The 57,671-nt window shown below is 72.9% G+C and carries 43 protein-coding genes (2 of these 43 only partly in view); 13 read left to right on the top strand and 30 right to left on the bottom strand.

Annotation, left to right across the window (positions count from 1 at the left end):
* The 4 genes from OOJ98_RS22495 to eccD form a co-directional block, all read right to left on the bottom strand.
* Nucleotides 1-580: the 5' portion of a pitrilysin family protein gene (locus tag OOJ98_RS22495; RefSeq protein WP_267056739.1), read on the bottom strand. It extends 800 nt beyond the left edge of the window; only the first 580 of its 1,380 coding nucleotides appear in the window; the start codon lies at nt 578-580; its stop codon lies off the left edge, out of view.
* A complete protein-coding gene (locus OOJ98_RS22490; protein ID WP_267056738.1) occupies nt 577-2,796 on the bottom strand; it encodes a polyribonucleotide nucleotidyltransferase in 2,220 nt (739 codons plus the stop codon). The genes OOJ98_RS22495 and OOJ98_RS22490 overlap by 4 nt, the downstream gene beginning before the upstream one ends.
* Before the next feature lie 323 nt (nt 2,797-3,119).
* Complete coding sequence (rpsO, locus tag OOJ98_RS22485) at nt 3,120-3,410, bottom strand: 30S ribosomal protein S15 (RefSeq protein ID WP_267056737.1); 291 nt, start codon at nt 3,408-3,410, stop codon at nt 3,120-3,122.
* A 212-nt stretch (nt 3,411-3,622) separates the two neighbouring features.
* A complete protein-coding gene (gene eccD / locus OOJ98_RS22480; RefSeq protein WP_267056736.1) occupies nt 3,623-5,122 on the bottom strand; it encodes a type VII secretion integral membrane protein EccD in 1,500 nt (499 codons plus the stop codon).
* 245 nt (nt 5,123-5,367) lie between these two features.
* Between eccD and eccCa the strand changes: the two genes are divergently transcribed.
* Nucleotides 5,368-9,342 (top strand): type VII secretion protein EccCa, encoded by a 3,975-nt coding sequence (eccCa, locus tag OOJ98_RS22475; RefSeq protein WP_267056735.1) that lies wholly within the window; start codon nt 5,368-5,370, stop codon nt 9,340-9,342.
* A 185-nt stretch (nt 9,343-9,527) separates the two neighbouring features.
* On the top strand, nt 9,528-9,830 hold the full coding sequence (locus OOJ98_RS22470; protein WP_267056734.1) for a DUF397 domain-containing protein: 303 nt from the start codon (nt 9,528-9,530) through the stop codon (nt 9,828-9,830).
* 109 nt (nt 9,831-9,939) lie between these two features.
* On the opposite strand, the gene OOJ98_RS22465 is transcribed toward OOJ98_RS22470, so the two are convergent.
* The 7 genes from OOJ98_RS22465 to eccB form a co-directional block, all read right to left on the bottom strand.
* Nucleotides 9,940-10,242 carry a WXG100 family type VII secretion target gene (locus tag OOJ98_RS22465; RefSeq protein ID WP_267056733.1) on the bottom strand — a complete coding sequence of 101 codons (303 nt, stop codon included), beginning with the start codon at nt 10,240-10,242 and terminating at the stop codon, nt 9,940-9,942.
* A 79-nt stretch (nt 10,243-10,321) separates the two neighbouring features.
* Nucleotides 10,322-10,687 carry a WXG100 family type VII secretion target gene (locus OOJ98_RS22460; protein ID WP_267056732.1) on the bottom strand — a complete coding sequence of 122 codons (366 nt, stop codon included), beginning with the start codon at nt 10,685-10,687 and terminating at the stop codon, nt 10,322-10,324.
* A 67-nt stretch (nt 10,688-10,754) separates the two neighbouring features.
* Complete coding sequence (locus OOJ98_RS22455; protein WP_267056731.1) at nt 10,755-11,999, bottom strand: S8 family serine peptidase; 1,245 nt, start codon at nt 11,997-11,999, stop codon at nt 10,755-10,757.
* A gap of 50 nt (nt 12,000-12,049) precedes the next feature.
* Nucleotides 12,050-13,747, bottom strand: a complete 1,698-nt coding sequence (locus OOJ98_RS22450; protein ID WP_267056730.1) for a WXG100 family type VII secretion target — start codon at nt 13,745-13,747, stop codon at nt 12,050-12,052.
* A gap of 2 nt (nt 13,748-13,749) precedes the next feature.
* Nucleotides 13,750-14,178: a hypothetical protein gene (locus tag OOJ98_RS22445; protein ID WP_267056729.1), complete on the bottom strand. Its 429-nt coding sequence runs from the start codon at nt 14,176-14,178 to the stop codon at nt 13,750-13,752.
* Between the two features lie 304 nt (nt 14,179-14,482).
* A complete protein-coding gene (mycP, locus tag OOJ98_RS22440) occupies nt 14,483-15,736 on the bottom strand; it encodes a type VII secretion-associated serine protease mycosin (protein WP_267056728.1) in 1,254 nt (417 codons plus the stop codon).
* Nucleotides 15,737-15,750: 14 nt separating this feature from the next.
* Nucleotides 15,751-17,277 carry a type VII secretion protein EccB gene (eccB, locus tag OOJ98_RS22435; protein ID WP_267056727.1) on the bottom strand — a complete coding sequence of 509 codons (1,527 nt, stop codon included), beginning with the start codon at nt 17,275-17,277 and terminating at the stop codon, nt 15,751-15,753.
* Nucleotides 17,278-17,458: 181 nt separating this feature from the next.
* On the opposite strand from eccB, the gene eccE reads away from it, so the two are divergent.
* The 8 genes from eccE (at nt 17,459) to OOJ98_RS22395 (ending at nt 29,489) form a co-directional block, all read left to right on the top strand.
* A complete protein-coding gene (eccE, locus tag OOJ98_RS22430; protein WP_267056726.1) occupies nt 17,459-18,817 on the top strand; it encodes a type VII secretion protein EccE in 1,359 nt (452 codons plus the stop codon).
* The gene (locus OOJ98_RS22425) at nt 18,817-19,551 is read left to right on the top strand and encodes a hypothetical protein (RefSeq protein ID WP_267056725.1); all 735 of its coding nucleotides are present in this window, start codon (nt 18,817-18,819) and stop codon (nt 19,549-19,551) included. The genes eccE and OOJ98_RS22425 overlap by 1 nt, the downstream gene beginning before the upstream one ends.
* A 400-nt stretch (nt 19,552-19,951) precedes the next feature.
* Nucleotides 19,952-23,389: an SCO5717 family growth-regulating ATPase gene (locus tag OOJ98_RS22420; RefSeq protein ID WP_267056724.1), complete on the top strand. Its 3,438-nt coding sequence runs from the start codon at nt 19,952-19,954 to the stop codon at nt 23,387-23,389.
* A 217-nt stretch (nt 23,390-23,606) separates the two neighbouring features.
* Nucleotides 23,607-25,457: an ABC transporter substrate-binding protein gene (locus OOJ98_RS22415; protein ID WP_267056723.1), complete on the top strand. Its 1,851-nt coding sequence runs from the start codon at nt 23,607-23,609 to the stop codon at nt 25,455-25,457.
* A 3-nt stretch (nt 25,458-25,460) separates the two neighbouring features.
* Nucleotides 25,461-26,528, top strand: coding sequence for an ABC transporter permease (locus tag OOJ98_RS22410; protein WP_267056722.1), 1,068 nt, complete (start codon nt 25,461-25,463; stop codon nt 26,526-26,528).
* A gap of 81 nt (nt 26,529-26,609) precedes the next feature.
* Entirely contained in the window at nt 26,610-27,518 is a 909-nt protein-coding gene (locus tag OOJ98_RS22405; RefSeq protein WP_267056721.1) for an ABC transporter permease, read from the top strand.
* A complete protein-coding gene (locus OOJ98_RS22400) occupies nt 27,515-28,483 on the top strand; it encodes an ABC transporter ATP-binding protein (RefSeq protein ID WP_267056720.1) in 969 nt (322 codons plus the stop codon). The genes OOJ98_RS22405 and OOJ98_RS22400 overlap by 4 nt, the downstream gene beginning before the upstream one ends.
* A 16-nt stretch (nt 28,484-28,499) precedes the next feature.
* On the top strand, nt 28,500-29,489 hold the full coding sequence (locus OOJ98_RS22395; RefSeq protein ID WP_267056719.1) for an ABC transporter ATP-binding protein: 990 nt from the start codon (nt 28,500-28,502) through the stop codon (nt 29,487-29,489).
* 65 nt (nt 29,490-29,554) lie between these two features.
* Here OOJ98_RS22395 and OOJ98_RS22390 read toward each other — a convergent pair whose 3' ends face one another.
* The 9 genes from OOJ98_RS22390 to rimP form a co-directional block, all read right to left on the bottom strand.
* Nucleotides 29,555-30,514, bottom strand: a complete 960-nt coding sequence (locus OOJ98_RS22390; RefSeq protein WP_267056718.1) for a bifunctional riboflavin kinase/FAD synthetase — start codon at nt 30,512-30,514, stop codon at nt 29,555-29,557.
* Nucleotides 30,515-30,558: 44 nt separating this feature from the next.
* The gene (locus OOJ98_RS22385) at nt 30,559-34,134 is read right to left on the bottom strand and encodes a serine protease (RefSeq protein WP_267056717.1); all 3,576 of its coding nucleotides are present in this window, start codon (nt 34,132-34,134) and stop codon (nt 30,559-30,561) included.
* A 195-nt stretch (nt 34,135-34,329) separates the two neighbouring features.
* Nucleotides 34,330-35,235: a tRNA pseudouridine(55) synthase TruB gene (gene truB, locus OOJ98_RS22380; RefSeq protein ID WP_267056716.1), complete on the bottom strand. Its 906-nt coding sequence runs from the start codon at nt 35,233-35,235 to the stop codon at nt 34,330-34,332.
* Nucleotides 35,232-35,675 (bottom strand): 30S ribosome-binding factor RbfA, encoded by a 444-nt coding sequence (gene rbfA / locus OOJ98_RS22375; RefSeq protein ID WP_267056715.1) that lies wholly within the window; start codon nt 35,673-35,675, stop codon nt 35,232-35,234. Before rbfA ends, truB begins: the two co-directional genes overlap by 4 nt.
* 33 nt (nt 35,676-35,708) lie before the next feature.
* On the bottom strand, nt 35,709-36,002 hold the full coding sequence (locus tag OOJ98_RS22370) for a DUF503 domain-containing protein (protein ID WP_267056714.1): 294 nt from the start codon (nt 36,000-36,002) through the stop codon (nt 35,709-35,711).
* 154 nt (nt 36,003-36,156) lie between these two features.
* Complete coding sequence (gene infB / locus OOJ98_RS22365) at nt 36,157-39,324, bottom strand: translation initiation factor IF-2 (RefSeq protein ID WP_267056713.1); 3,168 nt, start codon at nt 39,322-39,324, stop codon at nt 36,157-36,159.
* 148 nt (nt 39,325-39,472) lie between these two features.
* Nucleotides 39,473-39,751 carry a YlxR family protein gene (locus OOJ98_RS22360; protein ID WP_267056712.1) on the bottom strand — a complete coding sequence of 93 codons (279 nt, stop codon included), beginning with the start codon at nt 39,749-39,751 and terminating at the stop codon, nt 39,473-39,475.
* Between the two features lie 153 nt (nt 39,752-39,904).
* Nucleotides 39,905-40,894: a transcription termination factor NusA gene (gene nusA / locus OOJ98_RS22355; protein WP_267056711.1), complete on the bottom strand. Its 990-nt coding sequence runs from the start codon at nt 40,892-40,894 to the stop codon at nt 39,905-39,907.
* 2 nt (nt 40,895-40,896) lie between these two features.
* Nucleotides 40,897-41,469, bottom strand: coding sequence for a ribosome maturation factor RimP (gene rimP, locus OOJ98_RS22350; protein ID WP_267056710.1), 573 nt, complete (start codon nt 41,467-41,469; stop codon nt 40,897-40,899).
* A 195-nt stretch (nt 41,470-41,664) separates the two neighbouring features.
* Here rimP and OOJ98_RS22345 point away from each other — a divergent pair, with 195 nt between their 5' ends.
* From OOJ98_RS22345 to OOJ98_RS22335, 3 genes are read left to right on the top strand one after another with little or no spacing between them, the layout of a single operon-like run.
* A complete protein-coding gene (locus OOJ98_RS22345; RefSeq protein WP_267056709.1) occupies nt 41,665-42,204 on the top strand; it encodes a hypothetical protein in 540 nt (179 codons plus the stop codon).
* Entirely contained in the window at nt 42,204-42,650 is a 447-nt protein-coding gene (locus tag OOJ98_RS22340) for a ferritin-like domain-containing protein (protein WP_267056708.1), read from the top strand. The genes OOJ98_RS22345 and OOJ98_RS22340 overlap by 1 nt, the downstream gene beginning before the upstream one ends.
* 39 nt (nt 42,651-42,689) lie before the next feature.
* Entirely contained in the window at nt 42,690-43,595 is a 906-nt protein-coding gene (locus OOJ98_RS22335; protein ID WP_267056707.1) for an aminoglycoside phosphotransferase family protein, read from the top strand.
* 281 nt (nt 43,596-43,876) lie between these two features.
* Here the strand turns inward: OOJ98_RS22335 and OOJ98_RS22330 are convergent, their stop codons facing one another.
* The 10 genes from OOJ98_RS22330 to OOJ98_RS22285 all read right to left on the bottom strand — a co-directional run.
* Entirely contained in the window at nt 43,877-45,577 is a 1,701-nt protein-coding gene (locus OOJ98_RS22330; RefSeq protein WP_267056706.1) for a proline--tRNA ligase, read from the bottom strand.
* Nucleotides 45,578-45,650: 73 nt separating this feature from the next.
* Nucleotides 45,651-46,208, bottom strand: a complete 558-nt coding sequence (locus OOJ98_RS22325; RefSeq protein WP_267056705.1) for a GNAT family N-acetyltransferase — start codon at nt 46,206-46,208, stop codon at nt 45,651-45,653.
* Nucleotides 46,209-46,237: 29 nt separating this feature from the next.
* Complete coding sequence (locus OOJ98_RS22320; protein ID WP_267056704.1) at nt 46,238-47,083, bottom strand: GNAT family N-acetyltransferase; 846 nt, start codon at nt 47,081-47,083, stop codon at nt 46,238-46,240.
* Nucleotides 47,084-47,512: 429 nt separating this feature from the next.
* The gene (ispG, locus tag OOJ98_RS22315) at nt 47,513-48,670 is read right to left on the bottom strand and encodes a flavodoxin-dependent (E)-4-hydroxy-3-methylbut-2-enyl-diphosphate synthase (protein WP_267056703.1); all 1,158 of its coding nucleotides are present in this window, start codon (nt 48,668-48,670) and stop codon (nt 47,513-47,515) included.
* Nucleotides 48,671-48,832: 162 nt separating this feature from the next.
* On the bottom strand, nt 48,833-50,134 hold the full coding sequence (locus OOJ98_RS22310; protein WP_267056702.1) for an RIP metalloprotease: 1,302 nt from the start codon (nt 50,132-50,134) through the stop codon (nt 48,833-48,835).
* Nucleotides 50,131-51,381, bottom strand: coding sequence for a 1-deoxy-D-xylulose-5-phosphate reductoisomerase (gene dxr / locus OOJ98_RS22305; RefSeq protein ID WP_267056701.1), 1,251 nt, complete (start codon nt 51,379-51,381; stop codon nt 50,131-50,133). Before dxr ends, OOJ98_RS22310 begins: the two co-directional genes overlap by 4 nt.
* Nucleotides 51,382-51,532: 151 nt before the next feature.
* Nucleotides 51,533-53,458, bottom strand: a complete 1,926-nt coding sequence (locus OOJ98_RS22300; protein WP_267056700.1) for an acyl-CoA dehydrogenase family protein — start codon at nt 53,456-53,458, stop codon at nt 51,533-51,535.
* 193 nt (nt 53,459-53,651) lie between these two features.
* Complete coding sequence (locus OOJ98_RS22295) at nt 53,652-55,097, bottom strand: aldehyde dehydrogenase family protein (protein ID WP_267056699.1); 1,446 nt, start codon at nt 55,095-55,097, stop codon at nt 53,652-53,654.
* 668 nt (nt 55,098-55,765) lie between these two features.
* Nucleotides 55,766-57,313: a PucR family transcriptional regulator gene (locus tag OOJ98_RS22290; RefSeq protein ID WP_267056698.1), complete on the bottom strand. Its 1,548-nt coding sequence runs from the start codon at nt 57,311-57,313 to the stop codon at nt 55,766-55,768.
* A 125-nt stretch (nt 57,314-57,438) separates the two neighbouring features.
* A protein-coding gene (locus OOJ98_RS22285) for an ATP/GTP-binding protein (RefSeq protein ID WP_267056697.1) crosses the window boundary here: on the bottom strand, nt 57,439-57,671 show its 3' portion. It continues 2,113 nt past the right edge of the window; 233 of the gene's 2,346 nt are visible here — the last part of the coding sequence; the start codon falls outside the window, past its right edge — the gene reads right to left on this strand; its stop codon occupies nt 57,439-57,441.

Here is a 57,671-nt window from a genome sequence, read left to right as displayed (position 1 = left end):
CGACCGTGCCGAGGACCGGGCGGCCAAGCGGGGTGTCGCCGAGCATGGTGTGCGCGAACAGGTCGTGCACGCAGTCGCCCGGGTCGTCCTCGGTCATCGCGATCTCTTCGAGGATGACGCCGCGTTCGGCGTCGATGTCCTCGGCGAGGATCAGCGAGTCGGTGAGCATGTCGCACACGACGTCGATCGCCAGCGGCAGGTCGGTGTCGAGGACCCGCGCGTAGTAGCAGGTGTACTCCTTCGCCGTGAAGGCGTTCATCTCGCCGCCGACCGCGTCGAGGGCGGAGGAGATGTCGAGGGCGCTGCGCTTGCGGGTGCCCTTGAAGAGGAGGTGTTCGAGGTAGTGGGTGGCCCCGTTCAGCGTCGGCGTCTCGTCGCGCGAACCCACCTGGACCCAGATCCCGAAGGTCGCGGACCGTACGGAGGGGAGGGTTTCGGTGACGACCCGCAGGCCGCCGGGGAGGGTCGTACGGCGGACGGTGCCGATGCCGTTCTGACCCTTCAGAAGCGTTTGGGTACGGGCGACGGCCCGCCCCTCCGAAGAGGTGCGGGCCGTCGTCGCGGAACTACGGGACGTCACTTGGCCGCGTCGTCCTTCTCAGCGTCGTCGGCCGTCTCGCCCTCGATCACGGGGACCAGGGAGAGCTTGCCGCGGGAGTCGATCTCGGCGATCTCGACCTGGACCTTGGCGCCCACGCCGAGCACGTCCTCGACGTTCTCGACGCGCTTGCCGCCGGCGAGCTTGCGGATCTGCGAGATGTGCAGCAGACCGTCCTTGCCGGGCATCAGGGACACGAACGCACCGAAGGTGGTGGTCTTGACGACCGTACCCAGGTAGCGCTCGCCGACCTCGGGCATCGTCGGGTTGGCGATGCTGTTGATCGTGGCGCGGGCGGCCTCGGCCTGCGAACCGACCTGGGCACCGATGTAGATGGTGCCGTCGTCCTCGATCGTGATCTCGGCGCCGGTGTCCTCCTGGATCTGGTTGATCATCTTGCCCTTGGGGCCGATGACCTCGCCGATCTTGTCCACGGGGATCTTGACGGTGATGATCCGCGGGGCGTTGGGGGACATCTCGTCCGGCGTGTCGATCGCTTCCATCATCACGTCGAGGATGTGGAGGCGGGCGTCGCGGGCCTGCTTGAGGGCGGCGGCCAGGACGGAGGCCGGGATGCCGTCGAGCTTGGTGTCGAGCTGGAGCGCGGTGACGAACTCCTTCGTACCGGCGACCTTGAAGTCCATGTCACCGAACGCGTCCTCGGCACCGAGGATGTCGGTGAGGGCGACGTAGTGCGTCTTGCCGTCGATCTCCTGCGAGATGAGGCCCATGGCGATACCGGCGACGGGGGCCTTGAGGGGCACACCGGCGTTCAGGAGCGACATGGTGGAGGCGCAGACCGAGCCCATGGACGTCGAGCCGTTGGAGCCGAGGGCCTCGGACACCTGACGGATCGCGTAGGGGAACTCCTCGCGCGTCGGCAGGACGGGCACGATGGCGCGCTCGGCGAGGGCGCCGTGGCCGATCTCGCGGCGCTTGGGCGAGCCCACGCGGCCGGTCTCGCCGACCGAGTACGGCGGGAAGTTGTAGTTGTGCATGTAGCGCTTGCGGGTCACCGGGGAGAGGGTGTCCAGCTGCTGCTCCATGCGGAGCATGTTGAGGGTGGTGACGCCCAGGATCTGGGTCTCGCCACGCTCGAACAGGGCGGAGCCGTGCACGCGCGGGATGGCCTCGACCTCGGCGGCGAGCGTACGGATGTCCGTGATGCCGCGGCCGTCGATGCGGACCTTGTCCTTGATGACGCGCTCGCGGACCAGCTTCTTGGTCAGCGCGCGGTACGCGGCGGAGATCTCCTTCTCGCGGCCTTCGAACTGCGGGAGCAGCTTGTCGGCGGCGATCTCCTTGACGCGGTCGAGCTCGGCCTCGCGGTCCTGCTTGCCGGCGATGGTGAGCGCCTGGGCGAGCTCGCCCTTGACCGCGGCGGTGAGCGCCTCCAGGACGTCGTCCTGGTAGTCGAGGAAGACGGGGAACTCGCCGGTCGGCTTCGCGGCCTTGGCGGCGAGGTCGGCCTGGGCCTTGCAGAGGACCTTGATGAAGGGCTTCGCGGCGTCGAGGCCGGAGGCGACGACCTCCTCGGTGGGCGCCTCGGCGCCGCCCTTGACCAGCTGGATGGTCTTCTCGGTGGCCTCGGCCTCGACCATCATGATCGCGACGTCGCCGTCTTCGAGGGCGCGGCCCGCGACGACCATGTCGAAGACGGCGTCCTCGAGCTCGGTGTGCGTCGGGAAGGCGACCCACTGGCCGTTGATCAGCGCGACGCGGACGCCGCCGATCGGGCCGGAGAAGGGCAGGCCGGCCAGCTGCGTGGACGCGGACGCGGCGTTGATCGCGACGACGTCGTACAGGTGGTCGGGGTTGAGCGCCATGATCGTCGCGACGACCTGGATCTCGTTGCGCAGGCCCTTCTTGAAGGACGGGCGCAGCGGGCGGTCGATGAGGCGGCAGGTGAGGATCGCGTCCTCGGAGGGCCGGCCCTCGCGGCGGAAGAAGGAGCCGGGGATCTTGCCGGCCGCGTACTGCCGCTCCTCGACGTCCACCGTGAGGGGGAAGAAGTCGAGCTGGTCCTTGGGCTTCTTGGACGCGGTGGTCGCCGAGAGGACCATGGTGTCGTCGTCCAGGTACGCCACGGCGGAGCCGGCGGCCTGCTTGGCGAGGCGGCCCGTCTCGAAGCGGATGGTGCGGGTGCCGAAGGAGCCGTTGTCGATGACGGCCTCGGCGTAGTGGGTCTCGTTCTCCACTAGTGTTTTCTCCATTTGCTTGGCTGCATTGTCGTCTTTTCGTCTCCGGGCCCGTGTGGCTCGGAGACGGTGGATGACGGCGGAGAAGCGCTCCTGGGGGCGGGCCGGTCTTCGATCGAAGCGCCCGGGGTGCCTTGCGGTCCGGGGGCCACTACCGAGGACCGGCGGCGGAGGAGGGCTTCTGCTCGCTCGTCGTGGTGAAGCGTCTTCGGTGCTGCTTGTTCTGTTGTGCGTACCAGACTACTGAGCCTTCGGTACGTCGCGCATGTACAGCAAAGGGAGCGGCCCCCTAATAGGTGGGAACCGCTCCCTCGACAGCATGCTTACTTGGCGCCACCGGCCGCACCGCGGCGGATGCCCAGGCGGTCGACCAGCGCACGGAAGCGCTGGATGTCCTTCTTGGCGAGGTACTGCAGAAGGCGACGGCGCTGGCCGACGAGGATCAGCAGGCCACGACGGGAGTGGTGGTCGTGCTTGTGCGTCTTGAGGTGCTCCGTCAGGTCGGAGATGCGGCGCGAGAGCATGGCGACCTGGACCTCGGGGGAGCCGGTGTCGCCCTCCTTCTGGCCGAACTCGGACATGATCTGCTTCTTCGTAGCGGCGTCGAGCGGCACGCTTACTCCTCAGTATTGTTCGATGCGCCCACGAGTGCCCCAGGTCTTGATCTCTGGGGAGCTTCCGTGACTCGCGAGCGAGGGTCCGATGAGCGCAGCTTCCAGATGCTCCGGAAACGCGTACACAAACGGCCGTCACACAGCGTACCAGCACCCCGGGTGGCGGTTGACCCGGTGGCGGCCGGTGCGGGTGGGCGGGCGGCGGCGCGGGGTCAGCTGGTCAGGGCGCGGGCGCGGGCGTACACGTCGAAGACGGCCAGGGTCAGCGGCAGCAGGGTGAGCAGGACGAAGCCTTCGGCGATCTCCAGGAAGCGGCCCCAGAACGGGGTGACGCCGCGGTTCGGCACGATCAGCGCGATGGCGGTGACCAGGGCCGCGGCGGCGGCGATCGCGGCGACCAGCCACAGCGTGTGGATGTCGAGGCCGGAGGTGTCGCCCTTGAGCGCGTCCGCCATGAGGCCGCGCGGCGCGTTGACGCACAGGCCGAGGCCGAGCAGGACCAGGGCGCCGAGGCCGGCGGCGAGGGTGGCGGCGACCTGCGCGGTGTAGCGGAAGAGGTGGGCGCGCATCAGCAGGGCGACGCCGGTCGCCAGGGCGAGCAGCCGGCCCCAGGTGCCGTCGCTGAAGCCGAGGACCGCGGCGCCCGTGACGGCGAGGACGGCGCAGCCGCCGACGAGGCCGACGAGCAGTTCGTGGCCGCGCCGGGCCTGAGCGGCGATGCGTTCGGCGTCGACGGGCTGCGCGGTGGCGTCGTCGTCGGCGTCGCGCTGGGAGCCGTGGGGCGCGTCGAAGCCGATGGGCAGCCGGGCGAAGCGCATGGAGAGTCCGGGCAGGAAGGCGAGCGCGCCGACGGCGAGCTGGGCGGCGACCGCGGCGGTCTCGCTGGGCGTCATGTCGGTGAGGATCGCCGTGAACACGACGAGCGCGCCGACCGCGGAGGCGAGGACGAACGCGACGAAGGGCCCGTCGCCGCGGGGCGAGAGCAGGGTGAGGACGAGGGAGGCGATGAGGACGGCGGCGCAGGCGAGCAGCATCTGGAGCCGGCCGATGCCGTGGTGGGCGGCGAGCGGCAGGAGGCCGGAGCCGGCCACGGCGATGTTGGGCAGCGAGCCGAGGCCGAGGGCGACGGCGGAGAGCTGGTCGTCGTAGATCCGGGCGCGGACGGCGGCGAGGGTGAGCAGCAGCACCCCGGCGACGGCGGCGAGGATGCCGGGCAGGCCGTGCATGTCGTGGCGCGGGTCGCCGCTCCAGGCGGCGAAGGCGAGCAGCGCGGGCAGGATGCCGCCGCCGATGAGTCCCGCGGCACGGGTCAGGTCGCTGTTCCACAGGGTGCGGTCCTGGGTGACCGCGGAGGCGACGGCCTCGGACACGTCGTCGAAGACGGCGGGGGGCAGCGATTGGGAGAAGGGGCGCAGGGTGAGCAGTTCGCCGTCGAGGATCGACTGGGCGGCGAACGAGCGGGCGCTGTCGAGGACGGTGCCGTCGCGGCGTACGAGGGAGTAGCCGACGGGGGCGCCCTCGGCGGGGCTCTGCTGGGCGAGGCGCAGGATCTCGGGGTAGATGTCGGCGACCGGGATGTCGTCGGGCAGGGCCACGTCGATGCGGCCGTCCGGAGCGACGATCGTGACCCGGCAGAATCCGAGCCCCGCCCCGGTTGCCTGGGCCGGCCGGTTCGGCTCGGCGGCCGTCGTCGCGGTGGTCGTCGTGCTCACCCTCGGCTCCCCCTGCTGTTGTGTGCGCTTGCGTTTGCGATGCGTACGCCGCCCCGAACGCCGGCGCTCCCCCGGGGTGTCAATTGCCCGGTTTCGTCGCTCGGTTCGCGGGTGCTGACGTCCCAGAGCGCACCCTATCCCCAGCCGGTCACATCGGATGTCAGTAGGATTCCCGGGCGGTCGGCGTTCGCCGGACACGGGGCGGCGAGCTGAACTTCTACGACTGCCAAGGGAATTGGTGCGTTGTGAGTCACATCATCGTCAAGCGGCCGCCACGGGCGCTGCCTTCCGAGGTGCCGACGGAGGAGGTCGTCCTCCAGTCTCCGCCGGAGCTGCCACGCGGTCAGCAGGAGGGTGCGCTGATGCAACTCCTGCCCATGCTGGGCATGGGGGGCTCCGTGGTGTTCTTCTTCATGCCGAACAGCCAGCCGTTCATGAAGATCATGGGCATGGTGATGGTCGCCTCGACGGTGGCCATGTCGGTGGCGATGATCATCCGCTACCGCAAGGGCTCGCAGGGGCAGTTGGCGGACATGCGCCGCGACTATCTGCGCTATCTCGGCCAGACGCGGCGGGCGGCGGCGCGGGCCGCGCACAAGCAGCGGGACGCGCAGTACTACCTGCACCCCTCGCCCGAGCAGCTGTGGGCGCTGGTGGCCGAGGGCAGCCGGGTGTGGGAGCGCCGCGCGGGCGACGAGGACTTCGGGCAGGTCCGTGTCGGGCTCGGGCCGCAGACGCTGGCGACGGCGCTCGTGCCGCCGCAGACCGCGCCGGTCGACCAGCTGGAGCCGCTGACGGCCGGCGCCATGCAGCGGTTCCTGGCCACCCATCAGACGGTCGAGGACCTGCCGATGGCGGTGTCGTTGCGCGCCTTCTACCACGTGACGGTCAGCGGGGAGGCGCAGACGGTACGGGCGTCGGCGCGCGCCCTGACCGCATCGCTCGCCGCGCTGCACTCCCCCGAGGACCTGGTGATCGCGGTCGCCGCGTCGCCGTCCGCGACGGCGCACTGGGAGTGGACGAAGTGGCTTCCGCACACCCAGGCGCCGGGTCTCACCGACGGTGCGGGCAGCCGGCGTCTGATCAGCCGCAGCGCGGCCGAACTGGAAGAACTCCTCGCGCCGCGCCTCACCGGACGGCCGCGCTTCCACCCGGAGGGCGCGCCGCTGCCGGAGGAGCCGCACATCGTCGTCGTCCTCGACGGGGTGTCGCCGCCCCCGATGTCGGTGCTGGCGTCGGCCGAGGGTCTGCAGGGCGTCACCGTCGTCGAGGTCGTGCCCGGTGAGCTCACCGGCGCGCGCGGCGACCTGGCGGTCGTCGTGCACCCGCGCACGCTGCGCCTGGAGTCGGGCCACGGCCTCGTGTACGAGGGCACGCCCGACCTGCTGTCGTACGAGTCCGCCGACGCGCTCGCCCGCCAGCTGGCCCCGCTGCGCATGGCCTCGGGCGGCGACGACGACGAACCGCTGCTGGCCAACCTGGAGTTCACCGACCTGCTGAGCCTGGGCGACGCGGACTCGGTGGACACAGCCCGCACCTGGCGGCCGCGCTCCGCTTCGGAGCGGCTGCGGGTGCCCATCGGGGTGGGTGAGGACGGGCGGCCCGTCATGCTCGACCTGAAGGAGGCCGCGCAGGACGGCATGGGCCCGCACGGCCTGTGCGTCGGCGCGACCGGTTCCGGCAAGTCGGAGCTGCTGCGCACCCTGGTCCTCGGCCTCGCGGTGACGCACTCGTCGGAGACCCTCAACTTCGTCCTCGCCGACTTCAAGGGCGGCGCGACCTTCGCCGGCATGGCGCAGATGCCCCACGTCGCGGCCGTCATCACCAACCTCGCCGACGACCTCACCCTCGTCGACCGCATGGGCGACTCGATCCGCGGCGAGCTCAACCGCCGCCAGGAGATGCTGCGCGACGCCGGCAACTACGCCAACATCCACGACTACGAGCGGGCCCGGCTCGCCGGCGCCCCGCTGCAGCCCGTGCCGTCGCTGGTCCTGGTCATCGACGAGTTCAGCGAACTGCTCACCGCCAAGCCCGACTTCATCGAGATGTTCGTGCAGATCGGCCGCATCGGCCGCTCGCTCGGCGTCCATCTGCTGCTCGCCTCGCAGCGCCTGGAGGAGGGCCGGCTGCGCGGCCTGGAGACGTACCTGTCCTACCGGGTCGGTCTGCGCACCTTCTCCGCCGCCGAGTCGCGCGCCGCGCTCGGCGTCCCCGACGCCTACCACCTGCCGAGCGTGCCCGGCTCCGGCTATCTGAAGTTCGGCACCGACGAGATGACCCGCTTCAAGGCGGCGTACGTGTCCGGTGTGTACCGCACGGGCGCCGACCGTTCCGCCGCGCTCGGCGGTCCGGTGCCCGTGGACCGGCGCCCGGTGCTGTTCACCGCCGCCGAGGTGCCGGTGACGTACGCCCCGCCGACCGTGCCGGGGCCGCGCGGCGAGAGCGGGCCGCGCACCGACGACGCGCTCGCCGACACGGTGCTCGACGTCATCGTGCGCCGCCTCGAAGCGCGGGGCCCCGCCGCGCACCAGGTGTGGCTGCCGCCGCTGGACAGCCCGCCGGCGCTCGACTCGCTGCTGCCGGGCCTCGCCCCGGTGCCGGGCCGGGGACTGACCCAGCCCGACTTCGAGGGGGCGGGACGGCTCGTGGTGCCGGTCGGCCTGGTCGACAAGCCGTACGAGCAGCGCCGCGACCCGCTGTGGTGCGACTTCTCGGGCGCCGCCGGCCATCTGCAGATCCTGGGCGGCCCGCAGTCCGGCAAGTCGACCCTGGTACGGACCCTGATCGCGTCGTTCGCGCTCACCCACACCCCGCAGGAGGTGCAGTTCTACGGGCTCGACTTCGGCGGCGGCGGCATGGCCGCGGTCTCCGGGCTCCCCCACGTCGGCGGCGTCGCGTCCCGCCTGGACCCGGAGCGGGTGCGGCGCACGGTGGCCGAGGTGTACGGCGTGCTGACCCGCCGCGAGGAGTACTTCCGCTCGGCCGGCATCGCCTCGATCGCCGACTTCCGCTCCCGCCGGGCACGCGGCACCATCTCGGTCACCGACCAGCCGTGGGGCGATGTGTTCCTCGTCATCGACGGCTGGGGCAACTTCCGTACCGAGTACGAGGGCCTCGAACAGGTCGTCCTGGACATCGCGGCCCGCGGCCTCGGCTACGGCGTCCACCTGGTGGTGACGGCGTCCCGCTCGATGGAGGTCAGGGCCAACCTCAAGGACCACCTCGTGAACCGCCTCGAACTGCGGCTCGGCGACACCATGGACTCCGAGTTCGACCGCAAGGTCGCCGCCAACGTCCCCATGGGCGTGCCCGGCCGTGGCCAGACCCCGCAGAAGACGCACTTCATGGCGGCCGTGCCGCGCATCGACGGCCTCCAGTCCGACACCGACATCGCCGACGCGACCCGCGCCCTCGCCACCGAGGTCACCCGGCACTGGACCGCACCCGGCGCACCCGCGGTCCGCCTCCTTCCGCGTGAACTCCCCGCGGCGCAGCTGCCGCCGGGCCACGCCTTCCCGGAGCGCGGTATCGCCTTCGCGCTCGACGAGAACAACCTGGAGCCGGTCTTCGTCGACTTCGAGCAGGACCCGTTCTTCATGATTTTCGGCGAGGGCGAGTCCGGCAAGTCGAACCTGCTGCGCCTCCTGATCACCCAGCTCACCCAGCGGTACGAGGGCGACGCGTGCAAGCTGTTCGTGGTGGACAACCGGCGCGCCCTGCTCGATGTGACCCCGGCGTCCCACCTGGCCGAGTACATCCCCATGTCGAACGCCATGGACCATCACATGGACGCGCTGGCCGACCTGATGAAGCGCCGGGCGCCCAGCGCGGACGTCACGGCGCAGCAGTTGCGCGACCGCAGCTGGTGGCGAGGGCCCACGGTGTACGTCGTCGTCGACGACTACGACCTGGTGTCGACGTCCAGCGGCAACCCGTTGGGCAAGCTCACCGAGATGCTGCCGTTCGCGCGTGACGTGGGGGTGCGCTTCATCATCGCCCGCTCCACGGCGGGCGCGGGCCGCGCCGCGTACGAACCGTTCATCCAGCGCATGAAGGAGCTGGGCGCCCAGGGCGTCGTCCTGGCCGGCGACCCCGGCGAGGGCGACATCCTCGCGGGCGTCCGCCCCCGCCCGATGCCGACGGGCCGCGGCACCTTCGTCTCCCGCCGGCGGGGGAAGCCGCTGGTGCAGACGGGGTTGATGGAGGACGGGAACTGAGGGGGTTCTGAAGGGGGCCGGCCCCGCGGCCGTCCCCGACCCCGGGGAGATGTGGGGCGGCGCCCCGCCACGAACCCGTTCTCGTGATTCTCACCGGCTCCCCATCCCCGCCGCGACCTGCCAAGTAGGCTGATCGGACGGCCGGTTGGCAGGTCGTCGCTACGTCTGGAAGGAATCGCTCCGTCATGGCTGAGGAACAGGACACGGAACTGCGGGAGCGCAAGGAGCGCGAGAAGAACGAGCTGTACGCGCTCGACATCTCGGGGGTCGAATGGCACAGCGCTCCGGGCACGTCCGAGGACGAGGAGCGGGTCGAGATCGCCTATCTGCCGGCCGGCGCCGTGGCGATGCGGTCCTCCGTGGACCCCGGCACGGTGCTGCGGTACACCGAGGCGGAGTGGCAGGCGTTCGTCCTGGGCGCGCGGGACGGGGAGTTCGACCTGGAGCCCTCCGTACGCAACGGGGGGCTGGAAGCGCCGGCGGAGTAGCGGGCCGGAACGCCTTACGGGCGGGCGTCTCCCGCGCGGTACGGGAACGCCGAACGGGGTGGGCGCCTCCCGCGCGCGCCCACCCCGTCCCGCCTGCCGCCCGGCTCCCCTACTGGAAGTGGCTGGCCGCCTTGCGGTCGCCGGCCTGGTAGGTCGGAGCCGCCTGGGTAACGGCGTCGGCGATCTGCTTCAGCGATGTCTGGACGGCGTGGGCCCTGATGTCCCAGTCCTTCTGCTTCGTCGCGAAGGCCTCGTGGGCCTCACCGTGCCAGTTCACGGCGGCCCTGCCGACAAGCGCTTTGATCTCGTCGAGGTCCTGCTGGAGCCGATGCGCCTGGAGCTTGATGGCGGAAGCCGCGTCGTTGAGGCTGCTGTACGTCACTCCGAGGACATCGCCGCTGTAATCGGGCATGGCTTCCCCTGTCTCTGTGGTGGATTGAGCTGGTGGTAACCGCGTGGCGTTCCGGGCCGTCGCGGGCCCGGCCCGCCTTCTAGTAGGTGCTGAGGCTCGAGCTCATCGCGGCCGTGGCGGTCGGGTCACCGGAGTAGCCCTCCACGACATCGACGCCCCTGAGGGCCTGGAAGACCTCGTGGTCGGTGTTGCCCTTGCCGGTGCGCGTCGCCTTCATCGCTTCCAGGAAGTCCAGCAGGTCTTTGCCGATCCCCACCATGTTGTTGTTGATGTCCGTCTGCTTGCCGTTGAAGGCACCGGCGCCGATGCCGTCCCAGGCGCCTTCGAGGCTGTCGATGACGCCTTGCAGCGTCTTGAGCTGCCCCTTCACCGACTCGAACTTCTGCACGATCTCGTTCTCGAGATGGATCATCTCGCTGTCTGTTACAAGCTGGTCCTTCGCCATGTGCGGCTTCCCTTCGATGGGTTGAGTGGCGCTGCTGCGCCGGCTGTGGCTAGTGGTCGTGGTGCGGCTACGCGTGCGGATGCGCGCTGCGCCGCCGGGTCCTGATCGCCGCGAACACGCCGGCGCCGATCGCGACGAGCCCGGCGGCGACTCCGCCGATGGCCCAGGGGGTGTTGCCGCCGCCCTGCTCCTTGCCCCCGGCGACGGGCCCGCGCGCCGGGGACGCGGGCGAACTCGGCACGGCGGGGGTGGCGGCGCTTCCCCCGTGCTCCAGCGAGACGGGGTCGACGCCGGCGGGACCGGGGTCGATGCCCGGCTTCTCCAGCACCAGGCGGGGCCGGATGAGGCCGTAGCCGAGGTACTTGCTGGGCTTGTCCTTGTCCCAGGACCGCCCGGCGGTGTCGATCATCGTCCGGAGCACCTGGTCGGCGGTCCAGGACGGGTGGGCGGACCAGATGAGGGCGGCGGAGGCGGAGGCGATGGCCGAGGCTTGGCTGGTGCCGCGACCGTCGCAGTAGCTCGTGAAGGTGGTGTCGCACCAGGCAGGCACGTTCTGTCCCGGGGACGCCAGGTCGATGTAGTCACCCGCCTGGGAGAAATGAGTGACGGTGCCGCTCTCGTCCGCCGCGCTGACGCCGACCACGCCTGGGTAGGCGGCAGGGAAGTCACGGTAGAAGTCATTGGTCGCCCCGTCATTACCGGTCGCCGCGAACAGCAGCTTTCCTTTGGACAGGGCGTACTTGACCGCATCCGCGTCCTCGGACCTTGAGCCGGCGCCACCGAAGGAGAGGTTGATGATCTTCGCATCCGAGTCCGCGGCGGCACGAATGGCCGCGGCTGCCGATTGCGTGAGCTTCTTCTCCGCTTCGTCCTTCCAGGAGTCATAGGCGATGCGAAAAGGAATGATCTTGGCATCGGGGGCGAGTCCCTTGAGGCCGCCTGCCTTCCCCGTCCCGGCGATCAACTCAGCCATGGTCGTTCCGTGCCCGTCGTAGTCCTTGGTCGCTCCGTACGAGGCCGCCTTCGGGGCTTCCCCGGTGAGCACCTGGCCCTTCAGGGAAGCAGTGTCCGGATTGACGCCCGAGTCCACGACGGCGACCTTGATGCCCTTGCCCGTGCTGACCTTCCACATGTCCGATGCATGCATGGCCGCGAGGTACCACTGTTTCGGCGCGACATCGTCGGCGAAGGCATGCGGTGCCAGGGCGCCCGCCACAACGGCCCACGCGCCGATCACCGCGACGACACGTCTCGGACCGATCGCCCTCGCGGTCGCGTCGTCCCGGCCCGCTCGGCGGATTCCTGACCTCATGCGTTCCTACGTCCTCGCCTGCGCTGGTGGATCACTGGTGGCACGAACCCCTACCGGCTCGGCAGGTCCCTTCCCTCGTCCTCGCCGAGGTGGCCGGGCGACAGTGCGGTCTCGTCTTCCTCGTCGTTCGAACCCTCATGCTCCCCTGTCCCTCTGACAAGCCCAGCGCCGCCCGTGGTGAACTCGCCGCGCTTTCCTCGCCTGTCGGCGGAGCGGCCCTTCGGAACGCCCACCACTCCGTCGGCATTGCCCTTGGCACGCCCGCCCGTTCGTGCCTGTCCGGCCGGGGCGGGCTCGGCGGCGCCAACTACACCCCGTCGACCCGGGCGGCCGACCGGCGCGGCCTCACCGGCGGCTCCCCTGGTACCGACCACCGTGGGCTTGGACGTCCGCGGTCCAGCGGAACCCGGCGCGCCAACGCTCGGTCGTCCGCCGACAATTCCGTTACTTCCACTACGTGCGGTTCCCGCGCGCGAGGGCGCCGCTCCCCCGGCACGGGGCGTCCCTCCCGAGACGCCGCGCCCCAGGGGGGACTGACCGACCGCCGAAGAAGGTCGGCCCCTGCCGCCTTCCGGCGCCGAGGACGCCACACGCCCACCGGGGTTCGTGGTGCTCGGCCCCGTGGCGCCTCGCGCCGTCACGTTGGCCGTGCCTTCTCGGGTCTCGGTCAGCGCGGATCCACGCCCGGCTGCGTAAGCCCGTACCGAACCGCCGGCCGTCGGCTTCGAGAAGACACCCCCAAAGGGTGGCTCCGTGATCAGGCCGGCATCGGTCGCGGTCACGGGCGAACCCTGCGCGGTGGTGGACTGGTTCGGGACCGTCGTAGGCAGAGGCACAACACTGTTGATCTCCGTTGCCACCGGCCTGTCGGGCAAACTTCCCGGACGAGTGTGATGCGCGGGTGCTCCCGGTGACTCAGCCCCGCCGGTGATCTCCGTTCGGGACGAGCCAGGGCCGGAGGAGCCCTCGACCGCATGGCGCGTCACCGCCTCATCCCCGGGCGCACGGCCGCTCCCGCCCCTGGAGGGACGCGGCTCGAACCCGTACCCGCTGGTCGGCTTCGGCACCCCCACCGCCGGCATCGGCTGAAATACAGGCGGCTGCTGCGCCGCCAGGGTCTGTTCCGAGACGGCGTAGAAGGACGACAGGCGGTTCATCTGGTTGATCGCCTCCTGGCGGTCCTCCTCCCCCCGCACCGCCGCCTCGTACTCCGCGTTCCCCGCCACCCTCTTCTCCGCCGGAAGCTCCGTCGCCTTCACCGGCTCGGCGCGGTGGTCGCGGGGCGGCATCGCCTGGCGGACGGAGGCGAGGCCCGTGCCTGCCGCGGTGATCTGGACTCCGGCCGTGCTCGCGAAGTCGCCCAGGGTGCGGGCGTGGCCCGCGAGCGCCTTGCCCCAGTCGCGGAAGGCGTTGCCTGCCTCGCCCTCCCAGGCGACGCGGGCGATGTCCTTGTCGAGGGCGCCGGCCGCTTCCTCGATCGCCTTGTGCGCGGCGAACAGCGAGTCCCCGGCGCCGGTCAGGTGCTCGGGGTTGGCGTTCTCCACCAGGTCGATCATGTCGTTGAGCCGGTGGCCCTCGAAGTCGGTCGTGCCGAAGAAGCGCGGCGCCGCGCCGAAGGGGAACACGCCGGCCATCGCCCGCGACGCCCCCGTGGTCAGGTCGGTGGCGCCCACCTGCCGGCTGACGCGCTCCTCCTCCGTCAGCGGCGGGGCCTGGGGCGCGGACGGCTGTGGCTTGTTGTCGGTCATCGCTACCACCCCGTCCCGGAGGTCTTGTCGTCGGAACGCTCCGGATCCGGATGCCCGGCCTTCGCGCGCTTCGCCGCGTCCGCGTCATAGTCGATCTTGGTTTGGATCGCCCAGAACCGCTGGCGCGTCTCCTCGTCCAGGTTGTCGAAGCCGACGTCCGCCCCGTGCACGGCGATTCCCATCGACTCGATCTGGAGGCCGAGGGACTTCGACAGCGAGGTCAGGTGTTCGTGGACCCGGTGGTACTGGGTGTAGAGGCCGTCCGCCTCGGGGAACGCCGCGCCCGCGGCGCTGAAGGACGCGCGGGGGATCTGCTGGGCCGCGAGCTGGGTGGCGCCGGCGTGGGAGCCCTCGAAGGTGCTGAGCACGGTGTCCACGCGGCCCTTGAAGCTCTTCAGCGCCTCCAGGCCGCGGCTGAGGTCAGCTGTCATGACCGCCGCCTTCGCCCGTACCGGCAGGACGCCGCCCCATGACCTTCCTCCCCGTTGCGCAATTCCCGCTCGCTACCGCGCGATCCGGCCGTACCGGAATGTGATCGTCACTCATCATCGACACCGCTTAACACACCGCAGTCACTCTAACCAACGCTCTCCCCTGGCCCAACAGGGATTTACCGGCCGCTCGTTGGGCCGGACGGCCGCGCGGCCGCCGCCCGGTCGGCTCCCCGGTTCGCTCGGTTTGCTCAGCGGACCCAAAGCTAGGAGGAGTTGACGTACCGCGCATGAGTACGGCTACTCAGTTCCCTTGCGCCACGCGGCGGCTCCTGCGTCTCGCGTCCCTGATCGCCACCGCGGCCCCGCTCAGGACCGCCGCCGCGACCGCCGCGCCCGTCGCCACGTACATGGCCAGGCGCCGGGTCCGCTCCTCGTCGGTCTCGCCGAGGTGGAGGGCGGCGGGGGTGGGGGCGCGGGCGGGGGTCACGCCCTCGTGGGCGACCGGGGCCTCCAGGGGGTGGTCGTCCTCGGTGAGGGCGCGGACCGGGTCGACGACGCCCCAGCCGACCAGGCGGTCGTGGCCGGCCACCGAGCGTTCCGCGGTCTGCTGGATCTGTGTGACGATCTCGCGCTGGGTCCACGTGGGGTGCTTGGCCTTGATGAGCGCCGCCACCCCTGCGACGTACGGGGCGGAGAAGCTCGTACCGCTGTCGGCGCAGTGGCCGCCGCCGGGCACCGTGGAGACCATGTCGACGCCGGGCGCGGCGACGCCCACGAACGCGCCGGACTGCGAGAAGGCGGCCCGTTCGTTGTTGCGGTCGGAGGCGGCGACCGCGAGGACGCCGGGGAAGGACGCCGGATACGTCTGCTTGACGTTGCCGCCGAGGCCGTCGTTGCCCGCGGAGGCGACGACCACGATCTGCTGCTTCAGGGCCTCGTCGATGGCCTGCCGGAGGGTGCCCACGGGGGCCACCGCGTTCGCCGTGTCCTGGGAGATGTTGATGACATTCGCGCCCGCGCCGATCGCGTAGCGGATGGCGGTGGCCAGGGTCTCCGCCGTGCCGTGGCCGTCGGCGTCGTTCTGCTGGATGGGGATGATGGTCGCGTCGGGGGCCAGCCCCACGAAGCCCGTGCCCCTGGCGGCGCGGGCGGCGATGATCCCGGCGACCTTCGTGCCGTGTCCGACGGTGTCGGTCGTGCCGTTCTCGGCGCCGCGCGGGAGCGGCCGGTTGTCGGGGTCCTTGAGGTCCTTGGACAGGAAGTTCTTGCCCTTGGAGGCGTCGACCGCCGCGGTCAGCTGGGGGTTCTTGGTGTCGACGCCGGTGTCGATGACGGCGACCCTGACACCCTTGCCGGTCGACTGGTGCCACAGCTCGTCGAGCAGCACGCGCTGGAGCGCCCAGGGGCGGCCCGCGTACGGCTTGGAGGGGAAGGTGCACTGGTCGCCGCCGCCGTCGGCGGGAGCGGCCGGGGCGGCGGCCGCGGCCGTCGGCCAGGCGAGCACGGTCAGGGCCGTCGCGGCGGACAGGGCGAGGGACTTGAGGACGTACGCCATGGTCGTGCCGCCCCTCAGGAGCCCTGGGGCTGGCGGGCCGCCCCGGTGGACAGGCGGGGGCCGGTGGGCAGGAACGTTGACCAGCTCATCGGGATGGGCGCCGGTTCGGACTTGGCGTAGCCGAGCCGGGTCTGGGCCTGCTGCGCCTCCTGGTCGAGCTGCTTGCGCTGGTCGGCGCTGAGGCCGGCGCCCGAGTCGCCGTCGGCGCTGTCGCTGTTGGACTGCATGGCGTAGCGCAGGCCCGTGTCCGTCACCAGGAAGACGCCGCCGGCCGTGGCCTGGGCGCCCTGGACCTGGCGGAAGAGCTGGCCGGAGCCGGGCGTCACGTAGGCGCTGCTGGAGCCGGTGGGCAGCGGCGCGGGGAAGTCGGTGCCCGCCCAGGTGCTCATGGTGGTGGCGCCGTTGTCCTTGTTGACGTCGCGCAGCACGTTGCAGAGGGTGTTGCGGCTGCCGCTCGCGGTGCCCGCGTCGTTGACGGCGACCGGTGCCCGGCTCGGCCAGTTCTCGTGGGCCCCGAACTCGGTGGGTTCCGGGGTGAACTGGGAGGCGTTGGTCTCCGTGGCCCGGCCGGTCTTCATGAGGCTGCCGAGGGCCCGGCTGTTGAGGAGCAGCTTGGCCGTGAAGTCGGAGACCGGCGCGACCTTGCCCTGCTGGACGAGGTAGTACTGGCTGCCGGCGCCGTTGGGTGCGCGCAGCACCATGCCGATCTTGTTGGCTTCGGGGGCCAGGGTGCCGGGGACGCCCGCGGGGTCGCCGATCTTTCCCTCGACCGTGGGGAACGTGATGGGGTCGCCCGAACGGAGCGTCTCCAGCCACTCCTTGGAGACGCGCTCGGGCTGCCGGCCGGAGCCGACCAGGGCGCGCAGCAGGAGTTCGTCGGAGCCGACCGGGTACTTGGTGCCCTGCGCGTCCACGACGTAACGGGTCTTGTCCTCGGCCCCCGTGACGTACATCAGCTCGCCGCCGGTGAGGCGTTCGGAGCCGTCGGTGCGTTTCATGTCGCGGTCGGCGAAGACGAACGCGGCCTTCTGGATGGCGCGTCCGCCGTCGCCGGGACGTTCGCACACCGCCCAGCGCTTGGCGGATCCCGCCTCGTCCGGGGAGGGCAGCCGGTCGGGGGCGTAGGGGATGCCGAGGGTGGCGCCGTGCGGCAGGGAGCCCTTGTCGAGTACGGACTCGTCGACCTTGACGACCTCGCCCTTGTCGGGGTCGAGCAGGAGCTTCGCGGAGGCCATGTTGAGGACGGGGTGCAGTTCCTTCTTGCCGTCGGTGGTCAGCACCACGTACCGGGTGGTGGACTTGCTCGCGATGATCACCTTTTCGCCGGGGGTGTCCCAGCCGGGCGGCGCGGTGGGTTTGAACATCCCCCACGCGCCGAACGCGGCGAGCAGCACCACGGCCACGATGGTGCCCGGCAGCACGGCCCGCAGCGGACGCGGAGCCCCCTCTTCCGAGCCCGTCGGCGAGGGCTGGATGAATGACGCGAGCGTACGACGCTTCGCGAAGGTGTACGCGTTGAGCTCGTCCCGCCGTGATGCCATGAGTGTCCGCGTTCTCCATTGTCCCCGTGCGGAGCAGCGGGAGCGCGTCCCCCGCCCTGCGTTGTCAGACCGGCGACCTACTATGCCTGTTACGTGATCGTACGCCCGGGGCGGGTAGGGTGAGCGGGTCCTCAAGGGCCCCACTGGCCAAGGGCTTTCGAGGGGTTCGGGGGGTTCAAGGATGGTTTCGCCGACAGGGACTCGGTCGCGCTCGCGGGAGCGCTCCGGTGCACCGAGCGGCACGGGCCCGCGCCCCGCGGGGCGTTCGGAGCCGTCGCCCGCGGTGGTGCGGCAGCCGCCCCCCGTGGCCGCGAAACCGGCGGTGCCCCGCCTCGCATCCCGTTCCGGACGCTTTGGTTCGTTTCGTCTGCAACAACTGATCCTGATCGAATCGGCCGTCGCGCTGCTGCTCGCGGCGTGGGTCGCGGGGCCGCTCGCGCTGGTGCCCGCGGGCGTCGTCGCGGTGGCCCTGGTGCTGCTCGCGGTGGTCCGGCTCCGGGGCCGTTCGCTGCCCGAACGGCTGGGCACCGCCTGGGCGCTGCGTCGGCGGCGCTCCGCGGGCGACGCTCCGGTGCCGCCGGGCACCCTGCCGGGGCTCGCGCCGGCGGTGGAGTGCGATCCGACGCTGCGCTCCTACAGCCACGGCGACCGGGACCAGCGGCCGATCGGGATGATCGGCGACGGCGGGTTCCTGACCGTGGTCCTCCAGGTCGAGTCGGACGCGACGGCGCTGCGGGCCGACCGCGGCCAACGCCCGCTCCCGCTGGCGCTGGTGCGCGACGCGCTCGACGTGGACGACATCCGTCTCGAGTCGGCGCAGATCGTGCTGCACACGCAGCCGGCGCCCGCGCTGCGGCTTCCGCAGCAGTCGCTGGCGGTCTCCAACTACGCGCCGCTGCACGCCCGGACCGCGTCACCGGCGGTCCGCATCACCTGGATCGCCCTAAAGCTCAACCCGGAGCTGTGTCCGGAGGCGGTGGCCGCGCGGGGCGGCGGCATCGGGGGCGCGCAGAAGTGCGCCGCGCGTACGGCGCTCCACCTGGCGAGCCGGCTGACCGGCGCGGGTCTGCACACCACGGTGCTGACCGAGGAGGAGCTCGCGGACGCGGTGGCCACGTCGGCGTGCGCCAATCCGCTGGTCACGGCGCAGGCGGGCCGCGCCGAGGCTCCCCAGCGGCGGACCGAGGAGTCGAGCCGCTCCTGGCGCTGCGACAACCGCCGGCACACCACGTACTGGGTGCGGCGCTGGCCGAGGATCGACGCGGCGTCCGGGACGGGCGGGCTGCCGCAGTTGGTGGCCCTCCTGACGGGCGTTCCCGCGCTCGCGACCACCTTCAGTCTCACCATCGCGCGCACGAGCGCCCGGGAGGCCACCCTCAGCGGCCATGTCCGGGTCACCGGCCGCAGCGAGGCCGAACTCGCGGCGGCCCGGCAGGCGTTGACGCGCACCGCGCGCGAGGCGAGGGCCGGGCTCGTGCCGCTGGACAACGAGCAGCTCCCCGGCATGCTCGCCACCCTGCCGTTCGGAGGCGCCCGCTGATGGCCATCACGACATCGGGTGCGGGCCCGCGCGCGGGGGCCCGCACCGGTTTCGGCCTCATCGGCCCGCGCCACCGCCGGCACGCCCTGCCCCTGGAGCAGTTGGACGCGCTGGCGCTGCCCATCGGCGACGACGGCGTGGTCGTCGGCGTGGACACCGAGGGCAGGCCCGCGGTGCTCGGCGTGAGCAGACCGACCGCGTACGACATCGTGTTCGTCGGCGGCCTGTGGACCGCGCAGGTGCTCGCGCTGCGCGCCGCGGCGACCGGGATACGGGTCGCGGTCGAGACCGGCCGTCCCCAGGCCTGGGCGCAGCTGGTCCACGCGATCGCCAGCCAGAGCGGCATGACGGTGCACGACGTGGGCCGGGTGCCCCCGCTCGGCGCGTCGGCGGGCGAGCCGGTGCTGGTGGTGCGGGACTGCGGCATGCGTCCGCCGCGCGGGCGCGTGGTGTCGGCGCCCTGGCAGGCGGTGCTCACCCTCCTCCCCTATGTGAGTCCAGTCGCACCCCGGCTGATCCGTCAGGCGCGGCTCGTCGGTGTGCAGCGGGTCTCGCCGGACGAGGCCGGGCAGCTGAGCCGCATCATGAACCTGCCGCGCACGGAGCAGGAGACGCTGTCGACGCTCGCGGACGGCGTCACCCTGTGGTGCAACGACCGCGACCGCTCCTTCACCATGACGCAGGCCACCGACACCGAGACCGGATTGTTGGGGAACGCCCGACGGGTCGACTGACGCGGGGCGCGGCGCGGGAGTTGACCCGTTCCGACCCTTTCGTCCCCCACCCTCCGCCCCCGCCCGGTCACTTCGGCGTGGCCCGTGGGGCGGGGGTGACGAAGGGGACAGTCACTGGGGGCGGCCGGGCCTGCCGTGGCGGTATTGACGACGATTAGGGTGGGACGGACCGGGGGCAGGGACCTCATGGCGCGTGCGCGTCGTCCGTACGGTTCCGAACGGTTCCGTTCGTCCGAGGATGTTCGGTACGTCCGAGGACGGGGCGGTGGGCGGGGCGGTCGTCCGCGTACGATTCCGCGCCCGTCGCACGGGTGCACCGCGGGCAGCCCCACCCCCCGCCCGCACATGCCCATGGGACCTCACGACCTACACCCGGTCACAGGCGAACGAAAGGAAACCGGTGAACAGCGACCAGGACCAGTTCCGCACCGGCGGGAACGCGCGCGACGAGAATCGGTCCGACGCCGATCCCGAGACCACGGGTGAGTTCACCATCGACTACACCCCGCCCGCCTGGTACACCCAGGGCGCGCAGGACACCCCGCCGCCGCCGGCTCCGGCTCCGGCTCCGGCTCCCGATGAGCGGGCCGGCGCGCCGGGCGCCCCGCTCCCGCCGCCCTCCGGGGCGCCTCTGGATGTGCCGGGGCTTCCGCAGTCCGGCGGTTTCCAGCCGAGCTGGAGTCCGACTCCGCCGCCGCCCGCCTTCCCCGGGCCGGTGCAGCCGGGGCCCGTCCGCCCCGCGTCGCCGCCTCCGGCCGCGCCCTCCGCCGACGCCCACCGTCCCGCGGACGAGCCCTTCGGCGGCGGGGACATCGAGAGCGGCGCCACGATGCGCTTCTCCCCCACCGCCCTGAAGCGCGAGTTCGCGCAGCTCGAAGCAATCGCGGCGGCGCGCGGCGAGTCCACCGCGGCGGCCAGTGCTGACGCCGCGTCAGCATCCGCTTCCGGCCACCCGGCAGTGCCCGAGCCCCCCTCGACCCCGCCCCAGGGCTCCGGTCCGGCGGGCGCTTCCGGCGACTCGGCCACGCCCCCGCAGGCGGCGCCCCCGGCGAACGGACCGGACACCTCGGGCACCCCGAGCCCCGCGGACCCGGCCGCCCCGGCGGCCTCCACGGGCGCGACCGGCTCCCCCGATGCCGACGCCCGCGAGGCGACCGGTCCGGCCGGCCCCGACGCCCCGCTCGACACCTCCGCCGACGCTGCCGCCGACGCCTTCTTCGCCGGGCGCTTCGACGGTACGACCGCGCCGTCCGCCGACGCCGATGAGGCCGCCGGGACGACGGCGACCCCCGAGGCGGCAGTGGAAGCGGAGGCCGGAGCGCCGGGCGCCGAGTCGGAGACCGGCCCCGGCCGGGACACCCCGCCGTCCGACGGCACGTCCGCTCCCCTGGACACCCCGGCCCCCTCCGACTTCGCCACCGCCGACGCCCCCTCCTCCGACCCCGCCGACGGCTCCGCCGCGGACGCCGGGACCCCGGGCCCCGCCCCGGCCGCCCCCGCGCCGCTCGCGGACGCCACGGCGGCACCGCAGGACACCCCGCCCGCACCGCGGGACGCCGCGCCCGTCGCCGACGCGGTGTCGGCCGCGGACAGCGCCGCCCCCGCCGCCACCTCCCCCTCGGACGCGGCACCCATCGCCGACGCCGTGCCCGTCTCCGACGCCGAGCCGGTCGCGGACGCCGTACCGGCGGACGCCACCGCGCCCGAGCCCCAGGACGCGCGGCCCGCACCGGCCGACCAGCCGTGGGCCGCGAACCCCCAGGCCCAGCCGGGCCTTCCGCCGCTGCCGCCCGCGTTCCAGTCCGCCGCGCCCGCCCCCGCGCCCCAGTGGCCGGTCCAGGCGCAGCCGCAGCCCGCACCGAGCGTCCCGGACCAGGGAGCCCCGGCGCCGGCGTGGCCGCAGCAGCCGAACGGCTACGGCTTCCCTCAGCAGGGCGGCGCGTACCCGCCGGGCGCCCCCAACCCCCAGACGCCACAGGGCGGTTACGGCTTCCCGCACCCCAACGCGGCTCCGCCGGCCGGCCCCCACCCCGCCGCCCCGCAGGGCGGTTACGGCTTTCCCCAGCAGGCGGCGGCTCCGGACGCGCCGGCCCCGCAGGGCGGTTACGGCTTCCCGCACCAGGGGGCGGCCCCCGGCCCGTCGGCGGACCCGCGCTTCCCCGCGCCGGCCCCCGGCCCCGACTCCCCCGCCGGACAAGGCGGTTACGGATTCCCCCAGCCGGGCCAGGGCGGCCAGGGCGAGGGCGTACCGCCGCACGCCCAGCCGGCCCAGGCGGCTCAGCCCGTCGATCCCCGAGCCGGGACGGCGTGGCCGTCGCCGGTGACGCACGACCAGCGTGAGCGGTCGATGCCCGGCGCCCCGCTCGGGTACACGGCCGCCGTCGAGCTCTCCTCCGACCGGCTGCTGCGCAACAACAAGCCGAAGCCGAAGAGCAGTCGCGGTCCGGCGGCCGGCGCCTCGCGCTTCAAGTTCGGCGCCAAGAAGGAGGAGGCGGAGCGGCAGCACAAGCTCGGCCTCATCCGCACGCCGGTGCTCTCCTGCTACCGGATCGCGGTGATCTCCCTCAAGGGCGGCGTCGGCAAGACCACCACGACGACCGCGCTCGGCGCGACGCTGGCCACCGAACGGCAGGACAAGATCCTGGCGATCGACGCCAACCCGGACGCCGGCACGCTCGGCCGCCGGGTGCGCCGCGAGACCGGCGCCACCATCCGCGACCTCGTCCAGGCGATCCCGTACCTCAACTCGTACATGGACATCCGGCGCTTCACCTCGCAGGCGCCGTCGGGCCTGGAGATCATCGCCAACGACGTCGACCCCGCGGTGTCCACGACGTTCAACGACGAGGACTACCGGCGCGCCATAGACGTCCTGGGCAAGCAGTACCCGATCATCCTCACCGACTCGGGTACGGGTCTGCTCTACTCCGCGATGCGGGGCGTGCTCGACCTCGCCGACCAGTTGATCATCATCTCGACGCCCTCCGTGGACGGTGCGTCCAGCGCCTCCACGACGCTCGACTGGCTCTCGGCGCACGGCTACGCCGACCTCGTGCAGCGCTCGCTCACCGTCATCTCCGGGGTCCGCGAGACCGGCAAGATGATCAAGGTGGACGACATCGTGCAGCACTTCCAGATGCGCTGCCGCGGTGTGGTCGTGGTGCCGTTCGACGAGCACCTCGCGGCCGGCGCCGAGGTGGACCTCGACATGATGCGTCCCAAGACCCGGGAGGCGTACTTCAACCTCTCGGCGCTCGTGGCGGAGGACTTCATCCGGGCCCAGCAGCAGCAGGGGCTGTGGACCGGCGACGGCAACAACCAGCCCCCGCGCCTCGCCCCGCCGATGCCGGGTCAGCAGGGCGCCCCGGGCCAGCCGTACCCGGACCAGCCGTACCCCGGCCAGCCGCAGGCCCAGCCGCACCCGGGTTCGCCCTATCCCGCGCAGGGCCGGCCGCAGCCGGGTCAGCCCTTCCCGAACCAGGGCCAGCCGCAGCCGGGTCAGCCGTACGGGGCGCAGCCCGGTCAGCCGTTCCCGAACCAGGGCCAGTTCCAGCCGGGTCAGCCGGGTCAGCCGGGTCAGCCGGGTGCACAGCAGCCGATGCCCGGCGCACCCGGGCAGCCCTACCCCGGACAGCCGTACGCGGCTCAGCCCGGACAGCCGGCCCAGCCCCACCCCGGCGCCCCGCTGCCGCCGCCCGGATGGCAGCAGCCGGGGCCGCCCGCGAGCGAGGGCGGCCCCGGTGCCCCCGAGCCGCAGGGCTCCGTGCCCCCGCCGGGATGGCCGGGGCAGGACGGCGGCGGCCACGCTCCGCAGCCGCCGTCAGCGCCTCAGCAGTAGGGCGTCACAGGACTGGACCAATGAGGGCCCGCACCGTGCGAACGGTGCGGGCCCTTTCGGTGTTTCCGCAGACCAAATGGCCTCTTCACCGCCCGCCACGCGTCGTTGACACGTCTAGACCACCCTGGTAAACCTTCGCCCACGCCCGCCGCCGCCTGCGATCCGCCTGCGATCAACCCTGCTTTCCCGTGCGAGTGATGACGCGAGGTCACCGTCCATGGCAAGAAGAACCCCGTCGCGCGGGACCCGCCGTCCGCCGCGCCCCCGCAGTCTCCCGGCCGCCGCCCTCACGGCCGTCCTCGCGCTGACGGCGGCGGCCCTCCTTCCCGCCCAGGGATCGGCGGCCGACGCCGCCGGGGGCGGGCGGAAGGTGCTCACGGTCGCGGTCTCGCAGAGCGTCGACTCGCTGAGCCCGTTCCTCGCCCAGCGGGTCATCAGCACCAGCGTGCACCGGCTGATGTACCCGTTCCTGACCGACTACGACCCGAAGGACGGCCACGCCGTCGCGGGCCTCGCCACCGCCTGGAAGGTCTCACCGTCCAAGCTCACCTGGACGTACACCATCCGGGGGGACTCGCGGTGGTCGGACGGGCAGCCGGTCACCGCGCGGGACGCCGCCTGGACGTTCACCAAGATGATGAGCGACCGGAGCGCGGCGACCGCCTCCGGCAGCTTCGTCGCCAACTTCGACAAGGTGACCGCACCCGACCCGACGACGCTCGTCATCGCGCTCAAGCGGCCCCAGGCGACGATGACGGCGCTCGACGTGCCGATCGTGCCGGAGCACGTGTGGCGCGAGGTCGGTGATTTCGCCACGTTCAACAACGACCGGCACTTCCCCGTCGTCGGCGACGGCCCGTTCGTGCTGAGCGACTACAAGGCCGACCGGTACATCAAGCTCAAGCCGAACAAGAGCTTCTGGCGGGGCGCGCCCAAGTTCGACGAGCTGGACTTCACGTACTACAAGGACAACGACGCGGCGGTCGCGGCGCTCCGCAAGGGCGAGGTGTCGTTCGTCTCCAACTTGACTCCCGCACAGGCGAGTTCACTGAAGTCGGCACCGCACATCAAGGTCAACGACGCACCCGGCAGGCGCTTCCTCGCCCTCGCGACCAACCCGGGCGCGCGCTCACGGGACGGCAGGACGTTCGGCGACGGCAGTCCGGCGCTGCTCGACGTGCGGGTGCGCCGGGCGCTGTTCGCGGCCATCGACCGCGGCATGCTCGTCGACAAGGTGTTCCAGGGGCGCGCCGTCGAGGGGCAGGGCTACATCCCGCCCCGGTTCGCCGACTACTTCTGGACACCGTCCGCCGCGCAGCGGACCTCCTACGATCCAGCAAAAGCGGCCGCGCTGCTCGACGAGGCGGGGTACCGCGCGGGTGCCGACGGGGTGCGGCACGGCAGGGACGGCAGGCCGCTCGCGCTCCGGCTGCTCTGTCACGCCGTCGACCCCAACGACAAGGCCATCAGCAAGTACCTCCAGGAATGGTGGGGCAAGCTCGGCGTCAGCCTGACGGTGGACTGCGTCGACAACGTCAGCGACCCGTGGGCGGCCGGCGAGTACGACCTCGCCCTCGACGGCTACTCGGTCAGCCCCGACCCGGACTACGTGCTGTCCATCCACACCTGCGCCGCGCTGCCCGCGACCCCGAAGGTGAGCGGCCGTACGGACGACTTCGTGTGCGACCGGCGGTTCGACGAGCTGTACGCGGAGCAGTTGGCCGAGTACGACACCGCCAAGCGGGCGGACCTGGTCAAGGAGATGGAGTCGCGGCTGTACGACACCGGGTACATCAACGTCATGGCGTACCCGAACGCGGTCGAGGCGTACCGCACCGACCAGATCGCGTCGATCACGACGATGCCCGAGGCCGCGGGCAACCTCTACGGGCAGGACGGCTACTGGAGCTGGTGGTCGGCGGTGCCCGGGGCGGGCGCGGGCGCCGAGCCGCACGGCGGGGCCTCGGCGGGGCTCGTCCTCGGCATCGTCGCGGGCGCCGTCGCACTGGCCGGGCTCGGCTCGTTCCTGGTGCTGCGCCGCCGCGCCGGCGCCGACGACCGGGAGTAGCCGATGACCACCGCGAGTCCGGCCGAGACCCCCGCCGCGGTCGTCGAGGCGCGCACCGGTCCCCGGGGCCGCCGTTTCGCCGCCGCGGGCCCGCTGGTCGCGTATCTGCGGTACGTGGGCGGCAGGCTGGCGGGGGCGGTGGTCTCGCTGTTCGCCGTCCTCGTGACGAGTTTCTTCCTGTTCCGGATCATCCCCGGCGATCCGGTCCGCACCATGACCCACGGCCGTCAGGTCTCCGCCGAGCAACTGGCCGCGCTCAGAAGCCAGTTCGGGCTCGATCTGCCGCTGTGGCAGCAGTTCACGCAGTACTGCGGCCGGGCCCTCACGGGAGATCTCGGCACCTCCTACCAGTTCCACGCCCCGGTCGGCTCGCTCATCGCGGAGAAGCTTCCGGCGACGCTGCTCCTGACGGGGACGGCCGTCGTCCTGTATTCGGCGCTCGGCATCTGGCTCGGCACCCGCTCGGCGTGGCGCAGCGGCGGCCTCGGCGACCGGTTCCACACGGGGCTCGCGCTGACGCTGTGGTCGGTGCCGTCGTTCTGGCTCGGGCTGCTGCTCATCATCACGTTCTCGGTGGGCGCGGGCCCGGTGCCGGGGCTGTTTCCGACCGGGGGCATGGAGTCCGGCGACACCAGCGGCTTCGGGTACGTCCTGGACGTCGCGCACCACATGGTGCTCCCGGTGTTCACCCTGGTCGCGGTGCAGTACGCGCAGACCCTGCTCGTCATGCGCTCCTCGCTCCTGGACGAGATGGGCGGCGACTATCTGACGACGGCCCGCGCGAAGGGGCTGCGCGACGACGTGGTGCGCCGCCACCACGCGGTGCCGAACGCGCTGCTGCCCACGGTCACGATGCTGTTCATCAACCTGGGCCATGTCGCGGCGGGTTCGATCCTGGTGGAGACGGTGTTCTCCTGGCCGGGTCTCGGCAGCCTCTTCTACCAGGCGCTGAGCGTGCCCGATCTGCCGCTGGTGCAGGGCCTGTTCATGGTGTTCGCGGGCGCGATGATCGTGATGAACCTCCTGGCCGACCTGATCTATCCGCTGCTCGATCCGAGGGTGGGCCGATGACGATCGATTCGAGGGTGGGCCGATGACGAGGACCCCGTACGGGCTGTCGTACGCGCCGCCGTACACACCGGAGGCGGCCCGGTGACCGCGACCGCCGCGCCCGGCACGGCCGGCTCACTCGCCTGGGCGCGCCGCCGTGATTCCCTGGCCCGTTTCTGGCGCGCCTACCGGACGCACCGGGCCGGCCTGTGGGGCCTGGCGGGCCTCACCGTCATCGCCCTGGTCGCGCTGACCGCGCCGCTGACCGTCGGCGACGACATCCAGAGCGTGACCACCGCGCCGGGCTCCGCCCTGGAGTCGCCGAGCCTCCGGTTCCCGCTCGGCACCGACCAGTTCGGGCGTTCGCTGCTCGGCCTGCTGGTCTGGGGCGCCCGGGTCTCGCTCGCGGTGGGGCTGCTCGCGGCGGCCCTGAGCGTGGCGATCGGGACCCTGGTCGGGATCCTCGCCGGGCACTACGGCGGCTGGCTCGCCACGGTGCTGATGCGGGTCACCGACTGGTTCCTCGTGATGCCGACGCTGGTGCTCGCGATCGTGCTGGCCACCGTCATGTCGCACAGCCTCTGGACGGTGGTCGTGGCGATCGGCGTGACGTCCTGGCCGACGACGGCCCGGCTCGTGCGGGCGCAGACCATCGCGGTCGAGTCGCGCCCGTACATCGAACGGGCCCGTGCGCTCGGCGGCGGCCACCGGCACATCATGAGCCGCCACGTCCTGCCGAACGTGATGCCGCTGGTCCTCGCGCAGACCACGCTCGGCATCTCCAACGCCATCCTCACCGAGGCCACCCTCGCCTTCCTGGGGCTCGGCGATCCGACGGTGGTGTCGTGGGGCGGGATGCTCCAGGACGCCCGTGAGGCGGGCGCGGTCTCCTCGGGGCACTGGTGGTACCTGGCGCCGCCCGGCATCGCGATCGCCCTGGTGGCACTGTCGTTCACGCTCTGCGGCCGGGCCGTCGAGGCCGTCCTCAACCCGAAGCTGGGCGTCCGGTGAGCCTCCTCGAGATCAGGGATCTGCACGTCACGTACGCGAGCGGCGCGGCGGCCGTGCGCGGGGTCGACCTGACGATCGAGCCCGGACGCAAGCTCGGCATCGCGGGCGAGTCGGGCTGCGGCAAGTCGACCCTGGCGATGGCGCTGCTGCGGCTGCTCCCCGCGTCGGCACGGCTGACGGGGTCGGTGCTGCTGGACGGCGAGGACGTCCTGACCATGCGGTGGGGGCGGCTGCGGGCGGTGCGCTGGGCGGGCGCGTCCATCGTGTTCCAGGGGGCGATGCACTCGCTCAACGCCGTGCACCGCGTCGGCGACCAGATCGCCGAGCCGATCGTGCTGCACGGCCTCGCGTCGCCGGGCGAGGCCCGTGAGCGCGCCGCCGGGCTGCTCGAACAGGTGGGCCTTCCGGCCGCCCGCGCGAGCGCCCATCCGCACGAGCTGTCCGGCGGTCAGCGCCAGCGCGTGATGATCGCGATGGCGCTGGCGTGCGCCCCGGACCTGATCGTCGCGGACGAGCCGACGACGGCGCTCGACGTGATGATCCAGGCGCAGATCCTGCGGCTGATCGAGCGGCTCGTGGCGGAGCAGGGCATCAGCCTGCTGATGATCAGTCACGATCTGGCGGTCCTCGCCGACACCTGCGACCGGCTCGCGGTGATGTACGCGGGCCGTGTCGTCGAGGAGGGTCCGGCGCGGCAGGTGTACGCGGCGGCCCGGCACCCTTACGGCCGGGCGCTGTCCGCGGCGTTCCCCCGCATCGGCGACCCCGGCTCGCGGCGCGCGCCCCGCGGCCTGCCCGGCGATCCGCCCGACCCGTCCGCGCTGCCGCCGGGCTGCGCCTTCCACCCGCGCTGCCCGGTCTCGATCGGCGTCTGCGCCTCGGACGACCAGGTGCTGCGCGCCGCGGGCCGGGACCACCGGGCCGCCTGTGTCCACGCCGGTTCCCTCGCGCAGGGCCCCGCATGATGTCGAGGAGCACCGCATGACCACCACGACGGGCCCGCTGCTCAGCGCGGCCGGGCTGCACGTCGCCTTCCCCGGGCGGCGCGGCGCCGCCCCGGCCCGCGCGGTCGACGGGGTCGAACTCACCGTCGGGAAGGGCGAGATCGTGGCCCTGGTCGGCGAGTCGGGGTGCGGCAAGACGACGCTCGCGCGGACCCTGCTCGGCCTGGTCGCCCCGACCGCGGGCGGCGTGAGCTTCGACGGCAGCCCGCTCGACCACCGTCCGCGCGCCCTCAAGGCGTACCGCAGGCGGGTCCAGCTGGTCCTCCAGGACCCGAGCGGCTCGCTCAACCCCCGGCACACGGTGTACGACGCGGTCGCCGAGGGCCTGCGCATCCACGGCTCCCCGGACGTCGAGCGGGAGGTGGTGGCCGAGGCGCTGGCGCGGGCGGGGCTGCGTCCCGCGGAGCGGTTCTTCCTGCGCTACCCGCACGAACTGTCGGGCGGCCAGCGCCAGCGGGTGGTGATCGCGGGCGCGCTCGTCCTGTCCCCCGAACTCCTCGTCGCGGACGAGCCGGTGGCCTCGCTCGACGCGTCGGTGCGCGGCGAGATCCTGGCCCTGCTGCTGCGCCTGCGCGACGAGTTGGGCCTGTCGGCGCTGGTCGTGACCCACGACCTCGGCCTCGCCTGGAACATCGCCGACCGGGTGGCGGTGATGTACTTGGGCCGCATCGTGGAGACGGGGCCGGTGGAGCAGGTCCTGACGAACCCTCAACACCCTTACACGCAGGCCCTGTTGTCGGTCCTGCCGGAATCCGCCGGAGACCCGGTGGTCCTGACGGGCGAGGCCCCCGACCCGTCCCGCATCCCCGACGGCTGCCGCTTCCACGCCCGCTGCCCGGTCCTGGCCTCGGGCGAGGCCGACCGCGCGGGCGTGGCGGAACGCTGCCGCACGGCGGACCTGCCGGTCCTGGCGGGCGGCACGGCCCGGGTGGCCTGCCACTGGGCGACAACGCGCAGGCGCGGCTGAGCGCCTCGCGCGCGCCGGCTTCACCGGGTTTCTCGGCGGGGCCCCGCGAGGCGCGGCCGCGCCGCTCAGCCCCGCTCGGCCTCGTAGGCCTCGATCAGCTCCGTGGAGCGCTTCACGTCGTTGCCGATCGCTTCGAGGAGGTCCTCGATGGAGTCGAACTTCGCCATGCCGCGTACGTAGGCGAGGAAGTCGACGGCTACGTGCAGGCCGTACAGGTCGAGGCCGACGCGGTCGATGGCGTACGCCTCCACCGTGCGGTCGGTGCCTTCGAACTGGGGGTTGGTGCCGACCGAGATCGCGGCGGGCATGCGCTCGCCGGCCGCGGTGAGCCAGCCCGCGTAGACGCCGTCGGCGGGGATCGCGGTGTGCGGCAGGGTCTCCACGTTGGCCGTGGGGTAGCCGAGTTCGCGGCCTCGCTGGGCGCCGCGCACGACGACGCCCTCGACGCGGTGCGGGCGGCCGAGGATCTCGGCGGCGCCCTCGATGTCGCCCTCGGTGACCAGGCGGCGGGTCAGGGTGGAGGAGAACGGCTCGCCGCCGCCCGCCTCGCCGCGCACGCGCAGGTCGATGACCTCGACCTCGTAGTCGTAGGTGCGGCCGAGGTCGGCGAGGACCTCGACGTTGCCCGCGGCCTTGTGGCCGAAACGGAAGTTGGGGCCTTCGACGACGAGCCTGGCGTGCAGCTTGTCGACGAGGACCTTCACCACGAAGTCGGCGGCGGAGAGCTTCGAGAACTCGGCCGTGAAGGGGAGGATGAGGATCGCGTCGACGCCGAGCTCCGCCATCAGCTCCGCGCGCCGGTGGTGCGGGGCGAGCAGCGGCGGGTGGCTGCCGGGGCGCACGACCTCGCTGGGGTGCGGGTCGAAGGTGACGACGACGGCCGGGACGCCCAGTTCGCGGGCGCGCTCGACGGCCCGCCCGATGATCAGCTGGTGTCCGCGGTGCACCCCGTCGTAGGAGCCGATGGTGACGACGCTGCGTCCCCAGTCCTGGGGGATGTCCTCCAAGCCACGCCAGCGCTGCACTGTGACCGCTCCTCGAACCCGTGTACGTCGTTGACCCTTACGCGTTATGCAGGTCTAAGACTGCCATGCCCGGCGCTCCGGGAACGCATCGGCATGGGAGTGCCCAGCGACTCCACGGTGCGGCGGGCGCCGGGACCGACCACCGCGGCCCATTCGTGCGGAGCCTGGCAGAGCCATCCGGCGACCTGCGCGGCGAAGCCGGGCACCTCCTCGCACAGCTCGACCAGGCGCCGGTCGAAGCACCCCGCGCCCTCGGGCGTACGGGCGAAGAGGAGCCCGGTGCGGTGCACGAGGTCGCGGGTGCGGGCCTCGGCCCGCTGTGCGCAGCCGTGTGCGGCCGCGGCGAGCAGGGCGTCCACGACGGCCAGGTCCCGCGGGGCGTGGCGCTCGAACGCGAGCAGCACGTCGAGGAGCTCGGCGCGCAGCGCGCGCGACGCCCGGGTGCCGGGCGCGGCGAGGACGGGGGCGAGCGCACACCGCACCTCGGGGTGGCCGCTGCCGCGGAGGAGGCTGGTCACCATCGGGAAGAGCACCGCGCGCGCCGCGGGGCCGTAGGCGAGGCGCCGCTCCACGAAGGCCGCGACGTGTCCGGCCGCCTCCGGGTGGTGTTCCGCGTGCTCCTGGACGAGGGCGGCGGCGCGGCGGGCCGGCGCCGGGGTGTTGATCTCGGCGAGCGCCGCGAGGACGTCGGCGGTGCCGGCGCCCGCCGTGCGCAGCCGCGCCCGGAAGGCGGCGAGGACGGGCTCCGGGTGGGTGGTGAGGGCGGTGGCGAGGGCCGCGGCGGTGGGCGCGGGGTCGTCCGCGGCGTACCGGGCGAGCGCCCGGTCGAGGTGGCGCTCGCGGGTGCGCGGATCGCGGATCAGGAGGTCGAGCGCCGCGCCGTGCAGGGGCGCGTCCTCGCGGCGGGCGAGGAGGGCGAGGGCGGCGTAGCGCAGCAGGTCGCGGTCGGCGCCGGTGCGCACGCGCGGGGCGACGCGGGGCCCGTGGGCGGCGGCCGCGGCGCGCCGCTCGGGCCGCTCGTCGTGGGCCCAGCGGTCCACCGCGCGGCAGAGCGCCGACGGTTCGTCCTCGGCGAGCTGCGCCAGGAGCTCCTCGGCGCGGGCGTGTTCGGTGGCCACGAGCGCTTCGGTGAGGTCGTCGACGGCGAGGGTGCGGCGCGCGTACAGGAGGGCCTGGGCGGCCCGTGCGACGGTGGGCCGCACCGGCGCGCCGTGCGGCACGGGCAGGGGCCGTTCGTCGGTGAACCAGCGGCACAGCAGCGGCTGTACGCCGGTGGGGTCGGCGGCGAGCCGCCCGTCGACGGCGTCGAGGTAGCGCTCCCAGCCGGGTGCGGCGCCGGGCACCCCGTCGGCGGGGACCAGGCGGCGCAGCAGGTCGAACCTGTCGGCCTCGCCGAGCCGCAGCCGCAGCCAGAACCAGGGCCCGAACTCCTTGAACGGGCCCAGACCCGCGGGCCCGCCCTCGCGTACCGAGCGGCGGCTGACGCGGTCCGCGAGCAGCCGCAGCACCTCCTGGTAGGGCCGTACGTCGGGAACGCGCAGCAGGGCCCCGGTGAGCAGGCGCACCGCCCACCACTGGGCGTCCGCGACGCGGTCGCGCTCGGCGCCCGCCGCCGGTGTCCGGTCGAGCACCTCCACCAACTGCTTCAGCTTCAGGGCGAGTTGGGTGGGGCCCTGTTCGCGCGCGAGCAGGAGCAGGGCTTCGAGGACGGGGCCGATGCGGTGCCGGGGCACCGGCAGGGAGCGGGCGGCGGGGGCCGGTCCCGATCCCGGCGGGGGCGGCACATGGCCCGCCGGGACGGCGCTGACGGCGGGGCGCGAGGGGAGCCGCACCACGGTCTCGGGCTCGCTCCCGTCGTACCAGCGGTGGACCAGGGCGTACAGCGCGGCGTCGAGGTCGAGGTGGGCCGCCTGCACCCAGTCGGCGAACTCCTCGTGGGCGAAGCGGTAGCCGGCGCCGGCCGGCACGAGCAGCCCCTCGGTGAGCACCGCGGACGCCGACCCCGTACGCCACGGGAAGGTCTCCTCGAACGACTCCCGGTCGAGTTCGCCCTGGCCGGGGCCGAGGCAGCGGCGGGCCGCCTCGTGGACCTGGCCGGCCACGCGGGCGGCGAGGCGGCGCACCGCGGTGCCGCGCACCGGCGGGCGGGCGGAGGCGGCGACGCGTACCGCGATCCGCAGGCACATCAGGTCCAGGTGGGCGGCGAAGACCTCGTCGCGGTCGGGCCTGCCCGCGACGTCGCCGGGGAGCGCGGCGCGCACCTCGGCGAGGAGCCGCAGCGTCAGGGGGTGCCGGGCGTCGCGCTCGGCGAGGGCGCCGTCCGGGACGCCGTGGCGCTCGCGGGCCGTCTCCGCTTCCCCGGGGCCGAGGTCGCCGATCCGGACGGCGTCCGGCAGGCGGGGCTGCGGGGCCGCGTGCAGGACGCCCCGCGGGTAGAGCGCGCCGGCCTGTTCCCAGTGCTCGGGCCGGCAGGCGACGACCATGCGCGCTCCTGCCGCGCCGAGCCATTCGACGCTCGCGGCGGTCCACGCGTCGAGCCGGTGGGCGAGGACCGGCGGCATCTCCTCCGGCCCGTCGAGCAGGACGAGCAGCGGCCGCCCGGCGTCGAGGGCGAGCCGCGCCACCAGGTCGGGGGTGGCCGCTCCCCCGTCGGGCGCGGTGGGGGCGGCGACGATCCGCGCAGCCTGGTGCAGGGCGCGGGCGACGGCGTCGGCCACGGAGGTGTCGTCGGCGCGCAGGTCGGCGCCGCGCAGCCACAGCGTGGGCGCGGGCTCCGCGCCGCGTGCCCGGCGGGCGGCGAGCGCGGCCAGTTCGGTGGTGCGGCCGGTCCCGGGGTCGCCGACGAGGCCGAGCACCAGGGCCTCGCCCGCGGCGAAGGCCGTGAACTCCCGTACCGTGTCCGTCCGTTCCACCGGCTCCTGCCACACGCCGGGGCCGCCGGCGGATCCCACGGAGGTGGCGGTGAGCTGGAGGGCTCCCGCCAGGTTCAGGTCGGCGCCGTAGGCGGGCACGGTGGCGGCGTTGCGCCGCAGCAGTGCGGCGAGGGGCCCGTGCGCGGCGCGCAGCGGCACCGCGAAGCCGGAGGCGGGGTGGGCGGCGTGCAGCGCGGTCCCCACCACCCCGAGGACGGCTCCGGTGACCGGGTCGACGACGGGGCCCCCGCTGGCTTCGCCGCCGAGCCGCATGGCCTCGCTGCCCGCGGTGCCGATCGCCAACTCCAGCACGCCGCCCAGGAGATGGAAGCGGTCGGTGGCGGTGTAGGTGACGGCGGACGTGCCGAGGACGCGCGCCTCGCGCCAGCCGTGCGCGGCGACCCGCACATAGGTGCCCGCGCCGGTCCCGGCGCGCGAGGAGATGGGCAGGGGGCGCACGCCGAGCCCGTCGGTGCGGACCAGGGCGACGCCCGCGTCGGGCAGTGGGGTGAGGTCGGCGGCCTCGGCGAGCCAGGTCCGCTCGCCGGGCGCGTGGAGCACGACGCGGCTCAGCCCGTCGACGGCTTCGTGGCTGGTGACGACGGTCCCCCGGTCGTCGGCGACGAACCCCGTCCCCCTGGTGCGCCCGGCCAGATCACAGATCCGTACCAGCGTCTCCCGGTCCTCTCCCCCAGCCCCGCGTCCCATGTCCGAAACGGTAGTTCTGGGGTGATCCGCCCGAGAAGGACGCGAGGGAAACGCGCCCCCCTGTGCTCCCGTGGTTCACTCCGAGCGCCCGCTCGAAGGGGTGAATCCCCCAGGTCCGGCGGATGGACCCCGGACGAGCGGAATTATGGCGCGGACCGGCCGCCTGCCGCACACGGCGAACGGCCGGTCGCCGGCTCAGCCGAAGACGGCGAGGCTCTTGGCCTTGCCCTTCTGGTTCTCGACCAGCGCGAGGAACGCGCCCCCGGGCCCGAACACACCGACCGGCTTGCCGGCCTCGTACTCGTCGGGCATGTCCAGGCGCACGCCGTTGAGCAGCAGCCCGCCGCGGCGCTGGTCCACGTCCCAGCGCGCGAACGCGGCGGACGCGGCCTCGGCGACCGGCATCACGGTGAGGGACTCCTGGAGCTGGTCCAGGGTGCGGGCGGCGTCGATGCCGTAGGGGCCGACGCGGGTGCGGCGCAGCGCGGTGAGGTGGCCGCCCACGCCGAGGGAGGCCCCGAGGTCGCGGGCGAGCGCGCGGATGTAGGTGCCCGAGGAACACACGACCGAGACGACGAGGTCGAGCACGGGGGTGCCGTCCTCGGCGACGGCCTCGCGGACGTCGTAGACGCGGAAGGAGGAGACGGTCACCGGGCGGGCCGGGATCTCGAACTCCTCGCCGCCCCGCACCCGCGCGTACGACCGCTTGCCGTCGATCTTGATGGCGGAGACCTTCGACGGCACCTGCATGATCGCCCCGGACAGCTCGGCGACCCCCGCGTCGATGCCCTCGCGGGTCACCTTCGAGGCGTCGGTGGACGAGGTGATCTCGCCCTCTGCGTCGTCGGTGACGGTGTCCTGACCGAGCCGGATCGTACCGAGGTACTCCTTCTCGGTCAGGGCGAGGTGGCCGAGGAGCTTGGTGGCCCGCTCGACGCCGAGGACGAGCACACCGGTCGCCATCGGGTCGAGGGTGCCCGCGTGGCCGACGCGGCGGGTCTTGGCGATGCCGCGCATCTTGGCCACGACGTCGTGCGAAGTGAAGCCCGACGGCTTGTCGACAATGACAAGGCCGTCGGGCGTCTTTGCTGCGGTGCTCATTCGGTGGCGTCGTCCTCGTCGCCGGGCTTCTTGTACGGGTCGGCGTCACCGGCGAACTGGGCGCCCGAGGACACCTCGCGCACCGCAGCGTCGGAGGCCCGCGCCTTGTCGAGGAGGTCCTCGATGGTCTTGGCGTTCTCGGGGAGCGCGTCCGCGATGAACGTCAGGGTGGGCGTGAACTTGGTGCCGGCCGCGGAGCCGACCGCCGAGCGCAGGACGCCCTTGGCGCTCTCCAGGCCGGCCGCCGCGGCGGCCCGCTCCTCGTCGTCCCCGTACACCGTGTAGAAGACCGTGGCCTCCCGCAGGTCGCCGGTGACCCGGGTGTCCGTGATGGTGACGTGCGTTCCGAGGCGCGGGTCCTTGACGCCACGCAGCAGCTTCTCGGCCACCACCTCTCGGATGAGGTCCGCCAGCTTCTTCGCCCGCGCGTTGTCGGCCACTGGTCCTTCTCCTTCTCAAGCCTTGCTCAGTGTTCAGTCTTCGTCGCCGTGGAGCCTGCGTCTCACCGAGAGCAGCTCCACCTCGGGCCGGCCGGCCACAAGCCGCTCGCACCGGTCGAGTACCTCTGTCAGGTGCCCGGTGTCCCCGGACACCACCGCCAGGCCGATCTCGGCCCTGCGGTGCAGGTCCTGGTCGCCCACCTCCGCCACGCTCACCGCGTACTTGCGCTGGAGCTCGGCCACGATCGGCCGGACGACGGAGCGTTTCTCCTTCAACGACCGTACGTCGCCGAGGAGCAGATCGAAGGACAGTGTCCCCACATACATGGATGTCCGGATGTCCCGCCGGTACGGGTTAGAGGACCCCGCCAAAGCCTTGGCGGAGACATCAGAACCGTACCGGAACGGCCGGGGCCGATCGACGGAAATAATCTTCCCGCCGATCGGCCCCGACTGCTGAGGTACGGGTCAGCTACGCGGACTAGCCGCGCGGCTTCTCGCGCATCTCGTACGTCGCGATGACGTCGTCGATCTTGATGTCGTTGAAGTTGCCGAGGTTGATACCGCCCTCGAACCCTTCGCGGATCTCGGTGACGTCGTCCTTGAAGCGACGGAGGCCGGAGATGTTGAGGCTCTCCGCGATGACCTTGCCGTCGCGCAGCAGGCGCGCCTTGGTGTTGCGCTTGACCTCGCCCGACCGGACCAGGACACCGGCGATGTTGCCCAGCTTGGACGAGCGGAAGACCTCGCGGATCTCCGCCGTGCCGAGCTCGACCTCTTCGTACTCCGGCTTGAGCATGCCCTTGAGGGCCGCTTCGATCTCTTCGATCGCCTGGTAGATGACCGAGTAGTACCGGACGTCGACGCCTTCGCGGTCCGCCATCTGGGCCGCGCGGCCCGCAGCGCGGACGTTGAAGCCGATGACGATCGCGTCGGAGCCGGTCGCCAGGTTGATGTCGGACTCGGTGACCGCACCCACACCGCGGTGCAGGACACGGATGTCGACCTCGTCGCCGACGTCGAGCTGGAGCAGCGAGGACTCGAGGGCCTCCACCGAACCGGACGCGTCGCCCTTGATGATGAGGTTGAGTTCCTGCACCAGACCGGCCTTGAGGGCCTCGTCCAGGTTCTCCAGGGAGAACCGCACACCCTTGCGGGCGAAGCGGACGTTGCGCTCACGGGCGGCACGCTTCTCGGCGATCTGACGGGCCGTACGGTCCTCGTCGACGACCAGGAAGTTGTCGCCGGCGCCCGGGACGTTGGTGAGACCGAGGACGAGGACCGGGGTCGAGGGACCCGCCTCTTCCACGTTCTCGCCCTTGTCGTCGAGCATGGCGCGCACACGGCCGTAGGCGTCGCCCACGACCATCGTGTCGCCGACCCGCAGGGTGCCGCGCTGGACCAGGACGGTCGCGACGGCGCCGCGGCCCTTGTCCAGGTGGGACTCGATCGCGATGCCCTGCGCGTCCTGCTCCGGGTTGGCCCGCAGGTCGAGCGAGGCGTCGGCGGTGAGGACGACGGCCTCCAGGAGGGACTCGATGTTGAGGCCCTGCTTGGCGGAGATGTCGACGAACATCGTGTCGCCGCCGTACTCCTCGGCCACGAGACCGAACTCGGTGAGCTGACCGCGCACCTTGGTCGGGTCCGCGCCCTCGACGTCGATCTTGTTGACCGCGACCACGATCGGCACGTCGGCCGCCTTGGCGTGGTTCAGCGCCTCGATCGTCTGGGGCATCACACCGTCGTTCGCCGCCACCACGAGGATCGCGATGTCGGTGGACTTGGCACCACGGGCACGCATGGCGGTGAACGCCTCGTGACCCGGGGTGTCGATGAAGGTGATCCTGCGGTCCTCGCCGTTGACCTCGGTGGCGACCTGGTACGCACCGATGTGCTGCGTGATGCCGCCGGCCTCGCCCGCGATGACGTTCGTCTTGCGGATCGCGTCCAGAAGGCGGGTCTTACCGTGGTCGACGTGACCCATGACGGTCACGACCGGCGGACGCGCGACGAGAGACTCCTCGCCGCCCTCGTCCTCGCCGAACTCGATGTCGAAGGACTCGAGCAGCTCGCGGTCCTCCTCCTCGGGGCTGACGATCTCGAGGATGAAGTTCATCTCGTCCGCGAGCAGCTTCAGCGTCTCGTCCGAGACGGACTGCGTGGCGGTGACCATCTCGCCGAGGTTCATCATCACGCCGACGAGCGACGCCGGGTTGGCGCCGATCTTCTCGGCGAAGTCGGTCAGCGAGGCACCGCGCGACAGACGGACGGACTGTCCGTTGCCGCGGGGCAGCATGACGCCGCCCACCGACGGGGCCTGCATGGCCTCGTACTCCTGGCGCCTCTGACGCTTCGACTTGCGACCACGACGGGCGGGCCCGCCGGGACGGCCGAAGGCACCCTGCGTGCCGCCACGGCCACCCGGGCCACCGGGACGGCCCTGGAATCCGGGACGACCGCCGAAGCCGCCGCCACCACCGGGAGCGCCGCCACCCGGACGGGGGCCGCCGAAGCCGCCACCGCCACCGGGACGACCGCCGCCACCGGGACCGGCCGGACGGCCGGCGAAGCCGCCGCCGCCACCACCGGGACGACCGGCGCCGCCACCCGGACGACCACCGGGGCCACCGGGACCACGGCCACCGGGGCCGCCACCGGGACGCGGGGACGCGGCCGGACGCTGCGGCATCATGCCGGGGTTGGGACGGTTACCGCCCGGGGCACCGCCAGTCCCTCCGGGACCGGGGCGCGCGCCGCCCTGCGGACGGGGCATGCCGCCGGGGCTCGGACGGCCTGCGCCCTGACCCTGCGGACGCGGAGCGCCGCCGGGGCCGCCCTGCGGACGCGGGGCGCCACCGGGGGCACCGGCGCCGCCGGGACGGGGTGCGCCGCCGCCGGGACGGGGCGCCTGCGGGCGCGCCATTCCGGTGGAGCCACCCGAGGTGAAGGGGTTGTTGCCGGGACGCGGACCGGCCGGACGGGCACCGCCCGGACGGGGTGCGCCCTGACCCGCGGGGCGGGCCGGACGGTCGCCGCCACGGCCACCGTCGCGCTGGCCGCCCTCGCGCTGGCCACCGTCACGCTGACCGCCGGCCGGAGCCGGACGGGACGCGGCGGGACGCGGGCCGGGGGTGGCGCCTGCGGGACGCGGGGCCTGGGAGGGCGCCGCGGGCTGGGCCGGAGCCGGAGCCGAGAACTCGGCGGCGGGCACCGGGGTGACCGGGGCCGGCTTGGCCGGGGCGGGCTTCGGACCCGGGCGGGGGCCCGATCCGGCCGGAGCCGGAGAAGCCGGAGATGAGGGGGTGCTGCTCGCCGGGGCGGCCGGCGTGACCGGCGCGGCCGGGGCCGCAGGCGCGGCGGGGGCCGGCTTGGGGGCCGGGGCGCCGGGCTTGGGGGCAGCGGGACGTGCCGCGGCGGGCGCCGCGGGCTTGGCAGGCGCGGCCTTGCGGGGCGCGCCGGGCTTCGCAGCGGACTTGCCGGCGTTGCCGCCGGGCCCCTGCAGTGCGTCAGTCAACTTGCGTACAACCGGCGCCTCGATCGTCGAGGACGCCGAACGGACGAATTCACCGAGTTCTTGGAGCTTGGCCATGACGACCTTGCTCTCCACCCCGAACTCCTTGGCGAGTTCGTATACCCGGACCTTAGCCACTTCGCTCCTTTTAGGTCCGGGTTACCGCCGGACCGTCGCTACTTCATGGGCGTACTCATCGCGTACTCATCGAGTGCTCATCGCAATCTCGACCTACTTCCAACTCGCGAGGTACCTGACCGCACGGGATTCCGTGCCGTACTTCTTCTTACGTTGCTGCCTGCTCGACATAGTTCCGCACATCCGCGGTGTCGAGCGCTTCCTTGGCCTTGAAGGCCCTGGAGAACGCCCGGCGGCGGACCGCCTGGTCGAGACAGACCGAGGCGGGGTGGACGTACGCACCCCGGCCGGGCAGCGTACCGCGTGGATCAGGGGCGCAAGCACCCTCGATCGCCACGATGCGCAGCAGATCGCTCTTGGCCGCTCGCTCCCGGCAACCCACGCAGGTTCGCTCAGGGCAGGCGCGGGCATGCGTCCGGCCAGACACGTTTAAGTCTACCTCCCCGTAGCGACCTCACCCCGTGGGGGCAAAAATCGAACGGTTGTTGTCCAGAAAGCTTCACCCTGCCCCGTCGAACCGGGGCAGGGCCACTTCTTATTCCCGCCGGGCCGGGCCGACCGGCCCCGCCACGCGGTCCGCTCAGCCTTCGTCCGGCTGCTCGGTGTCCGGGCGGATGTCGATGCGCCAGCCGGTCAGCCGCGCGGCGAGGCGGGCGTTCTGGCCCTCCTTGCCGATCGCGAGCGAGAGCTGGTAGTCCGGCACGGTCACCCGGGCGGAGCGGGCCCCGAGGTCCACGATCTCCACCTTGGAGACCCGGGCCGGGGACAGCGCGTGGGCCACCATCTCGGCCGGGTCGTCCGACCAGTCCACGATGTCGATCTTCTCACCGTGAAGTTCGGCCATCACATTGCGGACACGGCCGCCCATCGGGCCGATGCAGGCGCCCTTGGCGTTGAGGCCGCTGCGCGTGGCACGCACCGCGATCTTCGTGCGGTGACCGGCCTCGCGGGCGATCGCGGAGATCTCCACCGAACCGTCGGCGATCTCCGGGACCTCCAGGGCGAAGAGCTTCTTGACGAGGTTCGGGTGGGTGCGCGACAGCGTCACGGACGGGCCGCGCACGCCCTTCGCCACCCGGACGACGTACGTGCGAAGGCGCAGCCCGTGCGTGTACTCCTCGCCCGGCACCTGCTCCTGCACCGGCAGCATGGCCTCCATCTTGCCGATGTCGACCAGGACGTTCTTGGGGTCCTTGCCCTGCTGGACGACGCCGGTGATGACGTCGCCCTCACGGCCGGCGAACTCGCCGAAGGTGATGTCGTCCTCGGCGTCGCGCAGCCGCTGCAGGATGACCTGCTTGGCGGTGCTCGCCGCGATCCGGCCGAAGTCGGAGGGGGTGTCGTCGAACTCCTTGGCCTCCTGACCCTCTTCGAGGTCGGCCGGGTCTTCCTTCGCCCACACCGTGACATGACCGTTCTCACGGTCGAGCTTCACGCGCGCACGCCGGAAGCTGCCCTCGGTGCGGTGGTAGGCGATGAGGAGCGCCGACTCGATCGCCTCGACCAGCAGGTCGAAGGAGATCTCCTTCTCCCGGACCAGACCCCGCAGGGCACTCATGTCGATGTCCACGGCTACGCCTCCTCTTCGTTGTCGTTGTCGCTGTGACGGTCGATGTCACTGTCGTCAGAGATGTCGTTCTCGCTGTCTGCCGTGATCTCGTTCTTCGCTTCCTTGCGGTTGAACTCGATCTCGACCCGCGCCTTGTCGATCTCGGCGAAGCCGATCCGGCGGGCGGTGGGCTTGCGCCCCTTCACACCCGGGATCTCGGCGTCGATGCCGTCGTCGTCGGCCTTGAGGATCCGCGCGACCAGCTCGTCGCCGCTGTGCAGCTGGAGCCGCGCGAGGCGCCCGGTGGCCCGCTGGTAGTGGCGGAGTTCGCTGAGGGGGCGCTCGGCGCCGGGAGACGTCACTTCGAGGACGTACTCCTCCTCGCCCATGGCGTCGCTCTCGTCGAGCAGTTCGGAGACGGCCCGGCTCACTTCGGCACAGGCGTCGAGCTCCACGCCCTCGTCGGAGTCGACCACGATCCGCAGTACGCGCCGGCGGCCGGCCCGGGTCACCTCGATCTCTTCGAGGTCCAGATCCTTCGCGCTGACGAGCGGTTCAAGGAGACCGCGCAGCCTGTCGCTCTGGGTCGTGCTCATCCGGGTGACTCCTCGGCCGCGTCTGCTGTTGTGGTGGGTCGTCGTCGCGCACGGTGGCCGCCCTCGGACCGCCGCCGTCAGATCAAAGGGTATCCGGTCCGGAAGGGTGTTGCCGTCCACGGCCCCGGGCCCGCGGGTACGCTCGCCTGCGGTGATCACTCGGTCACCGGCGGACCGGCACGCGAGGAGTGACACGTGGGGCATCCGGGGACCACACGACGGCGTGTGCTGGCCGTGACGGGCGCGACGGCGGCAGGACTCCTGACCGGCTGCTCGCAGGAGCCGGCCGGCCGCGGCGGCACGGGGGCCCGCGAGGCGGCGCTCCGCGCGGAGACGGCGCTGCGCGCCAGGACCTCGGCCGCGAGCCGGGCGCTCGTCGCGCAGTACGACGCGGTCCTCGCGATGCACCCGGCGCTGCGGCCCCGGCTCGCGCCGCTGCGCGACCAGGCCGCCCAGCACGTCACGGCGCTCGCGGCGGCGCCGGCCCCCGCCGCCTCCCCCACCACGGCGCCCCCCTCCCCGGCCGCCCCGGCCGCCTCGGCCGCACCGGCCGCGGTGTCGACGGTGCCCTCCGACGCCGACGAGGCGGTCAAGGAGCTCGCGGACGCCGAACGCCGCACCTCCGACGCCCAGTTGACGGCACTGGCCACCGCGCCGCCGGAGCTCGCGCGGCTGCTCGCCTCGGTGTCGGCGTCCGGCGCCGCCCACGCCTATCTCCTCACCGGGGGTGCCTGATGGCCGAGCCCCTGGACGCGGCGCAGGCCGCGCTGGCCGCCGAACACGCGGCGGTGTACGGGTACGGTGCGCTCGGCGGGCGGCTCTCCGGCGCCCGCGCCACCGAGGCACACGAGGCCGCCACCGCGCACCGCTCCCGCCGCGACGCGCTGGCCCGTACGGTGCGTGACCTCGGCGGATCACCGGTGGCCTCGGCCGCCGCGTACGCCCTGCCGTTCGCCGTGCCCGACGCGGCGTCCGCGCTGCGGCTCGCCGCAGACCTGGAGGACCGGGTCGGCGGCGTCTACGCCGACCTCGTGCGCTCCGCCGAGGGGGCGCTGCGCCGGGACGCGGCGGCCGCGCTGCGGGAGGCCGCGGTGCGGGCCGTGCGCTGGCGGGGCGGGAGCGTAGCCTTTCCTGGGCTCGCGGAGCGCCCGAGTGCGCCGGTCCCGCCGGCCAGTACCTGAGTTCCACCGGCCAGTACCTGAGCAAGGGGCAATACACGTATGGGTTTCGAACCGCCTGAGCGGCTGGTGCGCGCGCTCGGCGAGACGTACGGCGACGAGCTGGCCGGGCCCTGGCTCGGCAGGCTGCCGCAGCTGGCGGCGGACGCGGCCGCGCGGCGCGGGCTCGCCGTCGACCGGGTGCAGGCTCCCGGCGGGCGCTCCAGCCTGGTCGCCCTCGTACGCCGGCCGGACGGTGCCCCCGCCGCCCTCAAGGTCGCCCCCGCCTTCGCCCGTCCCGACCTGGAGCGGGCGGCCCTCGCGCACTGGAACGGCTGGGGCGCGGCGCAGCTGCTGGAGGACGGCGGCGAGGGCGACGACGGCGCGCTGCTCGTGGAGCGGCTGCACCCGGAGGTGTCGCTGCGCTCGCTGCCCGAGGCGAAGGCGCTCCTGGAGGCGGCCGGTACGGTACGCCGGCTGTGGGTCGAGCCTCCCGGCGGTCACGCCTTCGAGACGGTGGCCGAGCGCACCGAGCGCCAGAGCGTGCCGATGCGGGCGCCGCAGGACCCCGAACTGGCCGCGCTGGTCGGGGCGGCACTGTCCGCGCGGGACGAACTGGTCGTGTCGGCGGGCGAGTCGCTGCTGCTGCACGGCAACTTCCGCCAGAGCAAGGTGCTTTCGGGCGAGCGGGCGCCGTGGCTGACGGTGGGGCCGGAGCCGCTGGTGGGTGAGCGGGCCTACGATCTGGCGCGGCTGGTACGGGACCGGGTGGAGGACCTGATCGCGGCGCCGAGCGGGGCGTCCGCGGCGCGCCGCCGGGTCAACAAACTGGCGGACTCGCTGGACGTGGACCCGGCGCGGCTGCACGGGTGGACGTTGTTCCGCGCGGTGGAGTCGGGCTTGCGGGCGCGGGTGGCCGGGCGCGACCAGGACGCGGAACTCCTCCTGGAATTCGCCACGTGGCTCTGACGCCGGTCACCGCCGAGTAGCTGAGGGGCGCGGGGAACTGCGCGACCAGCCCCGCACGACCCGCAGACAAAAGCAGGGTTGCCGGGGGCTCCGCCCCAGACCCCATCCGCGCCATGAAGGGCCCTCGTCCTCAAACGCCGGACGGGCTGAGGTCGCCGATGCTGCCCGGCATCGAGTACCTCAGGGGCGCGGGGAACTGCGCGAGAAGCGAGCACGATCCGCACTCGAAAGCGGGGCCGCCCTGCCAAGGGCGGGCGGCCCGGGGCGCGGTGACGGCGCCGTCAGGCGGTGAGGCGGGCGATCGCCTCGGCCAGCGGCAGCTCCTCGCGCTCCCCCGTGCGGCGGTCCTTCAGCTCGAAGACACCCTCCGCGACGCGGCGCCCGGCGACCAGGATCTGCGGCACGCCGATCAGCTCGGCGTCGGTGAACTTCACGCCGGGCGAGACACCGGCCCGGTCGTCGACCAGCACCCGCAGCCCCGCCGCGCGCAGCTGCTCCGCCGCGTCGAGCGCCGCCTCGATCTGCGCCGCCTTGCCCGCCGCGACGACGTGCACGTCGGCCGGGGCGATCTCGGCGGGCCAGCACAGCCCCTTGTCGTCCGCCGTCTGCTCGGCGAGCGCCGCCACCGCGCGGGAGACGCCGATGCCGTACGAGCCCATCGTGACCCGCACCGGCTTGCCCTCCTTGCCGAGGACGTCGAGCTGGAAGGTGTCGGCGTACTTGCGGCCCAGCTGGAAGATGTGGCCGATCTCGATCGCGCGGTCGAGGGTGAGCCCGGCGCCGCAGGACGGGCAGGGGTCGCCCTCCTCGACCACGACGACGTCGAGGTGGTCGTCGACCTCGAAGTCGCGGCCGCACACCACGTTGCGCACGTGCGTGTCCGCCTTGTTCGCCCCGGTGATCCACGCCGTGCCGGGCGCGACGCGCGGGTCGGCGATGTAGCGGACCTTCTCCAGGCCCTGCGGGCCGACGTAGCCGCGTACGAGGTCGGGGCGGTCCTCGAAGTCCTCGGCCGTCACGAGCTCCACGACGGCCGGCGCGAGGTGCTCGCCGAGCTTGCCGAGGTCCACCTCGCGGTCGCCGGGCACGCCCACGGCGACGATCTCGCCGTCGACCTTGACCAGGAGGTTCTTCAGGGTGGCGGAGGCCGGGACGCCGAGGTGCGCGGCGAGGGACTCGATGGTGGGGGTGTCGGGGGTGGCCAGCTCCTCGACGGGGCCGTGCGCGGAGCCGTCGACGGGCGCGGCCACGAAGGTCACGGCCTCGGTGTTCGCCGCGTAGTCGCACGCCGGGCAGTCCACGAAGGTGTCCTCGCCCGCGGCGGCCGGGGCCAGGAACTCCTCGGAGGCCGAGCCGCCCATCGCGCCCGAGACCGCGGAGACGATGCGGTAGTCGAGCCCGAGCCGCGCGAAGATCTTCTGGTAGGCGGCGCGGTGCAGGGCGTACGACTCGGCGAGACCCTCGTCGGTGGTGTCGAAGGAGTACGAGTCCTTCATCTGGAACTCGCGGCCGCGCAGCACCCCGGAGCGGGGGCGGGCCTCGTCGCGGTACTTGGTCTGGATCTGGTAGAGCATCACCGGCAGGTCCTTGTAGGACGTGCACTGGTCCTTGACCGTCTGGGTGAAGACCTCTTCGTGGGTCGGGCCGAGCAGGTACTCGCCGCCCTTGCGGTCCTTGAGGCGGAACAGCAGGTCGCCGTACTCCTCCCAGCGCCCGCTCGCCTCGTACGCGTCCTTGGGCAGCAGCGCCGGCAGCAGGACCTCCTGGGCGCCGATGGCGTCCATCTCCTCGCGTACGACGGTGGAGATGTTGTCGAGCACCTTCTTGCCGAGGGGCAGCCACGTCCAGATGCCGGCCGCGTTGCGGCGCACGTACCCGGCGCGGACGAGGAGCTTGTGGCTGAGCGTCTCGGCGTCCGCCGGGTCGTCGCGCAATGTCTTGGCCATCAGACGGGACATGCGCTGAACCTGGGCGGCTGCCATGGATTTCTCTCCTGTACGTGCACGGGGTGATGCCTGGAGGTTAGCCGGGCGGCCCGAGTGCGCGGAAATCCGTTTACCTCGTGGGCTCCCTGCGCAGCAGCGGAAGGGGCGCGCCCATCACGGCGTACGGCCGTGCCGCGCTCGGGAACTGGACCCGGCAGGCGAGGTCGACGTAGCCGAGGGCGCGGTACAGCGCGCGGGCGGGGCTCTCCGTGTCGATCGCGGAGAGGATCGAGCGGGGCTCGGTGGCGGTGCCGGTGATGGTGGTGATGAGCCCCCGGCCCAGGCCCCGGCCCTGGAAGCCGGGGTGGACGTGCAGCTCGGTGATGACGAACGCGTCGTCGAGCCAGCCGTCGGCGGCGTTGTTGCGCAGGTAGGGCTCGACGACGGTGGACCACCAGTGGGTGCGGTCGTTGGGCATCCCGTACACGAAGCCCACCAGGCGCCCGTCGGACGTGGTCGCACCGAACGCCCTGGCTCCCGGGTAGGTGAGGTGCCGCAACACGATGTGGCGGCGTACCGCGACCTCGTCGGCGCCCAGGCCGAAGGCGACGGCCTGCACGGCGAGCGCCTCGTCCACGCGGGCCGCGAGGTCGAGGGGGCCGACGGTCACGTCAGAGTCAGGAGCCATGGGCGCACCCTAACCTCAGAACAGCGGGCTCAGAACAGCACGCTCATGAACGCCCCGGTCTCACGGAAACCGACCCGTCGGTAGCAGGCGCGGGCGGGGGCGTTGAAGTCGTTCACGTAGAGGCTGACGACCGGGGCGACGTCCGCGAGGGCGTACCGCAGGACGGCCGCCATGCCGGTGGCGGAGAAGCCCTTGCCGCGGTGTTCGGGGGCGACCCACACGCCCTGGATCTGGCAGGCCTGGTTGGTGGCGGCGCCGATCTCGGCCTTGAAGACGACCTTGCCGTCCTCGATACGGGCGAACGAGCGCCCCGAGCCGACGAGTTCGGCGACGCGGGCCTGGTAGAGCAGGCCGCCGTCGCCGGCGAGCGGGGAGACGCCGACCTCCTCGGTGAACATGGCGACACAGGCCGGCATGATCACGTCCATCTCGTCCTTGCGGATGCGGCGGACGTAGGGGTCGGGCGCGATGGAGTCGGGCATCCGCTCGGCGACCATGAGCGGCTGGTTCGGGCGTACGTCGCGGGCGGGGCCCCAGTGCGGTTCGAGCAGCCGCCACAGCTCGGCGGTGGGCTCGGCGGGGCCGACGATCGAGGAGCAGCGGCGGCCGGTGCGGCGGGCGCGGTCGGCGAAGGAACGTACCGCCTCGGGGGTGGCGCAGATCGGTACGAGGTTGGCTCCGGAGTAGCACAGCGAGCGGAGCCTGCCGTCGGCGTACCAGCCCCACATCTCGCCGCCGAGCCGCCAGGGGTCGAGGCCGGCGATCTGCACGCGGGACGTCACGAAGGCGTTGGCGACCGGGTCGCTCTCCAGGATGGCGAGCGCCGCGCCGAGGTCGCCGGGTTCGAGGACCCGGGTGGTGGTCTGCGTCAACACGAGGGGGCCTCACGGTACGGTCTGCTGATCTCCGCACTGTACCCGCCGACACAACCCCCACGCCCCGGGGCTCCGCCCCCTCGACCCCGGGCCCCATGGAGCGAGTGCCCTACGGGGGCGCGGGGAACTGCGCGAGAAGCGACCACGATCCGCAGACGAAACCGGGGTCGCCTGAGATGAGCATGCCGCCCAGGCCGACCCCGCTAGGGGCGCGGGGAACTGCGCGAGACGCGAGCACGGTCCGCAGCCGAAGGCGGGGTGTCCTGGGGCTCCGCCCCAGACCCCAATCGCGCCCGAAAGGCGCTCGTCCCCAAACGCCGGACAGGCTGAGGCGGCCCGCATGGGCCGGGGCCGCGCAGCCGGGCGGGCGGAGGTGGCCCGCATGGGCGGGCGGCCCCGGGGAGGGGGCCCCGCCCCGGGGGACCGGGGTCAGCCCGCTACGGAGACCTGGGGCTCGCCGGAGGCGATGCCGTCCTTCTCCATCTGCTCCGCGATCTTCATCGCCTCATCGATCAGCGTCTCCACGATCTTCGACTCCGGCACCGTCTTGATGACCTCGCCCTTGACGAAGATCTGACCCTTGCCGTTGCCCGAGGCGACGCCGAGGTCCGCCTCGCGGGCCTCGCCGGGGCCGTTCACGACGCAGCCCATGACGGCGACCCGCAGCGGGACCTCCATGCCCTCAAGGCCCGCCGTGACCTCCTCAGCCAGCTTGTACACGTCGACCTGGGCGCGCCCGCAGGACGGGCAGGAGACGATCTCCAGGCGGCGCTGGCGCAGGTTGAGCGACTCCAGGATCTGGATGCCGACCTTGATCTCCTCCGCCGGCGGGGCGGAGAGCGAGACGCGGATGGTGTCACCGATGCCCTCGGCGAGCAGCGCGCCGAACGCCACGGCCGACTTGATCGTGCCCTGGAACGCCGGGCCCGCCTCGGTCACACCGAGGTGGAGCGGGTAGTCGCACTGCGCGGCGAGCTGCCGGTAGGCGTTGACCATGACGACCGGGTCGTTGTGCTTGACCGAGATCTTGATGTCGCGGAAGCCGTGCTCCTCGAAGAGGGACGCCTCCCACAGCGCCGACTGGACCAGCGCCTCGGGCGTCGCCTTGCCGTACTTCTTCAGCAGGCGCGCGTCGAGCGAACCGGCGTTGACGCCGATGCGGATCGGGGTGCCCGCGTCCTTCGCCGCGAGGGCGATCTCGCGGACCTTGTCGTCGAACTGCTTGATGTTGCCGGGGTTCACGCGCACCGCGGCGCACCCGGCGTCGATCGCCGCGAAGACGTACTTCGGCTGGAAGTGGATGTCGGCGATCACCGGGATCTGCGACTTCCGGGCGATCGTGGCCAGCGCGTCCGCGTCGTCCTGCGTGGGGCAGGCCACGCGCACGATCTGGCAACCGGACGCCGTCAGCTCGGCGATCTGCTGCAGCGTCGCACCGATGTCGGACGTACGCGTGGTGGTCATCGACTGGACCGAGACCGGCGCGTCCCCGCCGACCGCCACCGAGCCGACCTGGATCTGACGGCTCTTGCGACGCACGGCGAGCCTGGTCGGCACGTCCGGCATTCCCAGTGAAATCGCAGTCATCTGCTGTGCAACCCCAAGGTGTGGATCAAGGTCCCGAGATCGGCGGGCTCCAGCCTTCGAGGTTACGTCACCCGGAGGGCCCCGGGTGCACGGTGCCCCCGGAGTTCACGCGAAGGGGCGGCCCGGGACCGTCGTCGGCCCGGACCGCCCCTCGCCGTCGGGTCAGGTGAGTTTCACCGGATTCACCACGTCCGCCACCAGGACCAGCAGCGTGAAGCAGATGAAGATCCCCGCCACCACGTACGCCACCGGCATCAGCTTCGCCACGTCGAACGCGCCCGGGTCGGGGCGCTTGAGGACCCGCGCCACGGTGCGGCGCAGCGACTCCCACAGGGCGCCGGCGATGTGGCCGCCGTCCAGGGGCAGCAGCGGCAGCATGTTGAAGAGGAACAGCGACAGGTTGAAGCCCCCGAGCAGGAACAGGAACGTCGCGATGATGTTCTGCGTCGGGGCGTGGAGGTTGAGCACCTCGCCGCTGAGGCGGGCCGCGCCGACCACGCCGACCGGGGAGTCGGCCTTGCGCTCGCCGCCGTCGAAGGCCGCGTTCCACAGGTCGGGGATCTTGCCGGGCAGCGCGACGATGGAGTGCACGCCGTTCTCCACCATGTCGCCCATGCGGTTGACGGACTCGCCGAAGGTGAGGGGCTTGATCTCCGACTTGGGCGAGAAGCCGAGGTAGCCGGCCGGCACGTACTGGTCGGGGACGGCCTGCCCGTCGGCGTCCTTCTTCACCACCATGTTCTTGGCGAGCGTGGCGTGCAGGGTGACCTGCTGTCCCGCGCGTTCCACGGTGACGGTGGCCGGGCCGATGGTCTCGCGGATGCGGTCGGAGAGGTCGGACCAGTCCTTCACGGGGGTGCCGTCGAACGCGACGATCTTGTCGCCGACCTTCAGACCGGCGGCCTCGGCGGGCGACACCTTGTCGCCCGCCTTGCAGGTGGTGCGGTTCTCGTTCCCCGCGATCACGCACTTCTGGACGCCGGCGACCTGGGTGGTCTCGGCGGCCATGCCGAAGCCCATGAGCACGCTGAGGAAGATCGCGACGGCGAGGATCAGGTTCATGAACGGGCCGGCGAACATCACGATGACGCGCTTCCAGGGCTTGCGCGTGTAGAAGAGCCGGTCCTCGTCGCCGGGCTGGAGCTCCTCGAAGGCCGCCGCCCGCGCGTCCTCGACCATGCCGCGGAACGGCGAGGTGGACCGCGCCTCGATGCGGCCGTCGGCGCCGGGCGGGAACATGCCGATCATGCGGATGTAGCCGCCGGCCGGGACCGCCTTGATGCCGTACTCCGTGTCGCCCTTCTTGCGCGACCAGATGGTGGGGCCGAAGCCGACCATGTACTGGGGCACGCGGATGCCGAAGAGCTTGGCCGTGGAGAGGTGGCCGAGCTCGTGCCAGGCGATGGAGATGAGCAGCCCGACGGCGAAGAGCACTATGCCGAGGACCGTCAACAGGATCGTCATGCGCGTGCCTCCGCTGTCGCCTTCACCGCGAGTTCGCGGGCCCGGGTGCGTGCCCAGGTCTCCGCTTCCAGGACGTCCGAGACCGTGAGGGAAGTTCCCGCCCGCGGCGTTCCGTGTTCCGTGACGACCTCCGTCACCGTCTCCATGATCCCGTTGAACGGGAGCCGCCCGGCGAGGAACGCGTCCACGCACTCCTCGTTCGCGGCATTGAACACCGCCGGAGCCGTCCCGCCCAGCTCCCCCACGTGCCGGGCGAGTCCCACCGAGGGGAAGGCCTCGGGGTCGAGCGGGTAGAACTCCCAGGTCGAGGCCTTGGTCCAGTCGAAGGCCGGGGCCGCGTCGGGCACCCGCTGGGGCCAGCCGAGCCCGATCGCGATGGGGCCCCGCATGTCGGGCGGGGTGGCCTGGGCGAGCGTGGACCCGTCGGTGAACTCCACCATCGAGTGGACGTAGGACTGGGGGTGGACGACGACCTCGATGCGCGAGAACGGGATGTCGTAGAGCAGGTGGGCCTCGATCACTTCGAGGCCCTTGTTGACGAGGGTCGCCGAGTTGACGGTGATGACGGGGCCCATCGCCCAGGTGGGGTGGGCGAGCGCGTCGGCGGGGGTGACGTCGGCGAGTTCGTCCTTGGTACGGCCGCGGAAGGGCCCGCCGGACGCGGTGACGACGAGCTTGCGCACGTCGGAGCGCTTGCCGGCGGCCAGGGCCTGGAAGAGCGCGGCGTGCTCGGAGTCGACGGGGATGATCTGGCCGGGTCCGGCGAGCGCCTTGACGAGCGGGCCGCCGACGATCAGCGACTCCTTGTTGGCGAGCGCGAGGGTGCGGCCGGCCGAGAGCGCCGCGAGCGTCGGGGCGAGCCCGATGGAGCCGGTGATTCCGTTGAGGACGGTGTGGCAGGGCGACGCGGCGAGTTCGGTGGCCGCGTCGGGCCCGGCCAGGATCTCGGGGAGCGGCTCGCCGCCGTACTGCGCCGCCAGCGCCTCGCGCAGCGCGGGCACGGTGTCCTCGCGCGCCACCGCGACGGTGCGGACCGAGAGCCGCCGGGCCTGCTCGGCCAGGAGCCCGACCCGGCCGCCGGCCGCGGAGAGCGCGGTCACACGGAAGCGGTCGGGGTTGCGCAGGACCAGGTCGATGGCCTGGGTTCCGATGGACCCGGTGGATCCGAGGACGACCACATCGCGTCGGCCTTCGGCCGGATCGAAGGCGATGTGGGGGTCGGCGAGGGGGGCTGGGCTGTCGCTCATGCCCCCATTGTTGCCGCATCGGCTGTGCGTCCGGACAGCGCTCCTGTCAATAAGACCGGGATGAGTGCGCGGGGTGCGCCCGCGCGGGGCCCGGCGGGGGCGGGGCGCCGGGGCGGAACGAGCCGCTCCGGCGCCCCGGCCGCGTACCGGATCAGCGGATGGGGCGGTGGACGTTGTCCCGTCGGGCCGGTCCCGGGGTGGCGTCCGCGATCCAGGGGCCTTCGCCCGAGGGGTCGATGACGCCCTGCTCCAGCCAGGTGTACGCGCCGGCCAGGACCTCGTCGACGACCTTGCGGTCGAGGTCGTCGGTGTTGCTCCACAGCCGGGTGAAGAGCTCCTCGACACGGATGCGGGACTGGCGGCAGAAGGTGTCGGCCAGCTGAACGGCCTCGCGGCCGTTGCCGCCGGTGGCCCGCAGGTGCTCGGCCCGTACGCAGGCCGCGCTCATCGCGAACAGCTCGGCGCCGATGTCGACGATCCGGCCGAGGAAGCCCTGCTTGGTCTCCATCCGGCCCTGCCAGCGGGACATCGCGTAGAACGTGGAGCGCGCCAGTTTGCGGGCGGCGCGCTCGGCGTAGCGCAGATGCTGGGCCAGTGGCCCGAACTCGCTGTACGCGTTGGGCAGTTGACCCGGTCCCGCGACCAGCTTGGGGAGCCACTTGGCGTAGAAGCCGGCCGCGTTGGCGCCCGCCTTCGCCTTGTCCTGGAGCGTCTTGTCGGGGTCGATGAGGTCGCCGGCCACCGACAGATGGGCGTCGACCGCCTCGCGGGCGATCAGCAGGTGCATGATCTCGGTGGAGCCCTCGAAGATCCGGTTGATGCGCATGTCGCGGAGCATCTGCTCGGCGGGGACGGGCCGCTCGCCGCGCGCTTCGAGGGAGTCGGCGGTCTCGAAGCCGCGGCCGCCGCGGATCTGGACCAGCTCGTCCGTCATGAGCCAGCCCATCTCGGAGCCGTACAGCTTGGCGAGGGCGGCCTCGATCCGGATGTCGTTGCGGTCCTCGTCGGCCATCTGCGCCGAGAGGTCCGTCATGGCTTCCAGGGCGAAGGTGGTCGCGGCGATGAAGGAGATCTTCGCTCCGACCGCCTCGTGCCGGGCGACGGGGCGGCCCCACTGTTCGCGTACGCCCGCCCATTCGCGGGCGATCTTCAGACACCACTTGCCGCTGCCGACGCACATCGCGGGCAGCGAGAGCCGGCCGGTGTTGAGGGTGGTCAGGGCGATCTTGAGACCGGAGCCCTCGGGGCCGATCCGGTTGGCGGCGGGGACGCGTACCTGGTGGAAGCGGGTGACGCCGTTCTCGATGCCGCGCAGGCCCATGAACACATTGCGGTTCTCGACGGTGACGCCCGGCGAATCCGCCTCCACGACGAAGGCCGTGATGCCGCCCTTGTGGCCCTCGGACTTCGGCACCCGGGCCATCACGACGAGCAGGTCGGCGACGACCCCGTTGGTGGTCCACAGCTTCACGCCGTCCAGGACGTACGTGTCGTCGCCGTCCGGCACCGCGGCGGTGGCGAGCCGGGCCGGGTCGGAGCCCACGTCGGGCTCGGTGAGCAGGAAGGCGGAGATGTCGGTACGGGCGCACCGCGGCAGGAAGGTGTCCTTCTGCTCCTGGGTGCCGAACAGCTTCAGCGGCTGGGGCACGCCGATCGACTGGTGCGCGGAGAGCAGCGCGCCGATCGCGGGGCTCGCCGAACCGGCGAGCATCAGCGCCTTGTTGTAGTAGACCTGCGTCAGGCCCTGGCCGCCGTACTTGGTGTCGATCTTCATGCCGAGCGCGCCGAGCTCCTTGAGCCCGTTCACGACGTCGTCGGGGATCCGCGACTCGCGCTCGATGAGCCGGCCGTCGACGCGGGTCTCGCAGAAGTCGCGCAGCTTCGCGAGGAAGGCCTCGCCGCGCTCCACGTCGTCGGGGGCGGGCTGGGGATGCGGGTGGATCAGATCGAGGCGCAGCCGGCCGAGGAAGAGTTCCTTCGCGAAGCTGGGCTTGCGCCAGTCCTGCTCGCGTGCGGCCTCGGCGACCTGGCGCGCCTCGCGCTCGGAGACCTTGGGCGTGTGCTGTGGTGCGGTCATAGAGGGGTTCTCCTCGCCGCGGGCTGACGGGTGCGGGCGGCTGCCCGTTACCGGGTGGTGCTACCCGTCCGTATGTACCCGATTCCCGGGAGTTGGACCACCCCGGCGGCTGCGCGGGCGTACGACGGCGGCCGGAACCCCCGCACAGTGGGTTCCGGCCGCCGGTCTCGTGGCGCGCTGGGCTCGCGTCGTCCTAGAGGGCGAGGCCCGTCAGGACGAGGACGCGCTCGTAGGTGTAGTCGTCCATGGCGTAGCGGACGCCCTCGCGGCCGACGCCGGAGGCCTTGGCTCCGCCGTACGGCATCTGGTCGGCCCGGTAGGACGGCACGTCGCCGATGATCACGCCGCCGACCTCAAGGGCGCGGTGGGCGCGGAAGGCGGTCTGGACGTCGTGCGTGAACACGCCTGCCTGGAGGCCGTACTTGGAGGAGTTGACCGCGGCGAACGCCTCGGCCTCGCCGTCCACCTTCTGCACGGTCAGGACGGGTCCGAAGACCTCCTCGCAGGCGAGCGTGGTGGTGTCCGGGACCTCGGTGAGGACGGTCGGCGCGTAGGAGGCGCCGTCGCGCTTGCCGCCGGCGAGGAGCGTGGCTCCGGCCGCGACGGCCTCGTCGACCCACGACTCGACGCGCTTGGCGGCGTCCTCGCTGACCAGCGGGCCGACGTCGGTGGCGGAGTCGGACGGGTCGCCGGTGACCTGCGCCTCGACCGCGGCGACGACCTTCGGGAGCAGCCGGTCGTAGACGGCGGCGTCCGCGATGACGCGCTGGACGGAGATGCAGGACTGGCCGCCCTGGTAGTTGGAGAAGGTGGCGATGCGGGTCGCCGCCCAGTCCAGGTCCTCCTCGGAGGCCCAGTCGGCGAGGACGACGGCCGCGCCGTTGCCGCCGAGCTCCAGGGTGCAGTGCTTGCGCGGCACCGAGTCCATGATCGCGTAGCCGACCTTGTCGGAGCCGGTGAAGGAGATGACCGGGAGGCGGTCGTCCTGCACCAGGGCCGGCATCTTGTCGTTGGCGACCGGCAGGATGCTCCACGAGCCGGCGGGCAGCTCGGTCTCGGCGAGCAGCTCGCCGAGGATGAGGCCCGAGAGCGGGGTCGCGGGGGCGGGCTTCAGCACGATCGGGGCGCCCACCGCGATGGCCGGGGCGACCTTGTGGGCGCACAGGTTGAGCGGGAAGTTGAACGGCGCGATGCCGAGGACGACGCCCTTGGGGAAGCGGCGGGTCAGGGCGAGCCGGCCCACGCCGCCGCCGTCGGTGTCCAGGCGCTGGGCCTCGCCGCCGTTGAACCGGCGGGCCTCCTCCGCGGCGAAGCGGAACACCGACACCGCGCGGCCGACCTCGCCGCGGGCCCACTTGACCGGCTTGCCGTTCTCGGCGGAGATCAGCTGGGCGATCTCCTCGGTGCGCTCGGCCAGGCGCTTGGAGACGTGGTCGAGGGCGGCGGCGCGGACGTGTGCCGGGGTCGCCGCGAACTCCTCCACGACGGCGTGCGCGGCGGCCACGGCCTCCTCGACCTGGCTGTCGGTGGGCACACTGACGGAGGCGACGAGCCGGCCGTCCCAGGGCGAGGTGACATCGAAGCTGTCGTCGCCGGTGGCCTCGCGGCCGGCGAGCCAGAAGGCGTGGGTAGAAGTCATGCCCTCACCGTAGGCCGGGGGGCGGGAGTGCGGGTTTGTCCGGCATGGAGTGGTGGCGCCCCCGGCTACGCCGCTTTGGAGTTCCCCGCGCCCCTGGCGGGGCTGGCCTTGCCAGGGTGCCCAGCCGAGGCATCTTCAGCCTGCCCGGTCGCCCGCCCCCGGCCCGTGCGGGCCACCTCAGCCCATCCGCCGATTGAGAACGAGGTCTGCGGCAGAGCCCCAGCAACCCCGCCTTCTCCTGCGGACCGTGCCCGCGTCTCGCGCAGTTCCCCGCGCCCCCAGGTGGGCTGGCCTGGGCGGCATGCCCAGTGCAGGCCACCTCAGCCCGTCCGACAGCTCGACCCCGGCCCACGCGGGCCACCTCAGCCCGTCCGGCGTTTGAGGACGAGCGCCCTCAAGGCGCGAACCGGGGTCTGGGGCGGAGCCCCAGGCAACCCGCTTTCGCCTGCGGACCGTGCCCGCGTCCCGCGCAGTTCCCCGCGCCCCCAGGTGGGCCGGCCTGGGCGGCATGCCCAGTGCAGGCCACCTCAGCCGTCCGACTGCTCGACCCCGGCCCATCCCGGGCCACCTCAGCCCGTCCGGCGATTGAGGACGAGCGCCCTCCCGGCGCGACACGGGGTCTGGGGCGGAGCCCCAGTAACACCGGCTGCGGCTGTGGACCGGGCTCGCTACTCCGGGGAGGACGTCGCCTTCAGGGCCAGCCACAGCTCCATGCGGACGTCCGGGTCGTCGAGGGAGCGGCCCAGGATCTCCTCGACCCGCCGCATCCGGTAGCGCAGGGTGTGCCGGTGCACACCCAGGTCCGCGGCGGCCGCGTCCCACTGGCCGTGCCGGGAGAGCCAGGCCCGCAGCGAGGCCACCAGGTCGCCCCGGCCGGTCGCGTCGTGCTCGTACAGGGCGCGCAGCATCCCGTCCGCGAACGCCCGCACCGCGTCGTCCGCGAGGAGCGGCAGGACGGACCCGGCCACCAGGTCCTCGTGTTCGACGAGCGGCTTGCCCCGGCGCCGGGCGACCGACAGCGCCTGCTCGGCCTGTTTGTACGCGGAGGCCGCGGCGATCGGGCCGGCCGGCGCGGAGAGGCCGACGACGAGTTCCTCGCCCTCGGCGCTCTCGTGGGACAGACAGGCGGCGACGGCCTCGCCGCCGTCGGCGGCGAGCACGACGAGCCGCCCGGCCTCGGGCACCACGAGCAGCGTCTCGCCGCCGCGGGCGGCAGCCGACTCCATGGTCTCGGTCAGCGCGCCGAGCCCCGCGGCCTCGCCCTCGCTCGCGGGTTCGGCGATGACCAGCCGGAACGGCGCGTCCAGGAGCCCGCCGTACAGATCACCCGCGACGGCGCGGGCGTGGTCCTGCTGACCGGAGAGGAGCATCCGCAGCACTGCCGCGCCGAGCCGCTGCTCGGCGGCCTGGAGCGAGCGGGAGCGTTCGGTGGTGAGGGTGAGCAGGGCGACCGCGGAGTGCACCGCGTACCGCTCGGCGGTGCCGAGCGGCGCCCCCGTGCCGACGGCGAGCGCGCCGCGCACCCGGCGCCCGGTGCCGAGCGACTGGAGCTCGACGCGGTCGCCGGACGCCTCGTCGGTGCCGCCGACCACCGCACTGGCCGGGGCCGCCCGCTCGCGCAGCCGGGCCACGTCCTCGGTGAGCCGGGCGGCTCGGCGAGCGGCCCACTCGGGGGCGGCGGCCACCACGTCGCCGGAGGCGTCGTACAGCGCGGCCCAGCCGTCGACGTGGGCGGCGAGCTTGGCGACGAGGACCGCGGGGCCGTCGGCGAGCGCGGCCCGGGTCAGCTCGCGCTGCGCCTCGAATCCGGCGGTCACCGCGCGGTACTGCTCGGCCGAGATCGCCGCCGAGACCGCCTTGGAGATGGCGAGGAACGGGGTGCGCCGGGGCACCTCGAGCAGGGGCAGGCCCTCTTCCCTGGCCGCGTCGAGGAGCGCGTCCGGCACGGTGTCGTAGTTGACGCCGATCGCGAAGCCCAGCCCGACCACCCCGGCCCTGGCCAGGCGGCGCACATAGCGGCGCATCGCCTGGGGGTCGTCGGCGGCCAGCGTCATCGCGGTGGTGAGCAGCAGCTCGCCGCCCTCCATGTACGGGACGGGGTCGGCGAGTTCGCTGACGTGGGCCCAGCGCACCGGGCGGTCCAGGCGGTCCTCCCCCGCGCGCACGGTGAGCTTGAGCGCCGAGTGCTGGATGAGCGAGGCGAGCGTGGGCGGCATGGGGCGGGGTTACCTTCGGCAGTCGATTGCTACGTCCCGTATGAACGGAGCATCTCCATTTTGCCAGCTCGGCCAGGTTCCGCGGCGTCCTTCGGCCACGGGACCCGGCCGCCCGGGGCGGCGGCTCACCCCCGCAGGTCGACCAGGAGCGGCGGCGCGTGCTCACCCTTGACGGTGGTCAGGGAGAGCACGGCGTGCCCGGCCGGCACCTGGTGGGCCAGCTCGGAGGCGGACCAGCGTTCCCGTTCGACCTTGCGCACGGTCACGGCGTCGGTGGTGACCGCCTTGCCGGTGACGAGTTTGCGCAGCGCGTGGACGGCCCGGGTCAGGGGCTGGTCGGCGAAGACGGTGTGCTTGG

Source organism: Streptomyces sp. NBC_00083 (assembly GCF_026343295.1).
In the GTDB taxonomy this organism is placed as follows: domain Bacteria; phylum Actinomycetota; class Actinomycetes; order Streptomycetales; family Streptomycetaceae; genus Streptomyces.
Note: the sequence above shows the minus strand (reverse complement) of the source record. Positions and strands in the feature narration are given on the sequence as shown.

Coding starts and splice junctions, on each gene's coding strand:
- OOJ98_RS22310 (WP_267056702.1), bottom strand. CDS start 50,134: ATGACGATCCTGTTGACGGTCCTCGGCATAGTGCTCTTCGCCGTCGGG.
- OOJ98_RS22445 (WP_267056729.1), bottom strand. CDS start 14,178: ATGACAGCTGACCTCAGCCGCGGCCTGGAGGCGCTGAAGAGCTTCAAG.
- OOJ98_RS22335 (WP_267056707.1), top strand. CDS start 42,690: ATGGGTTTCGAACCGCCTGAGCGGCTGGTGCGCGCGCTCGGCGAGACG.
- OOJ98_RS22370 (WP_267056714.1), bottom strand. CDS start 36,002: ATGTATGTGGGGACACTGTCCTTCGATCTGCTCCTCGGCGACGTACGG.
- OOJ98_RS22340 (WP_267056708.1), top strand. CDS start 42,204: ATGGCCGAGCCCCTGGACGCGGCGCAGGCCGCGCTGGCCGCCGAACAC.
- eccE (WP_267056726.1), top strand. CDS start 17,459: ATGGTTTCGCCGACAGGGACTCGGTCGCGCTCGCGGGAGCGCTCCGGT.
- OOJ98_RS22465 (WP_267056733.1), bottom strand. CDS start 10,242: ATGCCCGATTACAGCGGCGATGTCCTCGGAGTGACGTACAGCAGCCTC.
- OOJ98_RS22455 (WP_267056731.1), bottom strand. CDS start 11,999: ATGAGGTCAGGAATCCGCCGAGCGGGCCGGGACGACGCGACCGCGAGG.
- mycP (WP_267056728.1), bottom strand. CDS start 15,736: ATGGCGTACGTCCTCAAGTCCCTCGCCCTGTCCGCCGCGACGGCCCTG.
- OOJ98_RS22290 (WP_267056698.1), bottom strand. CDS start 57,313: ATGCCGCCCACGCTCGCCTCGCTCATCCAGCACTCGGCGCTCAAGCTC.
- truB (WP_267056716.1), bottom strand. CDS start 35,235: ATGAGCACCGCAGCAAAGACGCCCGACGGCCTTGTCATTGTCGACAAG.
- OOJ98_RS22395 (WP_267056719.1), top strand. CDS start 28,500: ATGACCACCACGACGGGCCCGCTGCTCAGCGCGGCCGGGCTGCACGTC.
- eccB (WP_267056727.1), bottom strand. CDS start 17,277: ATGGCATCACGGCGGGACGAGCTCAACGCGTACACCTTCGCGAAGCGT.
- OOJ98_RS22410 (WP_267056722.1), top strand. CDS start 25,461: ATGACCACCGCGAGTCCGGCCGAGACCCCCGCCGCGGTCGTCGAGGCG.
- OOJ98_RS22295 (WP_267056699.1), bottom strand. CDS start 55,097: ATGACTTCTACCCACGCCTTCTGGCTCGCCGGCCGCGAGGCCACCGGC.
- OOJ98_RS22450 (WP_267056730.1), bottom strand. CDS start 13,747: ATGACCGACAACAAGCCACAGCCGTCCGCGCCCCAGGCCCCGCCGCTG.
- rimP (WP_267056710.1), bottom strand. CDS start 41,469: ATGAGCACGACCCAGAGCGACAGGCTGCGCGGTCTCCTTGAACCGCTC.
- OOJ98_RS22470 (WP_267056734.1), top strand. CDS start 9,528: ATGGCTGAGGAACAGGACACGGAACTGCGGGAGCGCAAGGAGCGCGAG.
- OOJ98_RS22415 (WP_267056723.1), top strand. CDS start 23,607: ATGGCAAGAAGAACCCCGTCGCGCGGGACCCGCCGTCCGCCGCGCCCC.
- dxr (WP_267056701.1), bottom strand. CDS start 51,381: ATGAGCGACAGCCCAGCCCCCCTCGCCGACCCCCACATCGCCTTCGAT.
- OOJ98_RS22425 (WP_267056725.1), top strand. CDS start 18,817: ATGGCCATCACGACATCGGGTGCGGGCCCGCGCGCGGGGGCCCGCACC.
- OOJ98_RS22330 (WP_267056706.1), bottom strand. CDS start 45,577: ATGGCAGCCGCCCAGGTTCAGCGCATGTCCCGTCTGATGGCCAAGACA.
- OOJ98_RS22325 (WP_267056705.1), bottom strand. CDS start 46,208: ATGGCTCCTGACTCTGACGTGACCGTCGGCCCCCTCGACCTCGCGGCC.
- OOJ98_RS22300 (WP_267056700.1), bottom strand. CDS start 53,458: ATGACCGCACCACAGCACACGCCCAAGGTCTCCGAGCGCGAGGCGCGC.
- OOJ98_RS22385 (WP_267056717.1), bottom strand. CDS start 34,134: ATGGGACGCGGGGCTGGGGGAGAGGACCGGGAGACGCTGGTACGGATC.
- OOJ98_RS22460 (WP_267056732.1), bottom strand. CDS start 10,687: ATGGCGAAGGACCAGCTTGTAACAGACAGCGAGATGATCCATCTCGAG.
- ispG (WP_267056703.1), bottom strand. CDS start 48,670: ATGACTGCGATTTCACTGGGAATGCCGGACGTGCCGACCAGGCTCGCC.